Annotated in this window: 54 protein-coding genes, 5 tRNA genes and 1 other annotated feature (2 of these 60 only partly in view); of the genes, 21 read left to right on the top strand and 38 right to left on the bottom strand. The window is 49.0% G+C overall.

What is annotated here, in order from left to right; translation table 11 throughout:
* On the bottom strand, positions 1–262 hold the 5' portion of the coding sequence (locus tag ACIPDS_RS10350; RefSeq protein ID WP_400735195.1) for a flavocytochrome c. It extends 2,543 nt beyond the left edge of the window; only the first 262 of its 2,805 coding nucleotides appear in the window; it begins with the start codon at positions 260–262; its stop codon lies off the left edge, out of view.
* 627 nt (positions 263–889) lie between these two features.
* Between ACIPDS_RS10350 and ACIPDS_RS10345 the strand changes: the two genes are divergently transcribed.
* The 3 genes from ACIPDS_RS10345 (at position 890) to ACIPDS_RS10335 (ending at position 4,670) form a co-directional block, all read left to right on the top strand.
* Positions 890–2,404: an anion permease gene (locus ACIPDS_RS10345; RefSeq protein ID WP_400735193.1), complete on the top strand. Its 1,515-nt coding sequence runs from the start codon at positions 890–892 to the stop codon at positions 2,402–2,404.
* Positions 2,405–2,460: 56 nt separating this feature from the next.
* Positions 2,461–4,110 (top strand): class I fumarate hydratase FumA, encoded by a 1,650-nt coding sequence (fumA, locus tag ACIPDS_RS10340; RefSeq protein WP_400735191.1) that lies wholly within the window; start codon positions 2,461–2,463, stop codon positions 4,108–4,110.
* Positions 4,111–4,295: 185 nt separating this feature from the next.
* On the top strand, positions 4,296–4,670 hold the full coding sequence (locus tag ACIPDS_RS10335; protein ID WP_400735189.1) for a hypothetical protein: 375 nt from the start codon (positions 4,296–4,298) through the stop codon (positions 4,668–4,670).
* 235 nt (positions 4,671–4,905) lie between these two features.
* On the opposite strand, the gene ACIPDS_RS10330 is transcribed toward ACIPDS_RS10335, so the two are convergent.
* A tRNA-Ser gene (locus tag ACIPDS_RS10330) sits at positions 4,906–4,995 on the bottom strand.
* A gap of 93 nt (positions 4,996–5,088) precedes the next feature.
* Here ACIPDS_RS10330 and mtfA point away from each other — a divergent pair.
* From mtfA to ACIPDS_RS10315, 3 genes are all read left to right on the top strand, one after another.
* A complete protein-coding gene (gene mtfA / locus ACIPDS_RS10325; RefSeq protein ID WP_166513469.1) occupies positions 5,089–5,883 on the top strand; it encodes a DgsA anti-repressor MtfA in 795 nt (264 codons plus the stop codon).
* Between the two features lie 100 nt (positions 5,884–5,983).
* Positions 5,984–6,059, top strand: a tRNA-Asn gene (locus tag ACIPDS_RS10320).
* Between the two features lie 360 nt (positions 6,060–6,419).
* Positions 6,420–9,020, top strand: coding sequence for a hypothetical protein (locus ACIPDS_RS10315; protein ID WP_400735186.1), 2,601 nt, complete (start codon positions 6,420–6,422; stop codon positions 9,018–9,020).
* Positions 9,021–9,067: 47 nt separating this feature from the next.
* On the opposite strand, the gene cbl is transcribed toward ACIPDS_RS10315, so the two are convergent.
* Both cbl and nac read right to left on the bottom strand, forming a co-directional pair.
* Positions 9,068–10,018: an HTH-type transcriptional regulator Cbl gene (gene cbl / locus ACIPDS_RS10310; RefSeq protein WP_400735184.1), complete on the bottom strand. Its 951-nt coding sequence runs from the start codon at positions 10,016–10,018 to the stop codon at positions 9,068–9,070.
* Between the two features lie 102 nt (positions 10,019–10,120).
* Positions 10,121–11,038 (bottom strand): nitrogen assimilation transcriptional regulator NAC, encoded by a 918-nt coding sequence (gene nac / locus ACIPDS_RS10305; protein WP_400735182.1) that lies wholly within the window; start codon positions 11,036–11,038, stop codon positions 10,121–10,123.
* A 306-nt stretch (positions 11,039–11,344) separates the two neighbouring features.
* On the opposite strand from nac, the gene ACIPDS_RS10300 reads away from it, so the two are divergent.
* Positions 11,345–11,420 (top strand) — tRNA-Asn (locus ACIPDS_RS10300).
* Between the two features lie 72 nt (positions 11,421–11,492).
* Here the strand turns inward: ACIPDS_RS10300 and ACIPDS_RS10295 are convergent.
* The 3 genes from ACIPDS_RS10295 to ACIPDS_RS10285 all read right to left on the bottom strand — a co-directional run bounded on the left by ACIPDS_RS10295 (position 11,493) and on the right by ACIPDS_RS10285 (position 14,004).
* Complete coding sequence (locus tag ACIPDS_RS10295) at positions 11,493–11,825, bottom strand: type II toxin-antitoxin system PemK/MazF family toxin (protein ID WP_207806652.1); 333 nt, start codon at positions 11,823–11,825, stop codon at positions 11,493–11,495.
* Complete coding sequence (locus tag ACIPDS_RS10290) at positions 11,826–12,083, bottom strand: AbrB/MazE/SpoVT family DNA-binding domain-containing protein (protein WP_400735179.1); 258 nt, start codon at positions 12,081–12,083, stop codon at positions 11,826–11,828.
* A 583-nt stretch (positions 12,084–12,666) separates the two neighbouring features.
* Positions 12,667–14,004, bottom strand: coding sequence for a PLP-dependent aminotransferase family protein (locus tag ACIPDS_RS10285; RefSeq protein WP_400735177.1), 1,338 nt, complete (start codon positions 14,002–14,004; stop codon positions 12,667–12,669).
* Between the two features lie 102 nt (positions 14,005–14,106).
* On the opposite strand from ACIPDS_RS10285, the gene ACIPDS_RS10280 reads away from it, so the two are divergent.
* The gene (locus ACIPDS_RS10280) at positions 14,107–14,997 is read left to right on the top strand and encodes a DMT family transporter (protein WP_400735592.1); all 891 of its coding nucleotides are present in this window, start codon (positions 14,107–14,109) and stop codon (positions 14,995–14,997) included.
* A gap of 42 nt (positions 14,998–15,039) precedes the next feature.
* Here ACIPDS_RS10280 and ACIPDS_RS10275 read toward each other — a convergent pair whose 3' ends face one another.
* Both ACIPDS_RS10275 and ldtA read right to left on the bottom strand, forming a co-directional pair.
* Positions 15,040–15,981: a Gfo/Idh/MocA family protein gene (locus tag ACIPDS_RS10275; protein WP_400735175.1), complete on the bottom strand. Its 942-nt coding sequence runs from the start codon at positions 15,979–15,981 to the stop codon at positions 15,040–15,042.
* Positions 15,982–16,076: 95 nt separating this feature from the next.
* Entirely contained in the window at positions 16,077–17,009 is a 933-nt protein-coding gene (gene ldtA, locus ACIPDS_RS10270; RefSeq protein WP_400735173.1) for a L,D-transpeptidase, read from the bottom strand.
* 194 nt (positions 17,010–17,203) lie between these two features.
* Between ldtA and ACIPDS_RS10265 the strand changes: the two genes are divergently transcribed.
* Positions 17,204–18,652, top strand: coding sequence for an AMP nucleosidase (locus ACIPDS_RS10265; protein WP_400735171.1), 1,449 nt, complete (start codon positions 17,204–17,206; stop codon positions 18,650–18,652).
* 121 nt (positions 18,653–18,773) lie between these two features.
* Here the strand turns inward: ACIPDS_RS10265 and ACIPDS_RS10260 are convergent.
* From ACIPDS_RS10260 to ACIPDS_RS10250, 3 genes are all read right to left on the bottom strand, one after another.
* Positions 18,774–18,849 (bottom strand) — tRNA-Asn (locus ACIPDS_RS10260).
* A 133-nt stretch (positions 18,850–18,982) separates the two neighbouring features.
* On the bottom strand, positions 18,983–20,455 hold the full coding sequence (locus tag ACIPDS_RS10255) for an EmmdR/YeeO family multidrug/toxin efflux MATE transporter (protein ID WP_400735169.1): 1,473 nt from the start codon (positions 20,453–20,455) through the stop codon (positions 18,983–18,985).
* Positions 20,431–20,610 carry a DUF5951 family protein gene (locus tag ACIPDS_RS10250; RefSeq protein ID WP_400735167.1) on the bottom strand — a complete coding sequence of 60 codons (180 nt, stop codon included), beginning with the start codon at positions 20,608–20,610 and terminating at the stop codon, positions 20,431–20,433. Before ACIPDS_RS10250 ends, ACIPDS_RS10255 begins: the two co-directional genes overlap by 25 nt.
* 6 nt (positions 20,611–20,616) lie before the next feature.
* Here ACIPDS_RS10250 and ACIPDS_RS10245 point away from each other — a divergent pair.
* Positions 20,617–20,692: transfer RNA gene (locus ACIPDS_RS10245), tRNA-Asn, on the top strand.
* A gap of 377 nt (positions 20,693–21,069) precedes the next feature.
* Here the strand turns inward: ACIPDS_RS10245 and ACIPDS_RS10240 are convergent.
* The 3 genes from ACIPDS_RS10240 to ACIPDS_RS10230 all read right to left on the bottom strand — a co-directional run bounded on the left by ACIPDS_RS10240 (position 21,070) and on the right by ACIPDS_RS10230 (position 22,335).
* Positions 21,070–21,372, bottom strand: coding sequence for a helix-turn-helix domain-containing protein (locus tag ACIPDS_RS10240; protein ID WP_400735165.1), 303 nt, complete (start codon positions 21,370–21,372; stop codon positions 21,070–21,072).
* A gap of 4 nt (positions 21,373–21,376) precedes the next feature.
* Entirely contained in the window at positions 21,377–21,730 is a 354-nt protein-coding gene (locus ACIPDS_RS10235) for a type II toxin-antitoxin system RelE/ParE family toxin (protein ID WP_400735163.1), read from the bottom strand.
* Between the two features lie 260 nt (positions 21,731–21,990).
* Complete coding sequence (locus ACIPDS_RS10230) at positions 21,991–22,335, bottom strand: winged helix-turn-helix transcriptional regulator (RefSeq protein ID WP_400735161.1); 345 nt, start codon at positions 22,333–22,335, stop codon at positions 21,991–21,993.
* Between the two features lie 114 nt (positions 22,336–22,449).
* Here ACIPDS_RS10230 and ACIPDS_RS10225 point away from each other — a divergent pair, with 114 nt between their 5' ends.
* Complete coding sequence (locus ACIPDS_RS10225) at positions 22,450–23,007, top strand: NAD(P)H-dependent oxidoreductase (RefSeq protein WP_400735590.1); 558 nt, start codon at positions 22,450–22,452, stop codon at positions 23,005–23,007.
* A gap of 192 nt (positions 23,008–23,199) precedes the next feature.
* On the opposite strand, the gene cobT is transcribed toward ACIPDS_RS10225, so the two are convergent.
* From cobT to dacD, 6 genes are all read right to left on the bottom strand, one after another.
* Positions 23,200–24,252, bottom strand: coding sequence for a nicotinate-nucleotide--dimethylbenzimidazole phosphoribosyltransferase (cobT, locus tag ACIPDS_RS10220; protein WP_400735159.1), 1,053 nt, complete (start codon positions 24,250–24,252; stop codon positions 23,200–23,202).
* Positions 24,253–24,283: 31 nt separating this feature from the next.
* Positions 24,284–25,024, bottom strand: a complete 741-nt coding sequence (gene cobS, locus ACIPDS_RS10215) for an adenosylcobinamide-GDP ribazoletransferase (protein ID WP_400735157.1) — start codon at positions 25,022–25,024, stop codon at positions 24,284–24,286.
* The gene (cobU, locus tag ACIPDS_RS10210; protein WP_400735588.1) at positions 25,021–25,566 is read right to left on the bottom strand and encodes a bifunctional adenosylcobinamide kinase/adenosylcobinamide-phosphate guanylyltransferase; all 546 of its coding nucleotides are present in this window, start codon (positions 25,564–25,566) and stop codon (positions 25,021–25,023) included. The genes cobS and cobU overlap by 4 nt, the downstream gene beginning before the upstream one ends.
* A gap of 108 nt (positions 25,567–25,674) precedes the next feature.
* Positions 25,675–25,995: a DUF496 family protein gene (locus ACIPDS_RS10205; protein WP_400735155.1), complete on the bottom strand. Its 321-nt coding sequence runs from the start codon at positions 25,993–25,995 to the stop codon at positions 25,675–25,677.
* Between the two features lie 201 nt (positions 25,996–26,196).
* Positions 26,197–27,255, bottom strand: coding sequence for an FUSC family protein (locus ACIPDS_RS10200; RefSeq protein ID WP_166513454.1), 1,059 nt, complete (start codon positions 27,253–27,255; stop codon positions 26,197–26,199).
* Positions 27,256–27,411: 156 nt separating this feature from the next.
* Positions 27,412–28,578, bottom strand: coding sequence for a serine-type D-Ala-D-Ala carboxypeptidase DacD (dacD, locus tag ACIPDS_RS10195; RefSeq protein ID WP_400735153.1), 1,167 nt, complete (start codon positions 28,576–28,578; stop codon positions 27,412–27,414).
* Positions 28,579–28,792: 214 nt separating this feature from the next.
* On the opposite strand from dacD, the gene sbcB reads away from it, so the two are divergent.
* Entirely contained in the window at positions 28,793–30,217 is a 1,425-nt protein-coding gene (sbcB, locus tag ACIPDS_RS10190; protein WP_400735151.1) for an exodeoxyribonuclease I, read from the top strand.
* Positions 30,218–30,319: 102 nt separating this feature from the next.
* Here the strand turns inward: sbcB and tsuB are convergent, their stop codons facing one another.
* The 4 genes from tsuB to ACIPDS_RS10170 form a co-directional block, all read right to left on the bottom strand.
* On the bottom strand, positions 30,320–30,544 hold the full coding sequence (tsuB, locus tag ACIPDS_RS10185; RefSeq protein ID WP_166513451.1) for a thiosulfate utilization sulfurtransferase TsuB/YeeD: 225 nt from the start codon (positions 30,542–30,544) through the stop codon (positions 30,320–30,322).
* Positions 30,545–30,554: 10 nt separating this feature from the next.
* Positions 30,555–31,610, bottom strand: coding sequence for a thiosulfate utilization transporter TsuA/YeeE (gene tsuA / locus ACIPDS_RS10180; protein WP_166513450.1), 1,056 nt, complete (start codon positions 31,608–31,610; stop codon positions 30,555–30,557).
* Positions 31,611–31,796: 186 nt separating this feature from the next.
* On the bottom strand, positions 31,797–33,155 hold the full coding sequence (locus ACIPDS_RS10175; RefSeq protein WP_400735148.1) for an APC family permease: 1,359 nt from the start codon (positions 33,153–33,155) through the stop codon (positions 31,797–31,799).
* Positions 33,156–33,501: 346 nt separating this feature from the next.
* The gene (locus ACIPDS_RS10170; RefSeq protein ID WP_400735146.1) at positions 33,502–34,323 is read right to left on the bottom strand and encodes an SDR family oxidoreductase; all 822 of its coding nucleotides are present in this window, start codon (positions 34,321–34,323) and stop codon (positions 33,502–33,504) included.
* Positions 34,324–34,504: 181 nt separating this feature from the next.
* Here ACIPDS_RS10170 and hisL point away from each other — a divergent pair, with 181 nt between their 5' ends.
* The 9 genes from hisL (at position 34,505) to hisIE (ending at position 41,696) form a co-directional block, all read left to right on the top strand.
* The gene (hisL, locus tag ACIPDS_RS10165) at positions 34,505–34,555 is read left to right on the top strand and encodes a his operon leader peptide (RefSeq protein WP_400735586.1); all 51 of its coding nucleotides are present in this window, start codon (positions 34,505–34,507) and stop codon (positions 34,553–34,555) included.
* Positions 34,531–34,651 (top strand) — a sequence feature (His leader region). Its footprint overlaps the gene before it by 25 nt.
* A 35-nt stretch (positions 34,652–34,686) precedes the next feature.
* The gene (gene hisG / locus ACIPDS_RS10160) at positions 34,687–35,586 is read left to right on the top strand and encodes an ATP phosphoribosyltransferase (RefSeq protein ID WP_166513447.1); all 900 of its coding nucleotides are present in this window, start codon (positions 34,687–34,689) and stop codon (positions 35,584–35,586) included.
* Positions 35,587–35,591: 5 nt separating this feature from the next.
* Positions 35,592–36,896, top strand: coding sequence for a histidinol dehydrogenase (gene hisD, locus ACIPDS_RS10155; RefSeq protein WP_400735144.1), 1,305 nt, complete (start codon positions 35,592–35,594; stop codon positions 36,894–36,896).
* Positions 36,893–37,954, top strand: coding sequence for a histidinol-phosphate transaminase (gene hisC, locus ACIPDS_RS10150; protein WP_400735142.1), 1,062 nt, complete (start codon positions 36,893–36,895; stop codon positions 37,952–37,954). Before hisD ends, hisC begins: the two co-directional genes overlap by 4 nt.
* Positions 37,951–39,018, top strand: coding sequence for a bifunctional histidinol-phosphatase/imidazoleglycerol-phosphate dehydratase HisB (gene hisB, locus ACIPDS_RS10145; protein ID WP_400735140.1), 1,068 nt, complete (start codon positions 37,951–37,953; stop codon positions 39,016–39,018). The genes hisC and hisB overlap by 4 nt, the downstream gene beginning before the upstream one ends.
* The gene (gene hisH, locus ACIPDS_RS10140) at positions 39,018–39,608 is read left to right on the top strand and encodes an imidazole glycerol phosphate synthase subunit HisH (RefSeq protein WP_400735138.1); all 591 of its coding nucleotides are present in this window, start codon (positions 39,018–39,020) and stop codon (positions 39,606–39,608) included. Before hisB ends, hisH begins: the two co-directional genes overlap by 1 nt.
* Positions 39,608–40,345 carry a 1-(5-phosphoribosyl)-5-[(5-phosphoribosylamino)methylideneamino]imidazole-4-carboxamide isomerase gene (hisA, locus tag ACIPDS_RS10135; RefSeq protein ID WP_400735136.1) on the top strand — a complete coding sequence of 246 codons (738 nt, stop codon included), beginning with the start codon at positions 39,608–39,610 and terminating at the stop codon, positions 40,343–40,345. The genes hisH and hisA overlap by 1 nt, the downstream gene beginning before the upstream one ends.
* On the top strand, positions 40,327–41,103 hold the full coding sequence (gene hisF / locus ACIPDS_RS10130; protein WP_400735134.1) for an imidazole glycerol phosphate synthase subunit HisF: 777 nt from the start codon (positions 40,327–40,329) through the stop codon (positions 41,101–41,103). Before hisA ends, hisF begins: the two co-directional genes overlap by 19 nt.
* A complete protein-coding gene (gene hisIE / locus ACIPDS_RS10125; protein ID WP_400735132.1) occupies positions 41,097–41,696 on the top strand; it encodes a bifunctional phosphoribosyl-AMP cyclohydrolase/phosphoribosyl-ATP diphosphatase HisIE in 600 nt (199 codons plus the stop codon). The genes hisF and hisIE overlap by 7 nt, the downstream gene beginning before the upstream one ends.
* A gap of 54 nt (positions 41,697–41,750) precedes the next feature.
* On the opposite strand, the gene wzzB is transcribed toward hisIE, so the two are convergent.
* The 13 genes from wzzB to ACIPDS_RS10060 form a co-directional block, all read right to left on the bottom strand.
* Positions 41,751–42,734: an LPS O-antigen chain length determinant protein WzzB gene (wzzB, locus tag ACIPDS_RS10120; RefSeq protein ID WP_400735130.1), complete on the bottom strand. Its 984-nt coding sequence runs from the start codon at positions 42,732–42,734 to the stop codon at positions 41,751–41,753.
* Positions 42,735–43,109: 375 nt separating this feature from the next.
* Positions 43,110–44,276 (bottom strand): UDP-glucose 6-dehydrogenase, encoded by a 1,167-nt coding sequence (ugd, locus tag ACIPDS_RS10115; RefSeq protein WP_400735128.1) that lies wholly within the window; start codon positions 44,274–44,276, stop codon positions 43,110–43,112.
* 208 nt (positions 44,277–44,484) lie between these two features.
* Positions 44,485–45,891 carry an NADP-dependent phosphogluconate dehydrogenase gene (gene gndA / locus ACIPDS_RS10110; protein WP_062778301.1) on the bottom strand — a complete coding sequence of 469 codons (1,407 nt, stop codon included), beginning with the start codon at positions 45,889–45,891 and terminating at the stop codon, positions 44,485–44,487.
* A 145-nt stretch (positions 45,892–46,036) separates the two neighbouring features.
* A complete protein-coding gene (gene wbaP / locus ACIPDS_RS10105; protein WP_400735126.1) occupies positions 46,037–47,467 on the bottom strand; it encodes an undecaprenyl-phosphate galactose phosphotransferase WbaP in 1,431 nt (476 codons plus the stop codon).
* 30 nt (positions 47,468–47,497) lie between these two features.
* Complete coding sequence (locus ACIPDS_RS10100; RefSeq protein WP_400735124.1) at positions 47,498–48,916, bottom strand: phosphomannomutase; 1,419 nt, start codon at positions 48,914–48,916, stop codon at positions 47,498–47,500.
* 27 nt (positions 48,917–48,943) lie between these two features.
* A complete protein-coding gene (locus ACIPDS_RS10095; RefSeq protein ID WP_400735122.1) occupies positions 48,944–50,338 on the bottom strand; it encodes a mannose-1-phosphate guanylyltransferase/mannose-6-phosphate isomerase in 1,395 nt (464 codons plus the stop codon).
* Positions 50,339–50,354: 16 nt separating this feature from the next.
* Complete coding sequence (locus ACIPDS_RS10090) at positions 50,355–51,509, bottom strand: glycosyltransferase family 4 protein (RefSeq protein WP_400735120.1); 1,155 nt, start codon at positions 51,507–51,509, stop codon at positions 50,355–50,357.
* A complete protein-coding gene (locus ACIPDS_RS10085; protein WP_400735118.1) occupies positions 51,499–52,503 on the bottom strand; it encodes a glycosyltransferase family 4 protein in 1,005 nt (334 codons plus the stop codon). The genes ACIPDS_RS10090 and ACIPDS_RS10085 overlap by 11 nt, the downstream gene beginning before the upstream one ends.
* Positions 52,500–53,594 (bottom strand): glycosyltransferase, encoded by a 1,095-nt coding sequence (locus ACIPDS_RS10080; protein ID WP_400735116.1) that lies wholly within the window; start codon positions 53,592–53,594, stop codon positions 52,500–52,502. Before ACIPDS_RS10080 ends, ACIPDS_RS10085 begins: the two co-directional genes overlap by 4 nt.
* A 73-nt stretch (positions 53,595–53,667) precedes the next feature.
* A complete protein-coding gene (locus tag ACIPDS_RS10075) occupies positions 53,668–54,510 on the bottom strand; it encodes a glycosyltransferase (protein ID WP_400735114.1) in 843 nt (280 codons plus the stop codon).
* 19 nt (positions 54,511–54,529) lie between these two features.
* The gene (locus tag ACIPDS_RS10070) at positions 54,530–55,627 is read right to left on the bottom strand and encodes a hypothetical protein (protein WP_400735112.1); all 1,098 of its coding nucleotides are present in this window, start codon (positions 55,625–55,627) and stop codon (positions 54,530–54,532) included.
* A gap of 23 nt (positions 55,628–55,650) precedes the next feature.
* Positions 55,651–56,481 carry a glycosyltransferase gene (locus ACIPDS_RS10065; RefSeq protein WP_400735110.1) on the bottom strand — a complete coding sequence of 277 codons (831 nt, stop codon included), beginning with the start codon at positions 56,479–56,481 and terminating at the stop codon, positions 55,651–55,653.
* Positions 56,474–57,671, bottom strand: partial view of an MOP flippase family protein gene (locus ACIPDS_RS10060; RefSeq protein ID WP_400735108.1) — the 3' portion only. It continues 242 nt past the right edge of the window; 1,198 of the gene's 1,440 nt are visible here — the last part of the coding sequence; its start codon lies off the right edge, out of view; its stop codon occupies positions 56,474–56,476. The genes ACIPDS_RS10065 and ACIPDS_RS10060 overlap by 8 nt, the downstream gene beginning before the upstream one ends.

The following is a 57,671-nucleotide window of genomic DNA, read 5'->3' as shown; positions in this document are numbered from 1 at the left end:
TTGCCAGGCCCGCGATCTTTTCATCGCTATCGATCCCAAGCGCGCCCGGGAAGGCCAGACCTAAATCGTCAACAAAACAACACTCTACGATGATGGTGCCGATGCTTCCGGCACGTGCACGGTAGTACTCTACCAGCTCGCTACTCACAGACCCGTCATAATAACCGGCGCATGTCGTCATGGGTGCCATAAATAAGCGGTTTTTGAGCTCGGTACCGTTGGGTAATGTGAAGGAGCTGAATACGCGATGATCACTGTTCATAATAGGAAACTCCAAACTTTAAAAATTAAATTCAAGAATTCGGGATCGGGCTGCATTTGAGTTATTTGTTATGCCGATATCATGGTATTAATATAACGCTAATTTTAGTTACTAAAGTCATTACGTTAGTTATAAAACTATTTAATCCCATTAATAACACCAATACCCCCATAGTGTTATTAATTAATTCCAATTTAATTCGCAAATATTTAACAACCACCTTTTTAAATATACCCTATTCAGCAGTGGACAAACCAGTCAAAATCACAATCAAAAACTCACAAAATCAATGATTTACAAATAAACGCAATTTCAAAAGCAATGTTAAAAATTTGTTTTATATATTCCTAACCCTTATAATAACCAACAAACAAATAGGGTTATATAAAAAAGAACAAAAATATCACAGCGGTTCCGTTTTTTTGATCGTGATCAATTGCAATAGTCGCTAAAAGCGCATTATATGAATATAAAGATTTTTTAATCTGGCGCTTAATAAAATAGCGACAGCGACTCATTTTAAAAATTACCGAGCAGACCTTTAAAATCTAAATAAAGTAAAAAAACTAAAAAAAGCAGCGCGGTAATTATTCAAACCAAATTATTAACTACTTATAGAAGCGTAATATGAACGAGAAATCTGCGACATCGCACTCACCGACGCCGGTGAGTAAACCAAAGGACGGTAACAAAAACCGTCTTCTGATGATGGCACTCCCCGTTATCGTGGCCGTGCTATTACTCTTTGTCCCGGTTCCTGAGGGGCTTCCTCCTTATGCATGGCACTATTTCGCCATCTTCGTTGGCGTGATTGTCGGTCTTATCTTCGAACCACTGCCGGGTGCGGTAATCGGCCTGACCGGCGTGGTGGCTATCGCCTTATGTAGCCAATGGGTGCTGTTTAGCCCGGAACAAATGGCGGCGCCAAAGTTTCAGCTGGCCGGTGCGTCCTTTAAGTGGGCCGTAAGCGGCTTTGGTAACTCTACCGTCTGGCTTATCTTCGGTGCCTTCATGTTCGCCGCCGGCTACGATAAAACACGCTTCGGCCGCCGTCTGGCGCTGATTCTGGTGAAATATCTCGGCCGCCGTAGTCTGACTCTGGGCTATGCCATTACGCTGGCTGACCTGCTGCTGGCTCCATTTACTCCGTCGAACACTGCGCGTAGCGGCGGAACAATCTACCCGATTATTGCCAATCTGCCACCGCTGTACGGCTCAAAACCAAACGATCCGAGCGCGCGTAAAATTGGTTCGTATCTCATGTGGGTGGCGATTACCGCAGCCTGTATCACCAGCTCGATGTTCCTTTCAGCGCTTGCCCCCAATCTGCTGGCGCTGGCGCTGGTGAAAAGCATCGTGGGGATTAACATCTCCTGGGGCACCTGGTTTATCGCGTTCCTGCCGGTCGGCGTACTGCTGATTCTGGTTATGCCACTGCTGGCTTACTGGTTCTATCCGCCGGAAGTGAAAGTGAATGATGAAGTTCCGCTGTGGGCCGCTCGTGAGCTGGAGAAACTGGGCAAGCTGTCACGTAACGAAATCCTGCTGCTGGTCTTCGTGTGCTGCGCGCTGATGATGTGGATCTTTGCTGCCGCCTGGATTGAACCGGCTATGGCTGCCCTGTTAATCATCGGCCTGATGCTGTGGACCGGCGTACTGGAATGGAACGATATCACCGGCAATAAAGCCGCATGGAATACCTTTGTGTGGTTCGCCACCCTGGTGGCTCTGGCTGACGGCCTCTCTTCAACCGGCTTCATTGGCTGGCTGGGTAAAGAAGGCGGCTTGCTGATGAGCGGGATTTCCCCGGGCGTCGCGACTATCGTGCTGCTGCTGGCGTTCTATCTGCTGCACTATCTGTTTGCCAGCACCACGGCACACACCACCGCCCTGCTGCCCGCCATGCTGACCATCGCGTCAACCATTCCGGGTATGAACATGAATGTGTTCGTGATGCTGATGGTGACCTCATTAGGTATCATGGGGATCATCACCCCATATGGCACCGGCCCAAGCCCGATTTACTACGGTAGTGGCTATCTGCCAACCAAAGATTATTGGCGCCTCGGCACCATCTTTGGCGGCATCTTCCTGGCGGCTCTGCTGTTCATTGGCTACCCGTGGATGTCCATGATGTTGTGATTCATAACCGTCGGTGGGCAACCTCCGGCGGTTTTATTTTTATGGAGTGAAAAGCTATGTCGAATAAACCGTTTTTCTATCAGAATCCTTTCCCGTTGGCCCCCGACGATACCGAATACTACCTACTGACTCGCGACCACGTCAGCGTCTGCGAGTTTGACGGCCAGGAAGTGTTAAAAGTGGCACCAGAAGCCCTGACCCTTCTTGCACAACAGGCATTTCACGATGCCGCTTTTATGCTGCGTCCATCGCACCAGAAACAGGTTGCCGCCATTCTGAGCGACCCACAGGCCAGCGAGAACGATAAATACGTGGCCCTGCAGTTCCTGCGCAACTCCGAAATCGCCGCCAAAGGCATTCTGCCAACCTGTCAGGATACCGGTACCGCCATCATCATGGGCAAAAAAGGCCAGCGCGTATGGACCGGCGGTGGCGACGAAGCGGCATTATCGCAAGGCGTGTACAACACCTACATCTCCGACAACCTGCGCTATTCTCAGAACGCCGCGCTGGATATGTATAAAGAGGTGAATACTGGCACCAATCTGCCCGCACAGATTGATCTCTATAGCGTTGACGGTGACGAGTATAAATTCCTCTGCGTCGCCAAAGGCGGCGGTTCGGCAAACAAAACCTATCTGTATCAGGAAACCAAAGCGCTGATTACCCCGGCGAAGTTGAAAAACTACCTGGTTGAGAAGATGCGTACCCTGGGAACGGCAGCCTGTCCGCCGTATCACATTGCCTTTGTTATCGGGGGAACCTCGGCGGAAGTCACGCTGAAAACGGTCAAACTGGCTTCTGCACGCTACTACGACGGTTTACCCACCGAAGGAAACGAGCGCGGCCAGGCGTTTCGCGATGTGAAACTGGAGCAGGAATTGATGGCTGAGGCGCAAAACCTGGGCCTCGGCGCACAGTTTGGCGGTAAATACTTTGCTCACGACATCCGGGTGATCCGCCTGCCGCGCCACGGCGCATCCTGCCCTATCGGCATGGGGGTTTCCTGCTCTGCCGACCGCAACATCAAGGCGAAAATCAACCGCCACGGCATCTGGATTGAAAAGCTTGAGCATAATCCTGCGCAATACATCCCGGAATCACTGCGCCAGCAAGGTGAAGGCGATGCGGTGAGCATCAATCTCAATCAACCGATGAGCGAGATTCTAGCGCAACTTTCTGCGCATCCGGTCTCCACCCGCCTCTCGCTGAATGGCACCATTATCGTGGCGCGTGATATTGCGCATGCCAAACTTAAAGAGCTTCTCGATAACGGTGAAGCGCTGCCGCAGTACGTTAAAGATCACCCAATCTACTACGCTGGCCCGGCTAAAACGCCTGAAGGGTATGCTTCTGGTTCATTAGGCCCAACAACCGCCGGTCGTATGGACTCCTATGTCGATTTACTCCAGTCTCATGGCGCAAGCATGGTGATGCTGGCAAAAGGCAACCGTAGCCAGCAGGTGACTGACGCCTGTCACAAACACGGTGGCTTCTATCTCGGCAGCATCGGCGGCCCAGCCGCAGTGCTGGCCCAAAGCAGCATTAAGAGTCTGGAATGCGTGGCCTACCCCGAACTGGGGATGGAAGCTATCTGGAAAATAGAGGTCGAAAACTTCCCGGCCTTTATCCTGGTCGATGATAAAGGTAACGACTTCTTCCAGCAGATCCAGAACAAACAGTGTGCAGGATGTTCCCAGAGATAACAAAGTGACATAAAGCCCCTCACGGGGCTTTTGCCCGAACAAGAGTAGGTCTTATTCGGTATTGTTAACGCCAGAATATATTGCGGAGTCAATACGCACGTCTGTTTAAAAATAAATGAATAAAGCATCGTCATGGGATGGAGAAAAACGATAATAAGTTTGCGATAATAGTCCCAGGAAAAATAATGCGTAAATTTATCTTCAGTGCTTTCATTCTGTTGCTCACAGCCTGTTCTTCGTCCCCTCCTCCTGTACTGAATAAAATTGATTCATTGCAAATCCCGGTGGTGCAAAACTCTCACTCAGCAGCCTCCTCCGCAGAGATAGCGTTATTGCATCAACAAAACAGAACAATACTTGATCATCTGACGATGAAGCTTAAAACGGATTATCTCGCCGATGTCAGTACGGCGGATATTTTTGACAACCACAGTCAGGCACATCAGGTGTATTTATCACTGTCAAAGTTAGATCAGATGAGATCGGTCAATAACCATTATCTTAAAGAAAAAAATATGAATGGCCTGCGCAAAGTTAATGACGCGCTGGCGAGCTTGTGACAACGCTAAAAAAGCGCCCTGGTTTTACCATTCTGCCCCCTTAGAGAGGCGCTATCGTCTACGTGGAGAACACGCGGTGAGTGTACTATGCATAAAAACAGCACGTAGAGTCTATTCCTGTGTTCAACATCACAGTTGACGACAGAATGAAGTGACGAGTGGCGGTTACGAAAATATTCTACAAATGTTTCAAGAGCAGAAATCGACGATGGTCGGAGTATGGAAGGGGTTAAAATGGCGGAGAGAGGGGGATTTGAACCCCCGGTAGAGTTGCCCCTACTCTAGTTTTCGAGACTAGTCCGTTCAGCCGCTCCGGCATCTCTCCGTTTTGATAGTTGCCATCATGCCGCGTTATTTGGCATTTTAACAGACCCAGTCTCTTCAATTGCCTTCAAGTGACGAGTTTGCGAGCAAAAAGATGATTAAATGGCCCTGGAAAGCAAGTGACACTACCGATAAAGCTGATATGCCGTGGGCACAGGCCCTGGCCATCCCCGTATTAGCGAATCTAACCCATGAGGAACAGGCTAAGTTGGTACAACTTGCCGAGCGTTTTTTACAACAAAAACGGTTGGTGTTCTTACAAGGGTTAGTCGTTGAGCCGGTCAATGAAGCGCGAATTGCCTTGCTATTTTGCCTGCCTATCATGGAGCTCGGTCTGGAGTGGCTCGACGGTTTCCATGAAGTGCTGATCTACCCTGCTCCTTTCGTTGTTGATGACGAATGGGAAGATGATATTGGACTGGTGCACAACCAGCGCGTGGTGCAGTCCGGGCAAAGCTGGCAGCAAGGGCCAATTGTTCTTAACTGGCTGGATATTCAGGATTCTTTTGATGCCTCCGGCTTTAATCTCATCATCCATGAAGTGGCGCACAAGCTTGATACCCGCAACGGCGATCGCGCCAGCGGTGTGCCGCTGATTCATTTGCGTGAAGTCGCCGGTTGGGAACACGACCTGCATGCCGCAATGAATAACATTCAGGATGAAATTGATTTAGTGGGGGAAAACGCCGCCAGTATTGATGCCTATGCGGCAACCGATCCGGCGGAATGCTTTGCGGTGCTCTCTGAGTATTTTTTCAGCGCCCCAGAACTTTTCGCTCCACGTTTCCCGGCGCTGTGGCAACGTTTCAGCGGCTTCTACCAGCAAGATCCCCTGCAACGCCTACGGGATAATAATCAACACGATGAAAAATCTTCAGTAGTACACTAAAACAACATCTTGCGTTAAATGCAGCCAATTGAATCAGCAAGTTAAATTTAGTGTTGACACAATTATCGTGGGCCAGTAGTATTCGCCTCGTTCACACGATTCCTCTGTAGTTCAGTCGGTAGAACGGCGGACTGTTAATCCGTATGTCACTGGTTCGAGTCCAGTCAGAGGAGCCATATTTAAGAAGCCTGCTTAGGAAACTAAGCGGGCTTTTTGCTTTTTACTCGCCAAACAACTCGTGCTCTATCGCCCTTTTCAACCCTCCCTGCTTCGCATTAATCCACTGATTGATATTCCCCACGATGGTAAGTGATATTGCTAAAAGACATCATTTCTCTTTTACGCCACATCACGAATATCTATAAATATCAATAATTGAAAAATTGATGTGTGCATTTAATTCATTCCCCTTATAACCATAAACGCCAATATTACCCCAGAGTAACCGGCCATTTAACACCCGTGAATAACGGTGGATTCAGCTAACAAGCCATCTTTCGATGGCTTAACAATTATTACGTTATAAGGAAATTAACATGCAATTAGACTTCACACTTCAGTTTACGGATAACGCCTGGTATCCCACGCTTGATATTAATAATTTCAAATCCACCACGGGTGAAAGCATTAATATCAAGGAAAAAATGGTTTTGTCATTTAGCGCACCGGGGAAAATTACCGAAGGGGATATCACCGTCACCACAAATCCATGGTGTGAGCTTAAGACAGCCATTGAGTCGAGCGAAATCTCCAGCGGTATTTTTGATATCAAACTGACCATCACCGCCGCAAGCGGGGCTATTGGCGATTCTATCGAAAATATCCACATGGGCGTCAACGTCTCGTCTGATTCCGCTGCCAAATGGGATACCTTCAAAAATACCTTTACCGTCGCGGCTGATGAAGAGACGCAAACCGCCGGCGAACTGGTTGTGACCTGCGCCGCGCTGCCTGCCGGCCTTGAAAATACCGCCGTTGAATTGGTGTTAGTTCGTGGTGAAAAGAGCGAAATTCTTAATCCTGTCGCCGGGAAAAACACCTTCAATATTGATGCGGGTTCCTATACGGTTTCGGCGGCAGAGCTGCGCACGGCCGATGGCACGGTGCGCGCCGGGATCATTCTGAGTGCCGATACCCTGACCGTGACTAAAGGTCAGCGCACCTCTCTGACCGTCGCGTTCGCGCCTGCTGAACGCAGCACCACGCTGGATATTTCGATTGATTTGGCCGCCGACCATGCGCTTTATCGTGAAGAGATGAGCCTGGCCTATCTGGAAAATAACGTTGAGAAACAGCGTTTCACCTTGTCCGCCGGACAAAATCTGCGTCTTGAGCAGCTCCCAGTGTCAGGTCAATTCAGCGTTCGCATCGACGACATTAAATTAAACAACGTCCACTATCAGTTTGATGCCGCCACTGGCGCGTTGGACAACAAACTGCATAAAGTGACATTTGCTCATGAACAGATTCGTCAAAACGATGACTCGCAGAGCCCATCTGCGGCGCTTACCGTCATCGTGAAAGCAGAGAAAAATGTGGCCGCCACTTTTGATTTGCGCCTGATTGAGCAAAACACCCTGCCGCGTCAATATCACTTCACCAACCTGCCGATGCAATCAGGTAGCCAGACGCAATCAGCCAAACTGGCGCAGGGATTGTATCAGGTAGCCTCTGGCACGCTGATTCACGATGGCGTGGTGCATTATATTGATGTCGATTCTGCGACGCTAAACGTCGACGGCAAGTCTCCGGTCACGCTGACGGTGACCGTCGTCGAAGGCGCGAATTTGCAGGTGAAAGGTTTCCCGGACTACCTGAGCTTTGGCGGCTGCGCGGATATGTCACCGAGCAACGTTGCGGATTTAGCCGAAGCGCGCGTTTCCTCGCTGTTCAAATATTCCGGTGATGACGGTATGGGCGATGCCTCCGCTTATCTGGATCCGACCAAAGAGCCAACGTCAAAAATCATCCAGATGGCGCGCGATGTGGAAGCCATTACCCATGACAGCGTACTGCCGGTGATGGTTTCCTATACCTGTAACTTATCGTTAGGCGACGTCGAGAATATTATTGATGATCCCCTGCGCCATAAATTCAGCTTCGCAAACTTCATCCAGGCTCTGCAAATGGCGCAGGCCATGAAGGATGACGAGCATTCGGTACCTGCGGGCTTTATCGTTAACCCGGATTACTTAGGTGAATGTCAGAAGTACGGTTTCAAGCCGGACTATGCCATCCCGGTTCGCCAGCCGCTTTCAGAAGCGATGGCGCACCATGGCGTTAATATCGCCATCCCAGCGGCTATCACGGATACCCTGAAAGGCTATATTACCGGCGTAAACTGGTTAGTTCGCGTTGTGGCACCGGATGTTGTGCTCGGCTGGCAGCTCAACTTATGGAGCGTCGGCGGCTCGCAATGGGTGTACAACGACTTCACCTATGACGATGTCTTTGACCCGGAAGATGGCGTGAAGAAGAGAATGACCATCGACCCAGCGCTGGCGGGCAAACTTTCCGCTCAATATGCGCTGCTCGTAGGTGTATTTGACGATATCGAGTATGTCCGTGCTGACGGTACAACTGCGGTCGCCAAAGGTGCTGATTTCATGGCAGCCGACCGCTATGAAGCCGACGACTTTACCGCTCGCGCCTATAAAAATGGCTACTGCTATTCGCCGTTCGAGTGGGATCGGACGTTCGATTTCTGCGCCTCTTTAAGCCGCCATTTACGTCAACCCGTTCTGCCGTGGCAGATGCCAGCAAGCCGCCTGGCAAGCGTATCTGAAGAGGTCGGTTCGCTGGATGAGCAATTCTGGGGAACCGGCGGCAGCTATCTGATGGGTCATGCTGAAATTGGTGATTCCGTCGAGGCGATTAACGCCAATCTGCTGAATATCGAATTCCTCGATGTCCACACCAGCATGATGGGGCATAACCCGAAAGAGCTGTTTAGCCGTCATGAATGGGATTTTTCACAGCCTAAATACGGTGACTTCCCATCACGCGGTATTTTCCATGTTCAGGTTGGCGGCGGCGCTACCACCGGCGTGGTGAGTGCAGTAAACCGCAATAGCAGCAGCTGGATGCGCGCGAAGCTTAAAGCCTATCGCAACAATCCTGTGAAGTTCAGCAAATAACCTCTGTCGCTACCCACTCCCGGTGGGTAGCGTTTTTCCTGGCAGCGCTAAATCTGATAATCCAGCACCGTTTCTTCAAGCTCCATCGCCTGCCGTTTAATCTCGTCAAGCGACAAACCGGCATTACACAGCTCAATAAAGCGCCAAACATAGTTACGCTGAAGTTGACCGCGTTTGAGCCCCAGCCAGACGGTATTCGCATCAAAGAGATGGTGCGTATCCAGGCGCACCAGGCTACCCAACTCCTGCGGATCGCTCGACTGCTCGGCCACCAGACCAATCCCGAGCCCTAACTCCACGTAGGTTTTAATCACGTCAGAATCCTGCGCGCTGAGGACGATATCCGGCGTGAGCCCTTTGCGACTAAAAGCCTCATCAATGCGTGAACGACCGGTAATGCCTTGTCGATAGGTGATTAACGGCCAGCGGGCAATCGCTTCCAGCGTCAGCGGCGTTATCTGGGTGAGCGGATGATCTTTTGGCACCAGCAGATTGTGATGCCAGCGGAACCAGGGGAAAGCCACCAGCGTGGCGTCGTTGCTAAGACGTTCGCTGGCGATACCGATATCCGCGCCGCCGCTATGCAGCAGAGCATCAATTTCCTGTGGCGTTCCCTGAATCAGCTCAAGACGCACATCCTCAAAAATCTCACGGAAGGCTTTAATGACGGGAGGCAGGCTATATCGCGCCTGCGTGTGGGTGGTGGCAATCGTCAACACGCCAGAGGCATCGTTGGTAAACAGATCCGCCAGACGACGCACGTTGCTGGCTTCATTCAGAATCCGCTCAGCAATTACCAATAATGCTTTACCCGGCTCGGTCATTCCAAGCAGACGCTTCCCGCGTCGGATAAAAATCTCAATTCCCAGCTCTTCCTCAAGCTCGCGAATATGGCGGCTGACGCCGGACTGAGAGGTATAAAGCATATTGGCAACTTCGGTCAGGTTATAGTCCTGCCGCGCCGCTTCACGAATTATTTTGAGTTGCTGGAAGTTCACGCTTCACTCCGGTTCAATCAGACATTACGCTATTGTTAAAGTCTGTCGTCCTTGTGAACAAATAATAAAAACCAGCAACTTATATCTGAATGGAATATAAGCTTAGCTGACCAGCTGCAATTCCCGATTATCCAGCATCGGACGGCTCACCAGCGAGATCAAAATCTCCTTCACCGCCTGCGCCTGCGGCGTCAGTTGTCCACGGGCGGAAACGTTAAGCGACAGCGGCAGACTCATCGAAGGCGTGGTAATGCGTGCCATCCAGCCGTTGGCGGCGCTACACAGCGAACGCGCGGCCGACTCTGGCAGTACCGTTACACCCATTCCGCTGGCGATGGCGGCGGTGAGCGTTGAGATCGATTCAATTTCACCGATAATTTTTGCCGTTAAGCGGCGCAGCGAAAACGCCTCATCCACGCGAGCGCGAACAGCGCTGTAATCACGCGGCAGAAACAGATTCATTTCCGCAACCGCGGTCAGGTCGACGCTCTGCCCCGGGCAATTACTTGTCCCTACCAGATACAAATCCTCTTTCAGCAGCGGCTGGCCGACAATGCCCGCCAGCGGCGTGCGGTCATAAAGCACGGCCATATCCAGCTGATTACTTAGCAGCTTTTCGTTAAGCACCGTACCGCTGTTTTCGTGCAAATAGACCATAACCTCCGGCAGCTCATTACGCACCGCCTGAAGCAGCGGCATCGTAATCGACGAAGCCGCCGTGCCGGGCGCCAGACCGATGGAAACCGTACCGCTCAGCGTTTGCCCTACGTTATTGACGGCAAGGTGGGCCTGTTCACATTGGCGTAAAATCGTTCTGGCATGGGTATAGAGCACCTTGCCCGCTTCGGTTGGCGTCACACCCCGTTTGGTGCGGATGAGCAGTTGCTGATCGAGTTCCCCTTCCAGCGTTGCGACCTGCTGGCTCAGCGCAGGCTGTGCAATATGCAACACTTCAGCAGCCTGAGTCAGGCTACCGATATCGACGATTTTTACGAAATATTTGAGTCGTCTGAAGTTCATTTTTGCCTCCGAAAGGATCCACTGCCACACTGGCGTTAAGTACCAAAGGGAGTTGCAAGATGCTTGCCAGTTTTAAAATTTAAGCAAATTCCTATGGGATCCTATGGATAGCGGCCTTTTTCGGCACGGTCAGAAGATAGCGATATGCTCCATAAGGGGTATTCCTGCACTTTCGCGGTGCAAATGAGCTAAAAAAACAGCAACCGCGCGTGAATTGCTGAAATTGTCAGCAAACGAACCTATTAGCCCTTTTCACCCTTTGACAAGCCAGAGGGACATCGTTAATATGCGCCTCGTTCACACGATTCCTCTGTAGTTCAGTCGGTAGAACGGCGGACTGTTAATCCGTATGTCACTGGTTCGAGTCCAGTCAGAGGAGCCAAATTTAAGAAGCCTGCTTAGGAAACTAAGCAGGCTTTTTGCTTTTCTGCGTTTGCCTTTTACATCTAATATCTCAGCTCAGAATGGCCTCCAGTCTGGCAACCACTTCATTCACAATAACTTCAGGTATTCGTTCAAGATATTTGCCGTTCCGCGCTTCCATATCAATGGTTCTGGGCTGGTCACAACGAATTACTCCCGTTGTTTTCGTTCCTGCGCCATCCAGTGAAACAGTAAACCCCGCTGCGCGGGCAAAGTTACCACCGTTGGTCACGGGAACAACCACAGGTAGCCGGGTAAACTGATTAAAGGACGCCGGAGAAACAATCAGTACTGGACGCCTTCCGCTTTGTTCATGCCCGGCAATCGGATCCAGTGAAACGAGCCAGATTTCCCCTCTGTCCATCTACAGGATCTCCTTGCCCATCGCAGGCGCATCAATCCATTCCCGACCCTCTTCGCTTATTTCAGCGTGCGGATCGCACTGCGCCAGCAGTTCTTCGAGTGAATAGCGTGGACGTTTTTGAGGTTCAATTATCAGGCAGCCACTATCAATGGTCATGCCCACTTCGCTGTCCGTCGACAGCCCCAGCGTTTTCAGCACGGCGGGAGGAACCGCCAGCATGACAGATCCGCCAACCTTTTTCAGGCGAGTGGTATACATAGAGCACCTCCGAATATTATATTTTAATATAACATCTGCGGTAGGCGATGCACAATTATTCATCAGATTCATTGTGATTTCATTAGCGTAATAAAGCGTGAAGAAAGACTTACCCCATCGAAGGACAGATCCGGCAGTTTTCAAAGGCGACATTGCCGGTAAAACGGCGACCATCCTGATACATCAGGCGCTTCTTTCAGGTCATGAAGCATTTCGTGCAGGCGGGAGCTTAGTGCGTAGCAAGGAAGGCTGATAATAGGAAACTGTCTCTGCGATACAAAGGATTATGACGGTTCGAATAAACGAAATGCGGCGCAGCTTCCGAATTCGGGCTGCGCCGCAATAATGTCGGCGGAATGCCAGTCCTGTTGCGTCATGTCGTCACCTCGTCAATAAATTAGTACGGTGATATCCGTGGCAGCATTGAAGGGAACAGCAAGTAACGGATGCGCTTGAGTGTCGATTGTAGCCAAAATGGCAGCCTCCAGTATGGTGTTTGAAACCACCACCAGAGGTTCCAATCGCATGGGTAGTGGACTGAACAGGGTTGGAACTACCGGCCATACTGGAACCAGCACTTCATTCACACTCGATACTGTTCATATTCCACAGCCTCGCGCACCTTCACCAGCGCCGCACGCAAATGTTCCAGCGTTACCGAACCCAGCGCAATTCGAAGAGCCTGAGGCACCGTTTGTGAGGTACAAAAAGGGTCAGCCGTTGACACGGAGATATTATTTTCCATCAGCACGTTGGCCAGTCTGTCCGCCCGCGACTCATCCGGTAGAGGCAGCCAGGCAAAATAGGAGTTGGGATGGGTGAGATAAGTCAGCCCGCCAAAGATGTCTCTTAATATGGCCTGTCGTTTGCGGGCATCACGCCTCTTTAAGATCTCAAAGCGGTTAATGGTGCCGTCCTCAATCCAGGTGCAGATAATTCGCGTCATCAGCGAGGGCGTATTCCACGTGGTCGCGCGGACAGCCCTTTCCAGTGCGGCCCGATTAGAGCCCGGACAGACCACAACGCCGACTCGCAGCCCGGTCGCCACATTTTTAGAGAATCCGGTGATATAGACCGTCCGCTCCGGCGCATAAGAAGCCAGCGGTGGAGGCGGTGTGCGACAAAGATACGCGTAGGCCGCATCTTCAATAATCAACAGGTCATGCGCGTTCGCAATGTCTGCCAGGGTTTGCCGCTGACGGTGACTTAGCACCCAGCCCAGCGGATTGTGAAGGGTCGGCATAACGTACACGGCCCTGATGCGCCGTTTTTGACAAAGTTGTTTGAGCGCAACCAAATCTGGCCCATGGGACAAAGACGGGATCGCGACCAGTTCGAGGTGATAAAGCTCCGCCAGCGCCTTAAACCCCGAATAGGTTAACGCATCTACCGCCACGACATCACCTGGCCGCAAAAGCCCCATGACCGTCACGGTCAGCCCATGCTGTGCGCCATCGACGATAATCACGTTGTCCGCCGACGGCTGAAATCCGCGGGAACTAAGGTGCCTTGCAATAAGCGTCCTATCGTTTACTCTGCCCGCATGGGGCTGATAGCGTAAGTGCGCCTCGATATCACCCGCCGCCGCAATCTGGCGGAGGGCATCACGCAAGTGCTCACCCTGCCCCGGCAAAGACGGATAGTTAAAGTTAAGGTCGATAACATCCGTCGCCACGGCTTGCTGGTCAAGGCCGTGACCGTTAGGCAGAGAAAGCTCGCGGACAAACGTGCCCCGTCCGGTTTCGCCGCTCACCAATCCCATCGCTTCCAGCTCGTGATAAACCCGCGTCGCCGTAGCAAGCGAGATATGTTCTTGCGCCGACAGCACGCGATGCGTCGGCAGGCGCGCTCCCGCAGCCAGCTCCCCGCTTCTGATGAAATGGGCAAATCTGTCTACGATGCTTTTGTATCGTGCCTTCATCAATTGTATCCATGACAATTATTTGATTGTCTTAGATCGCTGAGATTACCATCCGCCCAATAAATGCTCAAACCGTAGAGCGCGGTGACATAAGTGAGGTGTGTGGTGGATTCAGGATTAGCGAAATCGCATTCGGACTCAATTTCCGGCTGGATGAATGGGCTGCTGGGGGTGGTCATTTTTAGCGGCTCTTTACCCGCAACGCGCATTGCCGTGCTGCATATGTCCCCTTTCTTTCTGACCTTTACGCGCGCCTCGCTCGCGGGGATGCTGGCGGTTGGTCTTATCGTGGGATTACGGCAAAAAAGACCACATGCTTCGCAAATTTTACCGTTAATTGTGGTGTCATTGGGTGTGGTTATTGGTTTCCCTTTGCTGACCGCGATGGCGCTTCAGCACGTCACCTCCGCGCACTCTATCGTCTTTCTTGGGCTGCTGCCGCTCTCCACCGCTATTTTTGGCGTTTTGCGCGGCGGGGAGCGCCCGGCAATAGCCTTCTGGATCTTTTCGCTTATCGGCAGTTGTCTGGTGATGGGATTTGCCCTGTTACAAAGCGCATCCGTTTCGCTGACCGGCGATCTTCTGATGCTGGCAGCGGTCGCTGTTTGCGGCCTGGGATATGCGGAAGGGGCAAAGTTGACGCGTGTTATGGGCGGCTGGCAGGTCATCAGCTGGGCGTTAATTATCGCATTACCGGCGATGCTGTGCGCCACGGTGGTTACGCTGCCGGAGAGCTTTAACACGATGACAGCGGCAACCTGGGCGGCGCTGGGATATGTCTCGCTATTCAGTATGTTGATTGGCTTTATCTTCTGGTACAAAGGGCTGGCAATGGGCGGCATCGCCACGGTCGGGCAATTACAGCTGCTCCAGCCTTTTCTGGGACTGGGCCTGTCCGCAACACTTCTCCATGAATCGGTGAGCCCTTCGATGGTTCTGGCGACGCTCGGCGTCATTGGCTGTGTTATCGGCGCGCGCAAATTTTCCCGTTAAACATACCCCGGAAGCCATTGGGTTTCCGGGGCTGCGCGTTATTTACAGTGCCGCCCGGATCATATCCAGCACCTGCATATTGCGCACCGTCTCTTCCAACGGGATCAGCCGCGACGGCTCGTTCAAAACGGCGCTTGAAAAGTTGCGCACCTCTGCCTGATAGCGATCCGATTCGCTGACAGGCAGTTCACGCACACCTTCCGATGTGTGCAGGTAAATCGTGCCCGCATCATCGAGGAAAGGCTTATCAATGCACAGCATGCCTTTAGTCCCGATAATTTCGGCATAGTTACGACCAAACGCATTGAAACCACAGTGAATGTTGGCAATGAGGCCATCATCGTACTGCAGGAGAGCAGAAAGGTTGGTATCGACGCCCTGATCCGTTTCGCAGAGCGCTTTACACTCTACAGGCAGGCGTCCGGTTATCATGCCAATAAAGTTAACCGGATAGCATCCCACATCGTATAGCGAACCGCCCCCCAGCGCGGGTTGCATCTTGATGGTATTTGGGCGGTCTAACAGGAAACGGAACGACACGTTGATATGACGGATATCGCCCAGCTCGCCGCTTTCCACCGCGTCTTTCACCACCCGCACCCGGTCGGTGTACTGGTACATAAAAGCTTCCATCAACAGGCGATTGTGTTTTCGCGCAACCTGCTGCATCTCCTGCGCTTCGGCGGCGGTTAGGCCCAGCGGTTTTTCACACAACACGTGTTTACCGGCTTCCAGTGCGCGTATAACCCACTCTTTATGCAGGGAATTTGGCAGCGGAATATAGACCGCCTGAATCGCGTCATCGGCGAGCAGTGCGGCATAATCGCCGTAGCTCTGCTCCCATTCCCCGGTCGGTAGCTCCGCTTTATTGCGCGAGGCTACGGCATAGACACGCGCGTTTTCGGCACGGTTAATCGCCGGAATGACCGAATTTTTAGCGATACGGGCATAGCCCAATACCCCCCAGTTAACCACATCACTCATTCAATTCTCCTTTTCAAACGGCGAAGCTCCTGAACGGAGACACCTTAGCAAAAAGCCCGCATCAGGCGGGCTCCAGGCAATATGTATTCGTACGATCACAGCGTATTGTGTGATGTACTGATGTTCACCGGCATCCCGGAACGGCGCGTAAGCGTCGCGCTGGCCCGACCGGCATCAACCCCTTCCCCTTGTGTAAAACTACGCAGGGCCGGCGTAATAGGCAATGGAACTTTGTTGTCCGATTCATATTCTGCGCGGTTGCGCGATAATGGCTCGTGAACCTCAATCCAGCGGCTGCCATCCGGTTCGGTAGTGTATTTCACCGGCTGGTCGATAATCTGCACCCGCGTGCCCACGGGCACGTTATCAAAGAGATATTTAATATCGTCATTGCGAAGGCGAATACAGCCCTGGCTCACGCGCAGGCCGATACCGAAATTCGCATTCGTACCGTGGATAGCATAAAGGCGACCAATATAGATGGCGTACAGCCCCATGGGATTATCGGGCCCGGCAGGCACAAATGCTGGCAGACTTTCACCGCGTCTGGCGTACTCACGACGGGTATTCGCCGTTGGCGTCCAGGTCGGGCCTTCCGTTTTACGTTCCACGGCGGTCACCCAGTTGCGCGGCGTTTCACGACCTGCCTCCCCGATGCCAATCGGCAGGACTTCCACGTTACCGCTATCGGGCGGGTAGTAATAAAGGCGCATTTCCGCGACGTTCACGACAATGCCCTGTCGCACCGTATTCGGTAAAATCAGCTGCTGAGGCACCACCAGCGTTGACCCGGATTTTGGTAAAAAGACATCCACTCCAGGATTCGCTTCGAGCATGTTGCTCAGCCCCTGCCCATACTGGGCGGCAAACGCCTCCAGCGGCAGATGGTTATTCTCCGGCACCGTGATATTGAGCGTGCTGCCCACCAGCCGACTCCCCTCCGGGGGGAGCGGATACGTCACAGCAAGCGCGCTGTGGCTGCATAATGCCAACATAAGCGAACACAACAGGTTAACCCGAGGTTTCATTTCCCTTTCCTCATTCACGGCAGATATCGGTTAATTATAGCTTTTTTCCCTCGGCGCGCTGCGATTACCGTCCCAATGGAATAATGTGCTTAAAGGTTAATCAGTTGTTATGTTGACGCGGGCTAGCGCTTTTGTTTCATCATCGGCTGACATACTATCGGGAAAAGCTGCAGATTTGACACAAGGAGCGAACGATGAGTAACACGGGCATGAATCTGACCCCTGAGCAAGCGCTGGATAAACTCCAGGCGCTGTACGATCAATCGGTAAAAGCATTACGTGACGCGATTCGTCTGTTCATTGACGACCGCTCCCTGCCCAGCGCACAGGCGCGAGCCAACGGATTATTTGTCTACCCTCAGCTCTCCGTGTCCTGGAGCGGATGCGCGCACAAAGCACAAAAAACCCGCGCGTTTGGCCGCTTCACCCATTCTGGTTGCTATACCACCACCATCACGCAGCCCGCGCTGTTCCGCAGCTATTTACTCGAACAACTTACCTTGCTGCATGAAGATTATGATGCGCAGATTGAGGTGGGCGCCTCTGAGCATGAGATTCCGTTCCCCTATGTCATAGACGGCCTGAACCTTGACCGCTCGATGAGCGCAGATCTAACCCGTTTCTTCCCCACCACCGAGCTGTCGCAAATTGGAGATGAAACGGCGGATGGCCTCACTCATCCGACTGAGTTTTACCCGCTATCCCACTTCGACGCGCGACGCGTGGATTTTTCTCTGGCACGTTTACGCCACTATACGGGGACGCCGGTCGAGCATTTCCAGCCGTTTGTGTTGTTTACTAACTACACCCGTTACGTCGATGAATTTGTGCGTTGGAGCTGTAGCCAAATCCTCGACCCGGATAGCCCATATGTCTCGCTCTCCTGTGCTGGTGGCGTCTGGATCACCGCCGATACCGAAGCCCCAGAAGAGGCCATTTCTGATTTGGCGTGGAAAAAGCATCAAATGCCGGCCTGGCATTTGATCACTAAAGACGGTCAGGGGATCACCTTAATTAATATTGGCGTGGGGCCGTCCAACGCGAAGAATATTTGCGATCACTTAGCGGTTCTGCGTCCAGATGTATGGCTGATGATTGGCCACTGCGGCGGTCTGCGTGAAAGCCAGTCGATTGGCGATTATGTACTGGCGCATGCTTACCTGCGTGACGACCATGTCCTTAACGCCGTATTGCCGCCCGATATCCCCATCCCGAGCATTGCCGAAGTACAGCGCGCGTTATACGACGCCACGAAGCAAGTCAGCGGCATGCCGGGCGAGGAAGTTAAGCAGCGTCTGCGCACCGGTACGGTTGTGACCACGGACGATCGTAATTGGGAGCTCCGTTACTCCGCCTCTTCACTGCGCTTCAACTTAAGCCGCGCGGTAGCGATTGATATGGAAAGCGCCACCATTGCCGCACAAGGCTACCGTTTCCGCGTTCCCTACGGCACCTTGCTGTGCGTGTCGGACAAGCCGCTGCACGGTGAGATTAAGCTACCAGGACAGGCAAACCGCTTTTATGAAGGCGCGATTTCCGAGCACTTGCAAATTGGTATTCGCGCCATCGACCTGCTGCGTGCCGAGGGCGACCGTCTTCACTCACGCAAATTACGCACCTTTAACGAGCCGCCTTTCCGATAAGCGAAAAACGGTTAACGTCTGCATTCAAGCCTGCCTGATAGCAGGCTTTTTTTATCGAATGAGAATGGGAAAATAGAAAAGCAAAAAGCCCGCTTAGTTTCCTAAGCGGGCTTCTTAAATATGGCTCCTCTGACTGGACTCGAACCAGTGACATACGGATTAACAGTCCGCCGTTCTACCGACTGAACTACAGAGGAATCGTGTGAACGGGGCGAATATTAACGGGGTGCCCCGTGGTTGTCAAAGCCTGTTTGGCACAAAATAATTCGTTTGCCGATTTATTCTGCAATTCGTTTAAAAACCGTCTTCATTCGCCGATTTATACCGCAGTTATGGGTTATCCGTGGTCTGTTTTTTTAACGACGCGTACTTCCATGCCCAACGACCGGTTCGCAGACGGTGGTAGAAACATGAGGCACGCGTTGCCCAGTCGAGGAACATCCCCATCCAGACCCCGACCACGCCCATTCCCAGCACGATCCCCAGTACGTAGCCCACCACCACGCGGCAGCCCCACATGCTGAGCATTGAGACCCACATAGCAAAGCGAACATCACGGGCGCCTTTAAAGCCCGCCGGCAGCACCCAGGAGGCGGCCCAGATAGGCATAAAGGCGGCGTTCATCCATAGCAGGACTTTTACCACCTCTTTGACGTCTTGATCGTGGGTGTAGAAGGATGCAAAAAGCCCGGCAAACGGTGCGGTGCCCCAGGCGATAAGCGTCAATACAATGGTCGACATCCAGAAGACATGGCGTAATTGCCGCTCAGCCTGCGCCAACTGCCCGGTGCCCAGGCGTTTACCGGTGATAATCGTCGAGGCCGACCCGAGGGCGTTGCCGGGTAAGTTAATGAGTGCTGCCACCGAGAAAGCGATAAAGTTACCGGCAATCACGTCGGTGCCCATCCCTGCGACAAACATCTGAGTCAGCAGCTTACCGCCGTTGAACAATACGGATTCAACGCTTGCGGGAATACCAATGCCCATCACCTCCCAGATAATGGCGAAATTGAGCGGCTTGAAGTAGCTTTTCAGCGGGATCCGCAGCGCCGGGTTGAAGCCCACCATCAGCACGATGATAGTTACCACCGCGCCAATATAACGAGAGATGGTTAACCCAAGCCCGGCACCGGCAAAGCCCATCCCGTCCCAGGAGAAGATCCCGTAAATTAAGATGCTGCTGATAATAATATTGAGGATATTCATCCCGCCATTAATCATCAGCGGAATTTTGGTATTCCCTGCCCCGCGCAACGCACCACTGCCAATCAGCGCAATCGCCGCCGCCGGGTAACTCAATACCGTCAGTTCAAGGTAGGTTAGCGCCAGAGCTTTAACTTCGGCATTGGCATCACCGGCAACAATATTGATGATTTCAGCGCCGAAATAGTGGATAACCGCCGCCAGCACAATCGCAAACAGCGTCATGATCACCAGCGACTGACGTGCCGCCGCGCGCGCTCTGCGTCTGTCGCGCTTACCGAGACTAAAGGCCACCACCACCGTGGTGCCAAGATCAACCGCAGCAAAGAAGGCCATAATGACCATATTGAAGCTGTCGGCCAGGCCCACTCCCGCCATTGCCTCTTTCCCCAACCAACTCACAAGGAAAGTACTCAACACGCCCATTAACAGGACGCAGGTATTTTCCAGGAAGATAGGCACAGCAAGAGGGGTGATTTCACGCCAGAAGAGAACTCGATAACTTTTGCGTTTTTTAAACCAGGGAGTGCTTGTGACGACCTGGCGTAGGGCGGCGGTGACGTTCAAAATGGGCCTTAGATCAGAAAGTTGAAACTCCATTTCAAATGATGATGGAGAAATGCTGATCCTGCAAAACATTTTTCCTTAATTTTTGTTGGGAATGGCGACAAATTGTTGATGGAATAGGCAAATGCATCACGTGATGGTAATTGATGTTTGACAAAAATTTTTTCGCCGCTAAGATACGACTCCACACCGATTCCTCTGTAGTTCAGTCGGTAGAACGGCGGACTGTTAATCCGTATGTCACTGGTTCGAGTCCAGTCAGAGGAGCCAAATTTTAGTTTCTGTGCGTCTCAGCATGTTTCAATAGCGTTTTGATTCAGAGAGTTAGCCTGGGAACTTATCTTAGGGGATATTGAGCGTTCAACTCATGTCCCTGTCTGACGCGAAAATCCGTAGTATCAAGCCTTCTGCTAAACCCTTCATACTCAATGATTCACCCGGCCTGTATCTGCTTGTCAACTACGGCGGTTAATATATTTGGATCGATTCGTGTTTTCCATATTGGTGAAAGTGGGTTGAATAGTGTGTCAGATTCCTGCCAGAGGCTAGTGCAGTTTCACGGTCACGCGGCAGCCAAGCCTGACGGCAATGCAGGCCGATGCCGATCATAAAAAGAGCTGACGCTCCGCTTCAGGAAGCGTCAGTTGTTACAGTACAAATCCGTAGTGAGAACCATCCGGCAGTTCAATATCAAGGCGAAGCTTGCCACCGGTTGCTTCCACATAACGTTTAAGCGTGGAAAGTTTCAGATCGCGGCCCGGTTTTTCCATACCCGCAACGGTAGGCTGTCTGATACCCAGCGCCTGCGCCATTTCTACCTGCGTTTTCTGTACCTTCTCACGTAGCTCAGCAAGATGGATGTTGAGCAGAATGTCCGTCGCCACCGCTTGAGCTTCGGCCACGACTTCAGGTTTTTCATCCGCAATAAGCTGCTCTAGCGTTCTGCCCATCGCATTACTCCTTCTCTTTTAATGTGTTCAGCCAGTTCATGAATTCCCGATCTGCGACCGGGAGCATCTCATCGTAAAAACGTTTTTCATTACCAACCTTATTTCCGCCACAAAGCACAATGCCTGTACGGGCCGGGCCAAAAGCGAAAGACGCCCGTATCGAATCGCCCCGACTCTGAATACGCAACTCTTTCATGTTGCTGTAGCGTGAACCTCTGACCGTATCGGCATAAGGTCTGGACAACCCTGGCCCCTTTTCTCGCAGGACTAACAGCGCTGCCAGCACGCTGACCCGAACGGTATCATTGAGCGAGGCAAACCAGTTATCAAACGTATCCGTTGTTTTAATTGTCCACACGGGATCCCCCAATCAATATAGGTTAAATACTATATAGCTGTAAAGCTATAAAATTGATTATGAAGGTATGGAATGAGGGATTCATGCGTCTTTGCTGCAAAGCTGAAGACGCATTCGGGTAATTCAGTGAATAACCTGCAAGACATTTAACGTTTTACGCGCTGTACCGAAAACCAGTTCAGGTATTGATACATGAGGAGTGACCTTAGCTGCAACACAGTCCAATATTTTCAAAGGTCATCTGTATTCGTGCCCCTAAGTTAGGTTTGCCGATTTTTCCCACCCCACTCACACATTAAATCCAGAATTGGCATTAATGACTCCCCGCGTTTTGTCAGACTGTATTCAACTTTCGGCGGTATTTGAGGGTACTCCACCCGGTTGATTATTCCATCTTGCTCTAGCTCTTTTAGTGTATTACTCAGAGTCTTGAAAGAAATCGTACCGATACGGCGTTTAAGCTCGTTGTAGCGCATGACGGGTTTATTTTCATTTAACCAGTACATCACTATCATTTTATATTTTCCACTCACCAGGGAAAGCGTATAACCAAAATCGGTTTCCTGCAGGTTGATACCGGTCTGTGAGCATGTTTCAGAATTCATTTACACTCTCCTTTTGGTAAGTATATAACCTAAATTTGCGTACTTCACAAAAAATAAAACCAATCATATACTCCTGAGCAACCTAACCGCAAGTCAGCCCAGATTGAGGAAATGATGAAAAAAACGCTTATTGTTGTCGCTCATCCAAATATTGAAAACTCCGTTGTTAACCAGCGCTGGATAAATGAGTTAAAAAAATATCCCGATCAATTTACTGTTCATGAGCTTTATAAAGCCTACCCTGACGGCAGGATCAATATCGAGTCTGAGCAAAGACTCGTTGAGCAACATGAGTCGCTGGTTTTGCAGTTTCCGATCTACTGGTTCAACTGCCCGCCTATGCTGAAACAATGGCTGGATGAAGTGTTTCTTTACGGCTGGGCATACGGTTCTACCGGCGATAAAGTGAAGAATAAAAAAATGGCTGTGGCGGTAACTGCCGGTATTGGACTTGCAGACTACATGACGAATGGCCGTTATAAATTTACTCTGGAAGAAGTCTTACGCCCATTCGAGATCACGATAAAATATGTTGGCGCTGAATATATTCCGCACTTTGCCTTTTATGGTGCAGAACATAACCCATCCAAAGAAGTGATTAATGAAAATGCAGAAGCCTATGTGAAATACTTAGCTCGATTAACGTGCAGCGAGCCAGCAACAAATAACTGATAATAATTTGATAGACTACTCTCATATATTTTTGATAATAACCCTGTAGCTTGCGGAATTAATGCGAACCTGGATTGCCCTACTGTTAATTAAGCCAAAAGCAGACAGTCAAATGTAGCTGTACCCACAAATATGATATTAAGTTGATTATTGCTTTTGCGCTGATGCCGGGGGAACTCCCCGGCATCACTATTACGATGGCAAGACGATATTACTGTCCGCCAGCGTTCCCATGCGGTTGTGCATCGCACAGGCAGAATCAACAATATGCATGGCCATCGCCGCGCCGCTGCCCTCTCCCAGACGCATATCCATATGCAAATATGGCACCAGCCCCAAATGCTCAAGCGCAATGCGCGCCCCTTTCTCTGCCGAAAAGTGAGACGGAATAAGGTACGGTTTAACGCCAGGTGCAATCTGACAAGCCGCCAGCGCAGAGGCGTAAGAGAGGAAACCATCCAGCACCACCGGCAGGCCGCAGGAGGCCGCGCCAAGCATTACGCCGGTCATACCGAGAAGGTCAAAGCCGCCGACTTTTGCCAGAACGTCCAGGCCATCGCTGGCGTCCGGTTGATTACATGCAATCGCGCGGGTGACGACATCCACTTTATGCTGAAGCTGTGATGGCGGCAGGTTGGCCCCAATCCCGACGACCGTCTCCGGTGCGCTGCCGGTGAGTACGCTCACCACCGCCGCCGCTGGCGTAGTGTTCGCCATCCCCAGCTCGCCCACGCCAAACAGCGTCACGCCCTGCTGCGCCAGATTTCGGGTGTAGTTCATGGTTGCCAGCAGCAACGCATGCGCTTGCTCCGCGGTCATGGCGGCGGTCTGTGCAATATTGCCGCTGCCGCGCGCCACTTTCATATCCACCAGCCCGGGAATCGGGTCGGCGTCGATGCCGACGTCAATGACATGTACCTGCGCCCCGGCCTGTGCCGCCAGCACGCAAACACCGGTATTGTGACGCGTCATGTTAGCTGCCTGAATTGCCGTGACTATCTGCGGTGAAATCGCCACGCCTTCATGCCACACGCCGTGATCGGCACACATCACCAGAATGGCTTTTTTATCCACCTGTGGCGTACCCTTAAGCCCTGGCATCCCCGCCAGCTGTACCGCCAGCGACTCCAGACGCCCGAGGCTGCCTGTCGGTTTAAGAAGCCCATCAATATGCTGCTGCGCACGCGCCATCGCGGCATTATCCAACGCGGGAATTGCCGCAAGCATTGAAGCCAGTGTTTGCATTATTTTAATATCCGGTTCGTTAGGTGCTGACTTACAAAAGCGCCAGCAAGAAAATGACTTCACCCAGTTCAATACCCGCGCCAAGCGTATCACCGGTTTGTCCGCCCAGCGTCCGTTTCAGCAACTGACCGAGGATAAAGACACCAATAAACGCCACCAGTACTGCACGGAGACCGTGCATACCCAGCAGCGCGGTCACCAGCGCGCCGCCAATCGCCAGCGTCAGCCAGGTCTGGCGGAAGCTCACTTTGCCGATAAATAAGTTGCCCAGCCCCTCCTCACGCGCATAGCGGTGGCGATACATCAGCAGTACAGAAGCCGAGCGCCCGGCAATACAGGTCGCAGCGATAGCCGCCAGCATGGGCGTTCCGCGTAAGCTCAGCTCGCTTATCGCCAGCACTTTCGCCAGCAGGACAAAAATCAGCGCTAAACCGCCGTGGGTGCCCAGACGACTGTCGCGCATAATCTCCAGCATTTTCTCACGACGACGCGCCGAGAAAATCCCGTCGCAGGTATCCGCCAGGCCATCAAGATGAAAACCGCCGGTCAACAGCGCTAGCGCCAGTACGGTGAAAAAGGCCGCCAGCGGTATACCGCACCAGGCCTCAACCACCATAAATACCAGTCCGCTTATTGCCCCCAGCAGCAGGCCGATGACCGGGAAGGTGATAACCCCGTTAACATAGCGATCCAGATCCAGCCCCTGCGACCAGCGCTCTGGCACCGGAAGACGACTCATAAATGAAAGTGTGGCAAAAAACAGTCGACTCATTTTATTTTGACTCCGATCCCTGATACCACCAGCCAGACATCATCTGCGGCCTGCGCCAGTTTTTGGTTCACTCGCCCTGCAATATCACGGAAATGCCGGGCTAAACGATTCTCGGGCACGATGCCCATACCGACTTCATTTGTCACCAGTACAATGGGTGACGGGCACTGTTTACAGGCCGTAATCAGCGCGTCAATCTCAGCATTCACCTGCGTTTCCAGCGCCGAAAAATCCCAGCGGTCAATCTCCTCTTCATTGCCTGAGGCAAAAAGGATATTGGTGACAAGCGTGGTGATGCACTCCAGCAAAATCGCCTCAGCGGGATCGTTTTGTGGGGTAATGATGTCGGCCAGATTTTGCCAACGTTCTTCCGTGTGCCAATGGGCAGGACGACCGTCCCGATGATGCTGAATACGCTCAGCCATCTCGGCATCTAAGATGGGTGATGTCGCAATGTAGCGGACGCTGGAGAAATGACTGATTAAGGATTCTGCGTGACGACTCTTTCCGCAGCGGGCGCCGCCGGTCACCAGTATCATGATTGCGTTTCCTGATGTTGCTGCATGGTTCGCAATGTCGCTAGATTATGAAAGGGTGTGACTCAATGATGTGTTCGGGTGGCAACAACCGTCACCACCCGCTAATGACGGTTACTCGCCTTTCTGCTCGCCCATCACTTTCAATTTTTTAGAGATGTCGCGACGTTCTTTGGAAAGCTCAGCATTTTTGATGATGTAGTCATCAACGCGATCTTCATAGTCGCCCTTCATGCTGGCAATGATGCCCTGAATGGCTTCAACGCTCATTCCTGGTTTAATGTAGTCGCTGAGGTTGTCGATCAGCAGAACACGTTTCTGGTTGTCACGGATCTTTTTCTCAACGTCCTGAATTTCACGTTGCAGTTTGTTCTTACGACGGAACAAACGGACGAATTCAAGCACGTCCTGAAACGAAGGTTTCGTGGTTTCCATTTTTATACCCCTGATAGTTGAGACTCGGATTCGTTAAAACAACGGCTACACGATAAGGTACACATTCCTGATACCCCCTTCAACCTGAATGAGTTGACGTAGTCACGTTGTCGCAAACACTCATTTTTGCTTTGGGCTCATCATAACCCTAAATCCGGCTGAATCGAAACAACCTGGCGCAAAAGTCGATGTATCTGCCTTTTATTTACGCAATGCACGGCACATCAGACTCGACAACAATTCCAGCTGCCGCGCCAGCTCCATGCTTAACCAGACATAGCCGTGGATAGGCGTTTCTGCCAGATCCTCGCCTTTGTATTCATTTACCAGCTGGCGTAGCTCCGTCGCAATCTCATTAAGTTTTTCGCTGTTAGCCTTAATCGGCTGCGGATTCCCTTCATACAGGGCATGGGCGATGGCGAGCAGCGTTTGTTGTGTCATAAGCTGCGTTTCCCGCAACGTATGGGCGTTAAGCATCAGCAAATGGCTAGGGCGCGTCGCCCAGTGCGCATTGATTTGTAGCTCGAGCATACATACCAGATTACGGCTGACGGTTTGAATGGCTTCGAATATGCCTTTATGGATATGCGTTTCTTTGCTGGCAGGAGTTATCAGACCGCGCATTTTCACCACATCGTTGAGCACCTTTTGCAGATGCTTCTCTAAACGCGGTCGCTCGATAAGATTGGGAGAAAGACCGGCCTGATAGATGCGGTTAAATTGGGTGACAAAGTTGGCCATCTGGATACGCCAGTGGATGAACGCCCGCTGAGGATAGATTCCGGTAAACAGCATCGCCAGCAGGCAGCCAAATATGACGTCACCGCTTCGCCATAGCGCGGTAGTCATGTCCCCCGGCGGCGCACCCACCACCACGCCAAGGGTAATCCCGATAAGCAGCGCCTGGTACGGTTTTTTGCCCAGCGCCAGCCAGCCACAGAGGAACATGGCGCCCGCGCACCAGAGCAGCATCAGGGGGAGCGAGATAAGCTCAAGCTTGAGTGCAACAAGCCCCAGCGCCGAACCCAGAATGGTGCCGCCAATGCGCTGAAAAGCCCGCGGTACAACGTTACCCCAAAACGAAATGGGGCCCATCACCACCACCAGCGTAATGAGCGGCCAGGAACCTTCCGGGATGCTCAGCAGACGGACTATCAGAAAAGTCAGGACGAAGGCCAGCGCAATCCGCGCACCATGTACGGTACGGTAATTGCGATATAAGCGAATTTCAAAAGGGCTAAGTGACTTATCCGGGCGCACAGCCATTCTCCGACAAAACGAAAGCGCAAATTGTACCCGCTCTGGCTAACAACAACCACAGGGATAATCAATCAGGTAGCCCGGCCAGGCGGAGCGCCGCCGGAATTGCCCGGAGTCGGCGCTATTGCACCTCGTCCGGGCTACCTTTTATTGAGCTCAAGCCTTGTGATGCAAATAGTCGCTCAACCGTGAGAACATGCCGCCTTTACCCACGCTTTCAAGCGTCACCAGCGGCCACTGTGCCACCACCTTATTGCCATCGAGCAGTTGAATCTCCCCGACGCGTGTATGCGCGGCAATCGGTGCTTGAAGTTCTTTTTTATCAAGAACATATTTGGCTTTGATATTCGGCACTTCGGCTTTAGGCAGCGCCAGCCAGAAATCCTGATCGGTACCCAGGGCGATTTTCTCCTGGTCGCCATACCAGATGCGCTCGGTTCCTACCTTCTTACCGCTATGCAAAATTTGCACGGTATCGAAGTTTTGTTGGCCCCAATGCAGTAGCTTACGCGCCTGTTCTTCACGCCCTTTGGCGCTATCTGCGCCCATCACGACGGCAATGAGACGGCGCTGACCATCCACCGCAGAAGCTATCAGGTTAAAACCGGCACCGGAGGTGTGACCGGTTTTCAGACCATCAATGTGCATACTTTTTTCCCACAGCAGGCCGTTACGGTTCTGCTGGGTAATGCCGTTCCAGGTCAGGCTTTTTTCGCTGTACATATGATAGAACTCCGGCTCACCGTGAATAATGGCGCGCGAGAGTACGGCCAGATCGTAGGCCGAGCTGTGCTGACCCGGTGCATCCAGGCCATGAACGGTTTCAAAGTGGGTGTCGCGCAGATTCAGCGTTTCCACATAGTGGTTCATCATTTTGACAAACTGCGGCTGACCGCCAGCAACATAATCGGCCAACGCCACGCACGCATCGTTACCGGAATCGACAATCAGACCGCGGCTCAGGTCGCGAACCGTCAGACGATCGCCTGCTTTTAAAAACATTAAAGAAGAGCCGTTAAATACCGGGTTAACCGCCGCCCAGGCATCGCGCCCGACGGTGACCATGTCGTCTGCGGTAATTCGGTGACTATCAATCGCACGGTCGACAACATAACCGGTCATCAGCTTGGTCAGGCTCGCAGGGTTACGCTGCTGGTGTTCATTACCGGCGGTTAAGATTTGCCCGGTGGTGTAGTCCATAAGTACCCAGGCGCCGGCCTGAATAGCAGGAGGAGTGACGGGAGGAATAGCGGGTGCATCAGCAAACGCACACGAAACGCTCGAAGCGAGCAAAGAAACAGCAATTAAAAAACGGGCTTTCAACGGTAAATCCTCAACATTCGCAAATTCGTCGTCCTTTTTACGGAAGTTCGTGCTTTGTTACAGGGTTAAATTGCAAGAAAATATGACATACCTCTAATTCCACACGAAAAAACACCCTGTGAGGGGGCTTCCAGATCCTGCTCTTGCCCTTCTGATGAGAGTCTAAATCGTTTACCATGAGTACCAAACGCCATACACGGACACAGTTAACGCTATGCAAGAGACCTCCAGCGCGCCAGGATTTCTGTTTCACGACTACGAAACCTTCGGTACCAGCCCTTCCCTGGACAGACCCGCGCAGTTCGCCGCTATCCGCACCGACAACGATTTTAATATCATCGGGGAACCGGAAGTCTTTTACTGCAAACCCGCAGATGACTATCTGCCGCAGCCTGAAGCGGTGTTGATAACCGGGATCACGCCGCAGGAAGCGCGTGCTAAAGGCGAGAACGAAGCCGCTTTCGCAAAACGTATCCACGATATTTTCACCGTGCCGGAAACCTGCGTGGTGGGCTACAACAACGTGCGTTTCGATGATGAAGTCACGCGGAATATCTTCTATCGCAATTTTTACGATCCGTATGCCTGGAGCTGGCAAAACCGCAACTCACGCTGGGACCTGCTTGACGTGATGCGCGCCTGTTACGCCCTGCGCCCTGAAGGCATCGTCTGGCCGGAGAACGAAGATGGTCTGCCAAGCTTTCGCCTGGAACATTTAACCCAGGCTAACGGTATTGAGCACAGCAATGCCCACGATGCGATGGCCGACGTTTACGCCACCATCGCCATGGCGAAGCTGGTGAAAACGCAGCAACCGAAACTGTTTGATTATCTGTATGCATACCGCGGCAAAAACAAACTAATGACGCTGATTGATGTGCCGCAAATGAAGCCGCTGGTGCACGTCTCCGGGATGTTTGGCGCATGGCGCGGCAACACCAGTTGGGTAGCCCCATTAGCCTGGCACCCGGAAAACCGCAATGCGGTGATTATGGTCGATCTTGCGGGTGATATTGCCCCGCTGCTGGAGCTTGATGCCGATACCCTGCGTGAGCGTTTATACACGCCGAAAAATGAGCTGGGTGAGCTTTCACCGATTCCAGTCAAACTGGTGCATCTCAACAAGTGCCCGGTGCTGGCGCAGGCCAATACTCTGCGCCCAGAGGACGCCGATCGCCTAGGAATTAACCGCCAGCAGTGCCTCGATAACCTTAAACAGCTGCGTGAAAATCCGCTGTTGCGAGAGAAAGTGGTGGCGATCTTCGCCGAAGCCGAGCCGTTTGTGCCCTCAGAGAACGTAGATGCGCAGCTTTATAATGGCTTCTTTAGCGATGCTGACCGCACGGCAATGAAAATTGTTCTTGAGACTGAGCCGCGCAACTTACCGGCGCTGGATATTACGTTTGCGGACTCGCGTATTGAAAAACTGCTGTTTAACTATCGTGCCCGTAATTTTCCCGGCACGCTTGATGAACATGAGCAGCAGCGCTGGCTGGAGCAACGTCGGCAGATCTTTACGCCAGAATTCTTGCAGGCCTATGCGCAGGAGCTGGAGATGCTCTACGGGCAGTATGAAGGGAATAATGAGAAGCTGTCGCTATTGAAAGCGCTGTATCAATACGCGCAGGAGATTGTTTAAGTTATCGCTTGCGAAGTGGACCCGATCGGCAAAGTGCTATCAGGTCTCACTGTGAAAATGGCCGGATGGTGGCGTTACGCCTTATCCGGCCGACTAAGGTAATTATTTCTGCACCGTGATAGTCCAAGCAGCATCGCCAGATTGCTGGTAATCCGTCACCGTAAAGCCCTCTTCCGCCGCCCACTGTGGGATAGCTTCCGTCGCCTGGGTACAGTCGAACTCAATCACCAACTGGTCGCCGTGGGCCAGTTCTGCCATCGCCGCTTTGGCTTCAATCAGAGGGAACGGGCAAACCTGCGTCACCACATCCAGTTTTTTTACAACCATATTTAACTCCTTAAGCCGTTGCGGATTTCAGTTTAGCTTTCCGCTGCGGGCGAACATACACCATCCACGAGGCGCTCCACACGCCGAGGATCATAAATACCAGACCAATCCAGCCCTGCCAGGTCATCATTGCCGTCATCACCAGCCCGTTACCTATTGAGCAACCGCCTGCAATGCTGGCACCAAAGCCCATCAGCACACCACCGCTGGCGCTGCGCAGCGTGGTGCTGGCATCAGCGGCACGAACGCGGAACTCACGGCTGGCCTTCGCTGCAATAAATGAACCGATAAAGATCCCCAGCACCAGGAACACGCCCCAGTTGAGGAACTTGCTGTCGCCGCCGACGAGGAATTGCAAAATATTGGCGGTCGGCGAGGTAATACCAAGACCAAACATACGACCGGTCGCTTCGCTCAGCGGCCAGGCCAGCAAGGCAATCAGGCCAATAAGCACAGCCGTTACAAATGGATGCCAGCGCTTTTCAAACAGCACATGTGCAAGACCGGTGCGACGAGGCGGCAGTGTTGCCACCTTAAGCTTTGGTTTGCTGAGCTCTTTACGCACCAGCCAGACGGTAGCAATCAGCAGCAAGGCAATCAGTGGCCAGACGGAAATATTCAGCGTTTCAGCAATGCCGTTGTGCGACGTCGTATGCTCGCCGAGGAATTTATTCAGCCCGGCCGCATGAGGAGAGCGCATCACCGCACTCATCACCATATAGGTCACCAGTGCAATCCAGCTGCCGATAAGCCCTTCGCCTGCACGATACCAGGTCCCGGTCGCACAGCCCCCGGCGTAGACAATGCCAATGCCGAAAACAAAACCACCCACCACGGTGCCCAGCCATGGGAATACGCCAGCGTCGTACTGCACCAGCCCAAGCTGGATTAGCGCAAAAACGCCCACGCTTTGAATACAGATAGCTATCAACAGCGCATAGAACATGCGGTTGTTTTTGGTGATGTACATATCGCGGAAGCCGCCGGTCAGGCAGAAACGTCCACGTTGCATAACGAATCCCAGTAACGCCCCGCAGATGATTCCGCTTATTATCATGTGCAACATAAATCTATTAACCCAATATTATCAGTCTTAAAATTATTCCTGAGCAGGCCCGTTCGCTCCAATAACCAAACGCTCTAAATTATTCCTAGTAGTTATTACAGATAAGTTTTTAATCAGCGAATTTTATTAAGACGAAAAAAAACCGGAGGGCTAAGCCTCCGGTTTTCAATCTTCATCGCGATGAAGTTAAGCGATATCTTCGTACTGAGGAACTGGGTTGCGGAAGCGCTTGGTGACGCAGGCCAGATAGACCAGGCCAATCGTGCCCCAAATCAGACCCAGGATCATAGAGCTTTGCTCCAGGTTCACCCACAGTGCACCAACGGTCAGCGCGCCACAGCTTGGCAGCACCAGGTAGTTGATGTGGTCTTTCAGCGTCTTGTTACGCTTCTCACGGATCCAGAACTGCGAGATCACAGAGAGGTTAACGAAGGTGAATGCCACCAGCGCACCAAAGTTAATCAACGCCGTTGCCGTTACCAGGTCGAATTTAATCGCCAGCAGCGCAATTGCACCTACCAGCAGCACGTTGAACGCCGGAGTACGCCATTTCGGATGAATATAGCCGAAGAAGCTGGTCGGGAACACGCCATCACGCCCCATCACGTACATCAGACGAGACACGCCCGCATGTGCCGCCATACCGGAAGCCAGAACGGTGACGCTTGAGAAGATCAGCACGCCCCACTGGAAGGTTTTACCCGCCACGTACAGCATGATTTCCGGCTGAGAAGCATCCGGATCTTTAAAGCGAGTGATATCCGGGAAGTACAGCTGCAGGAAGTAAGATGCTCCGATGAACACCATACCGCCAATCAGCGCCGTCAGGAAAATCGCACGCGGGATCACACGCTCAGCGTCTTTGGTCTCTTCAGACAAAGAAGAGATACCGTCAAAGCCGAGGAACGAGAAGCACAGAATGGTCGCCCCGGTAATCATCGGCACGACGTGCGCACCCTCAGACCAGAACGGACGCGTGCTGACCAGCGTACCCGCACCTTCACCGTGCATAATGCCGTAGATGATAAGACCCACAATCACCGCCACAATGCCCATCTGCAAAATAACAATCAGGGTATTGAAGTTGGCCACGGCCTTGATGCTACGCAGGTTAGAAACGGTCATAAACCCAACCAATGCCACCACGAAAATCCATGACGGAATGGAAGGCATCAGCGCTTCAAAGTAAATTTTTGCCAGCAGAATGTTGATCATCGGCATGAACAGGTAGTCCAGCAGCGACGACCAGCCCACCATAAAGCCAACCACCGGGCTAATGGATTTCTGAGCGTAGGTATACGCGGAGCCTGCGGACGGGAAACGGCGAACCAGCTTGCCGTAACTCAGCGCAGTAAAAAGAATAGCGATCAGCGCAAAGGCGTAAGCCGTTGCAACGTGACCGTCAGTGAGGCCTGACACGATACCGAACGTATCGAACAGCGTCATTGGCTGCATATAGGCGAGGCCCATCATGACAACCGGAATCAGCGTAAGGGTTTTACGCAATTCCACGCGAGAGGTGTTTGGAGTAACGTTATGCGACACGGTCAGTCTCCATTACGGCGATGGCCGGTGCAAAAAAGAAAAATTGCCCCATTTTTTTTCTGTTTCCTCAGCGACAACAACTGTCGTTTTTTAAGTAAATATCTATCCGGTACTAAGCCCGGCCTCTTTTATTGGATGATTGTTTTGATGTAAAAAAATAACCGACGTGGAAATCACGTCGGTTAGTCTCATTTTTTACATTCGACATATTTTGCACCAAACGGAAGCAAAAAAACAAGCAAATGCGAACATCAGCAAAGCGCTTAATCGTCTAAATGGCTGATAATTAGACAATCCAAAAATCGTAAACTTGCGCGATAGCACTATTTGCTAAAACTGATGCAATTTACTCCATCGGCATACGTAACGGGTCGGGGTATTGATACTCAAATCCTAACTCGCGACAGATGCGATTACCGTCGATGATTTTCCCCTGCCCTGTCCCGCTATCGCTAAATACCGGCGCGGCCAAACCGAGTTCTCGCGCCATTTGCGGATAGAACACCTGCCGGGCAGGATGCTCTGGCGCACAGATGTTATAAATGTGCCCACCTTTCGGTGCTTGTAATAATAGCGTAATCGCGGCAATCACATCTTCCAGATGCACCAGGTTCACACCATGCTGCCCGTCCGGCGCCGATTTTCCGGCAAAGAAACGTCCTGGATGACGCCCCGGCCCGACCAACCCCGCCAGACGCAGGATATCAACCGAGGTACCCGGCAACTGGTGCAGCCAGTCCTCCAGCTCTTTGAGCACTCGACCGCTGGCCGTCACGGGCTCACGCGGCGTTGTCTCTTTCACCGTACCCGCTTCTCTACCGTATACCGAGGTTGAACTGGTAAAGATAATGCGCGGAATATTATGCGCCAGCGCGGAGTCCACAATTTCCTGCACCGCCTGGTGATAGAAATCGTCTCCTTCGCCACTACGACGTGCGGGTAAGGTAATCACTAATGCGTCGACGTTCATCAAGGCATCAAGATCATCTGCCTCACAGACTAACTGTGGATCGAGCCGCAGCGGGTAGCTTTCAATGCCGCACATCCGCGCCGCTTCAACGCCATCTACAGTCGTTTTACTGCCGGTCACCTGCCAGCCTCGCGCCATTAAAGACAGCGCCAATGGCATACCCAGCCACCCTAATCCGACAATTGCCACTTTCTTCATTGCGCCATCTCCTGATTGTTGCCGCACTCCTCTACAACTAAGGCTACGCCACCGCGTCAAAACTGACAATTTATAGTCGCCACATGAATTGATTTAATGAATGAAAAAAGCACTTGCCTTCAACGACAAAAGTGGTTTAGGTTAAAAGACATCAAGTGAATAGTCATTCAACGAGAAATTTATGAGCCGCGTTCAAACTAAACTGCACCACCATCACCATCACCCTGACTAGTCTTTCAGGCGATGTGTGCTGGGAGACATTCAGATCTTCCAGTGGTGCATGAACGCAAGAGAGCCCCCGGAAGATATCTTCCGGGGGCTTTTTTTTTGAACCAAATTCAGCAGGGTAAAAAGGAAAACAGAATGTTAGATAACAGCCGTTTACGCATAGCTATTCAAAAATCTGGTCGTCTTAGCGATGATTCACGCGAATTACTGGCCCGTTGTGGTATCAAAATTAACCTGCACACCCAGCGCCTGATTGCGATGGCTGAAAACATGCCTATCGATATCCTGCGCGTTCGCGACGACGATATCCCGGGTCTGGTTATGGACGGCGTAGTTGATCTGGGCATCATCGGTGAGAACGTCTTAGAAGAAGAACTGCTGAACCGCCGCGCCCAGGGCGAAGACCCGCGCTATTTTACCCTGCGTCGTCTGGACTTCGGCGGCTGCCGCCTGTCGCTGGCAACGCCTGCGGATGAAACCTGGAACGGCCCGGCATCGCTCGATGGTAAACGTATCGCCACCTCTTACCCGCACCTGCTTAAACGTTACCTGGACCAAAAAGGCATCGCCTTTAAATCTTGCCTGCTGAACGGCTCTGTTGAAGTCGCCCCGCGTGCTGGCCTGGCCGACGCCATCTGCGACCTCGTATCGACCGGCGCAACGCTTGAAGCGAACGGACTGCGTGAAGTGGAAGTGATGTTCCGCTCAAAAGCCTGTCTGATTCAGCGTGACGGCGAGATGAGTGAGGCTAAGCAGCAGCTGGTCGATCGTCTGTTAACCCGTATTCAGGGCGTAATTCAGGCGCGCGAATCAAAATACATCATGATGCATGCGCCGACCGAACGTCTGGACGAAGTGATTGCCCTGCTGCCGGGCGCGGAACGCCCAACGATTCTGCCGCTGGCCGGTGACCAGCAGCGCGTAGCCATGCACATGGTGAGCAGCGAAACCCTGTTCTGGGAGACGATGGAAAAATTGAAAGCCCTGGGTGCCAGCTCAATTCTGGTGCTGCCGATTGAGAAGATGATGGAGTAACCACCATGAGCTTCAATACCCTGATTGACTGGAACCGCTGTAGCCCCGAGCAGCAGCAGGCATTATTAACCCGCCCGGCCATTTCGGCGTCCGAGAGCATTACCCGGACGGTGGCGGAGATTCTTGATAACGTCAAAACCAACGGCGATAAAGCCCTGCGCGAATACAGTGCCAGATTTGATAAAACCGAGGTTGGCGCATTACAAGTCACCGCAGAAGAAATTCAGCAAGCCAGCGACCGTCTAAGTGATGAGATTAAGCAGGCTATGCAGGTCGCTGTGCGTAATATTGATACCTTCCACAACGCACAAATTCTGCCGCCGGTGGATATCGAAACCCAGCCAGGCGTGCGCTGTCAGCAGGTTACCCGGCCGATAGCGTCCGTGGGGCTTTATATTCCAGGCGGCTCGGCGCCGCTGTTTTCAACGGTATTGATGCTCGCGACGCCTGCGCGCATTGCAGGCTGTCAGAAAGTGGTGCTGTGCTCACCGCCGCCGATTGCCGATGAGATCCTCTACGCTGCAAAACTGTGCGGCGTGCAAGAGGTGTTCAACGTCGGTGGCGCACAGGCGATTGCCGCGCTGGCGCTGGGTACGGAATCCGTGCCGAAAGTGGATAAAATATTCGGCCCGGGCAATGCCTTTGTGACCGAAGCAAAACGTCAGGTCAGCCAACGTCTTGATGGTGCAGCCATCGATATGCCTGCGGGCCCATCGGAAGTGCTGGTGATTGCTGACAGCGGCGCAACAGCGGACTTTATCGCCTCCGACCTGCTTTCCCAGGCCGAACACGGCCCGGACTCTCAGGTCATTTTGCTGACTCCCGACGCAAAAATTGCTGAAGACGTCGCGGTGGCCGTTGAACGTCAGCTCGCCGAGCTTTCGCGCGCCGAGACTGCACGTCAGGCGCTATCCGCCAGCCGTTTAATCGTGGCGAAAGATCTGGCGCAATGTGTCGAAATCTCTAATGCCTACGGCCCTGAACACCTGATTATTCAAACCCGCAACGCCCGCGCTCTAGTTGACGACATCACCAGCGCCGGTTCTGTATTCCTCGGCGACTGGTCGCCGGAATCCGCTGGCGACTATGCATCCGGCACCAACCACGTGCTGCCGACCTACGGCTACACCGCGACCTGCTCAAGCCTTGGGCTGGCGGATTTCCAGAAACGGATGACCGTTCAGGAATTATCGCGGGACGGTTTCTTAAGCCTCGCCGCCACCATTGAAACACTGGCAGCCGCCGAATTGCTGACCGCCCATAAAAATGCCGTCACCCTGCGCGTTAACGCCTTAAAGGAGCAAGCATGAGCATTGAACAGTTAGCCCGTGACAACGTTCGCGCCCTGACTCCATACCAGTCGGCCCGCCGCCTGGGCGGTAATGGCGACGTCTGGTTGAATGCCAACGAATTCCCGACTGCGGTGCCTTTTACCTTAAGTCAGCAGACGCTCAACCGCTACCCGGAGTGTCAGCCGAAAGCGGTGATTGAAAACTATGCCGCTTACGCAGGCGTAAAACCCGAGCAAGTGCTGGTGAGTCGCGGAGCGGATGAAGGTATTGAGCTGTTGGTGCGCGCATTTTGCGAACCGGGCCGTGACGCGGTACTGTTCTGCCCGCCTACCTACGGCATGTACAGCGTCAGCGCTGAAACCCTCGGCGTCGAGTGCCGTACCGTACCGGCGAAAGCGGACTGGCAGCTGGATCTCCCGGCGATTGCCGATAGTCTGGCTAACGTCAAAGTGGTTTACGTGTGCAGCCCGAATAATCCCACCGGGCAGATTATCAACCCGCAGGATTTCCGCACGCTGCTGGAAATGACCCGTGATAAAGCGCTGGTTGTCGCCGATGAAGCCTATATTGAATTCTGCCCACAAGCGACGCTGGCAGGCTGGCTTGCCGAATATCCGCACCTGGTCATCCTGCGCACGCTGTCAAAAGCCTTTGCGCTGGCGGGGCTTCGCTGCGGCTTTACGCTTGCCAACGAAGAAGTTATCGCCTTATTAATGAAGGTGATCGCCCCTTATCCGCTCTCTACCCCGGTGGCCGATATTGCGTCCCAAGCGCTAAGCCCACAGGGAATTGCCGCCATGCGCGAACGTGTGGCGCAGATCCTGGAAGAGCGTCAGTATCTGGTGGACGCTTTGCGTAGCATTGATTGTGTCGAGCAGGTGTTTAATTCCGAGACCAACTACGTACTGGCTCGTTTTAAAGCCTCCAGCCGCGTATTTAAATCTTTATGGGATCAAGGCATTATCTTACGTGATCAGAATAAACAACCCTCTTTAAGTAACTGTTTGCGTATCACTATCGGCACTCGTGAAGAGAGCCAGCGGGTGATTGACGCTTTGAAAGCGGAGACCGTATGACCCAGAAGTTTCTCTTTATCGATCGTGATGGCACCCTGATTTCCGAGCCGCCGAGCGACTATCAGGTAGACAGCTTTGACAAACTGGCCTTCGAGCCCGACGCTATTCCGGTACTGCTGAAACTGCAAAAGGCAGGCTACAAACTGGTCATGATCACCAATCAGGACGGTCTTGGCACCGACAGCTTTCCGCAGGCCGATTTCGACGGCCCGCACAATCTGATGATGCAGATTTTCACCTCACAGGGCGTGGTCTTTGATGATGTGCTCATTTGCCCGCACCTGCCGGCGGACAACTGCGAGTGTCGTAAACCGAAAACCCAGCTGGTGACCGCCTGGCTGGCAAACGAAGTGATGGATACCGCCAACAGTTACGTGATTGGCGACCGGGCGACCGATTTAGAACTGGCATCCAACATGGGGATTGCCGGACTGCGCTATAACCGCGACACCTTGAACTGGGCCGCAATCGGCGAGCAATTAACTCGCCGCGACCGCTATGCGCGCGTCGAGCGCCGGACCCGCGAAACGCAAATTGATGTTGAAGTGTGGCTGGACCGCGAAGGCGGCAGCAAAATCAATACCGGCGTCGGCTTCTTTGACCATATGCTGGATCAAATTGCTACCCACGGTGGTTTTCGCATGAACATTACCGTGAAAGGCGATCTGTACATTGACGATCACCACACGGTCGAAGATACCGGTCTGGCATTGGGCGAAGCGCTGAAGGTAGCGCTTGGCGACAAACGCGGCATTAACCGTTTTGGCTTCGTGCTGCCCATGGATGAATGCCTGGCGCGCTGCGCGCTGGATATCTCCGGTCGTCCACACCTGGAATATAAGGCGGAATTCACCTATCAGCGCGTGGGCGATTTGAGCACCGAGATGATTGAGCACTTCTTCCGCTCGCTGTCTTATACCATGGGCGTCACCCTGCACCTGAAAACCAAAGGCAAAAACGATCACCATCGCGTGGAAAGCCTGTTTAAAGTCTTTGGCCGCACTTTGCGCCAGGCAATCCGCGTGGACGGCGATACCCTTCCCTCCTCGAAAGGAGTGCTGTAATGAACGTCGTCGTCCTTGATACCGGCTGCGCTAACCTCCATTCGGTAAAGTCCGCCATTGCTCGCCACGGCTATGAGCCGGTAGTCAGCCGTGAGCCGGAAGTGGTGCTGCGCGCAGACAAACTGTTTTTACCTGGCGTGGGAACCGCCCAGGCCGCAATGGATAAGCTGCGCGAACGCGATCTGATTGAGCTGATTAAAGCCTGTACCCAGCCGGTGCTCGGCATCTGTCTGGGAATGCAGCTACTGGGCCGACACAGCGAAGAAACTCTCGGCGTTGACCTGCTGGGGATTATCGACCAGGACGTACCGAAGATGACGGATTTCGGACTGCCGCTGCCGCATATGGGGTGGAATCGAGTCTATCCCAAAGCGGGCGATCGTCTGTTCAGCGGTATTGAGGATGGCGCGTACTTCTACTTCGTCCACAGCTACGCCATGCCGGTCAACGAGTACACCATTGCGCAGTGTCATTACGGCGAAGCGTTCACCGCCGCCATGCGCAAAGATAATTTCTACGGCGTGCAGTTCCACCCGGAGCGCTCAGGTGCCGCGGGGGCGCAGTTGCTGAAAAATTTCCTGGAGATGTAATGATCATTCCTGCTTTAGATTTGATTAACGGTACCGTTGTCCGTCTCCATCAGGGCGATTACGGCCAACAGCGAGATTACGGCAGCGACCCGCTACCGCGCTTACAAGATTATGCCGCGCAGGGTGCGGAAGTTCTTCATCTGGTCGATTTAACCGGAGCCAAAGACCCCGCGCAGCGGCAAATTCCGCTCTTAAAAACGCTGGTGGCGGGCGTGAACGTCCCGGTGCAGGTTGGCGGCGGCGTGCGTACCGAGGATGACGTTGCGGCACTGTTGGAAGCCGGCGTGGCCCGCGTAGTGGTGGGTTCTACGGCGGTAAAATCACCTGAGGTGGTTAAAGGCTGGTTTAAACGCTTTGGCGCAGAGCATCTGGTGCTGGCGCTGGACGTGCGTATTGATGACAACGGTACAAAACAGGTCGCGGTCAGCGGCTGGCAGGAGAACTCCGGCGTCACGCTGGAAGCACTAGTCGAAACCTATCGGCCGGTTGGCCTGCAGCACGTGTTGTGTACCGATATCTCCCGTGATGGCACGCTGGCAGGCTCTAACGTTTCGCTGTACGAAGAAGTGTGCGCCCGCTATCCACAGGTGGCATTCCAGTCCTCCGGCGGCATTGGCTCGCTTGAGGATATCGCCGCGCTGCGCGGCACCGGCGTGCGCGGCGTCATTGTCGGGCGTGCGCTGCTGGAAGGTAAATTTAACGTAACGGAGGCCATCCAATGCTGGCAAAACGGATAATACCTTGTCTTGATGTACGTGATGGCCAGGTGGTTAAAGGCGTTCAGTTCCGTAATCATGAAATCATTGGCGATATCGTGCCGCTGGCCAAACGTTACGCCGACGAAGGCGCAGATGAGCTGGTGTTCTACGATATCACCGCTTCCAGCGACGGTCGCGTGGTGGATAAGAGCTGGGTGTCACGCGTTGCGGAGGTTATCGATATTCCGTTCTGCGTAGCCGGTGGCATTAAGTCCATTGACGATGCCTCGCGCATTCTCTCTTTTGGCGCGGACAAAATTTCCATCAACTCCCCCGCACTTGCCGAACCGGAACTCATCACCCGTCTGGCCGATCGCTTTGGCGTGCAGTGTATCGTGGTCGGCATTGATACCTGGTATGACGCCGAAAGCGGAAAATATCACGTAAATCAATATACCGGTGACGAGAGCCGCACGCGCGTGACGCAGTGGGAAACCGAGGATTGGGTGCAGGAAGTACAAAAACGTGGCGCTGGCGAAATTGTCCTCAACATGATGAACCAGGACGGCGTGCGAAACGGCTACGATCTTGAGCAGCTGAAAAAAGTACGTGATGTATGCCACGTACCGCTTATCGCTTCCGGCGGCGCAGGCACGATGGAACACTTCCTTGAAGCCTTCCGTGATGCAAACGTCGACGGCGCGCTGGCGGCATCGGTCTTTCACAAACAGATCATTAATATTGGCGAACTAAAAGCGTACCTGGCAACACAGGGCGTGGAGATACGGGTATGTTAACTGAACAACTGGACTGGGAAAAAACCGACGGACTGATGCCCGCCATTATCCAACATGCGGTTTCCGGCGAAGTATTAATGCTGGGCTACATGAATCAGGAAGCGCTGGCGAAAACCCAGGAATCGGGCAAAGTGACCTTTTTCTCGCGCACCAAGCAGCGTCTGTGGACCAAAGGCGAGACTTCCGGTCACTTCCTGAACGTAGTTAGTATCGCCCCCGACTGTGATAATGATACCTTGCTGGTGCTGGTCAACCCCATTGGCCCGACCTGCCATAAAGGCACCTCAAGCTGCTTTGGCGACACCAGCCACCAATGGCTGTTCTTATATCAGTTAGAGCAATTGCTGGCCGAGCGTAAAAATGCCGACCCGGAAAGCTCATACACCGCCAAACTGTACGCCAGCGGCACGAAACGTATTGCCCAGAAAGTGGGTGAGGAAGGCGTAGAGACTGCGCTGGCGGCCACGGTGCAGGATAAATTTGAACTGAAGAATGAGGCGTCGGATTTGATGTATCACCTGCTGGTGCTGCTTCAGGATCAGGAGCTGGATTTAACGACGGTGATTGAGAATTTGCGGGACCGCCACAAATAACAAAAGAGGCCCGAAGCAGATGCTTGCGGGCCTCTTTTTTACGCTACCGTATCGCTAGTGGCGGTTACGGTACTCGCGCAGTGCATTACGGCCGAGTACGATGCCGGAGCCGATCATGCCGCCAATCATGACTGACAGTATTAGCATAATTGCACGTTTAGGACTGTCCCTACTGATAGGAAGGTCCGGTTTCATTACATAGCGATAGGCATGAATGGTTTTCGGATCCACTTTAATCCGCTGGATGTCCAGCAGGTTAATCTTTGTCTGGAAGTAATTTGCTGGCAGGACTAATGGACGAGTCGATTCATTCTGAACCATCGCGCTAAGCCCCTCGCTGCCTAAAAGAAACATCGTATCCTGGGTCACGTCCTGAGTCTGTTGAACCTGAGGCTTAGTGATTTTGGCCTCCTCAGCATACTTTAACGCTTCTTTAAGTTGTCTTATACGTATCGCACGTTGTTCTTCAGCAACCGTCTGTTGCGTTTCTAAAGAAGAAGACAGCGCTAACACCTGTTGCTTAATGTTATCGTTGAGGTCAAGGTGTAGTTCATCGGCGATTTGCTCGTCGATTTTTTGCAGATACTGCGCCAACGTTTTTTGCGCCTCTTCCGCACTACCGCCTACATATGAGACACGTATCGGGTAATCACGCCCCTTAATTACCGGCTCAATCGTAAGCTGTTCAGGTATGTCCTGATTATCTAATTCGCTCGAAAGCGCCGATAATGCTACGGCATAACGCCCCATAACTCGATTTTGAATATCCGATACATTGATGGATGCATCCGGGTAAAGCACCTTCAGGGCTGAGTTATAGGTGGCAATTTGAGCAACATCTGGCTGAGCAACAACCGCAGTAGATGTCCATTTTTCTTTTGCAATCAACAAGTAAGCAGCAGTTAATACTATCATCACAATAACACTTACAATGATTGTGACTTTACCGCGCCAGAGCTGCATCACTAGATCGATCAAATCAATTTGCTCGGGATCGGTTCGACGCACCGTCGCCCCACGATTACTTTCTTGCGTCATATAAACCCTAACATCGAATAAAGGAGAGAAAAGCCCGCCATTTTAACCATTATACTAATAATTACTATCGGAATTAACTCAGAAAAAAGCTAATTTTTTCAGTTAAAACAGTACATTTAATGAACACCGACAAGCTTGATTTCAGCTTTAGCAAGTGTAACTCTATTTCCCAAATTTGCTATTGCGCAAAATCATCATCACCTTTTGAAGGTACAGGAGCGCCTCTTCCTGATACAGACAATCAATGCAATTAAGTTCGGTCGATAACGTAGAGACAACATGATCATACTGAGCACAACGTATGTTTTTGATACCAACATCGGACAGTTAAGCTTAGAGCCCCCGTGTTGGGGGCTGCATAATTTTCAATAATACTTAGTCATTGCCAAACAGATCGCGGGTGTAAACTTTTTCAGCAACATCCTCAAGCTCATCCGCCATACGATTGGAGATAATCACATCTGCTTCCTGCTTGAAGGCATCAAGACTACGTACAACGCGCGAGTTAAAGAACTCTTCCTCTTTCATCGCGGGTTCATAGATGATCACGGGAATGCCTTTAGCTTTAATACGCTTCATAATTCCCTGAATTGAAGATGCGCGGAAATTATCAGAACCAGATTTCATGACCAGGCGATAAACCCCCACCACCTTCGGCTGGCGAGCCAGAATAGAATCAGCGACGAAATCTTTACGGGTGCGGTTAGCATCGACAATCGCCCCAATAATATTGTTTGGAACTGACGCATAGTTAGCCAGTAGCTGCTTAGTATCTTTCGGCAGACAATAGCCACCATAACCGAACGAAGGGTTGTTATAGTGGTTACCAATTCGAGGATCCAGGCATACCCCTTCAATGATCTGACGAGAGTTCAGACCTAAACTTTCAGCATAGCTATCCAGCTCATTAAAGTAAGCCACACGCAGCGCAAGGTAGGTATTAGCGAAAAGCTTGATTGCCTCTGCTTCAGTCGAATCGGTAAACAAAACCGAAATATCTTTTTTAATCGCGCCTTCCTGAAGCAACGCTGCAAATCGCTCAGCGCGCTCAGATTGCTCGCCAATTACGATGCGTGACGGATACAGGTTGTCATAAAGCGCTCGTCCTTCCCGGAGAAACTCTGGTGAGAAGAAGATATTATCAATACCCAGCCGGGCTTTGATATCTTTAGTGAAACCAACTGGGATGGTAGATTTAATTACCATTACCGCTTTAGGGTTGATCTCAATAACATCGCGAATAACCGACTCAACGCTTGATGTATTGAAATAGTTGGTCTTTGGATCATAGTCGGTTGGAGTGGCGATAATCACATAATCGGCATCCCGATACGCATCGTGCTTATCTGTGGTCGCACGGAAATTCAGTTCTTTTGTCGCCAGATACTCTTCAATCTCTTTATCTACGATTGGCGATTTTTTCTGATTCAGCATGTCGACTTTGGCCTGAATGATATCAAGCGCCACCACTTCGTGATTTTGCGCAATCAAAATGCCGTTCGACAGGCCAACATAACCTGTTCCTGAGATAGTTATCTTCATTCGTTCTGTAACTTCTTCCAGTTAAACATTTAAAGGTGAACGCGTCACCACCGTGAGACCCAACGCAGTTGTATCGGTTCGGCATGATGCCATTATATCTTGATTTGATACAACAACGCCTATCAGACCTGACTGAATACTGTTTTCAGACAATAAAAAAGCCCGGAGGAGCGCTCCGGGCCTGCATTTAGTGGTTAGCTAATTCAGATTAATCCAGCCACTCGGTGTGGAACACACCGTCTTTATCGGTACGCTTATAAGTATGCGCACCGAAGTAGTCACGCTGAGCCTGAATCAGGTTCGCTGGCAATACCGCAGCACGATAGCTGTCGTAGTAAGCCACAGCCGCAGAGAACGTTGGTACCGGAATACCGTTCTGCACAGCGTAAGCGACAACATCACGCAGCGCCTGCTGATATTCGTCAGCGATATTTTTGAAATAAGGCGCCAACAGGAGGTTCGCAATACCTGCATTTTCAGCATAAGCGTCGGTGATTTTCTGCAGGAACTGTGCACGAATGATGCAGCCCGCGCGGAAAATCTTCGCAATTTCACCGTAGTTCAGATCCCAGTTGTACTCGTCAGACGCTGCACGCAGCTGAGAGAAACCCTGCGCGTAGGAAACGATTTTACCCAGGTACAGAGCGCGACGAACTTTCTCGATAAATTCAGCTTTATCACCCGCCAGTTTAGCCTGTGGGCCGGACAGCACTTTAGAAGCTGCAACGCGCTGCTCTTTCAGAGAAGAGATATAACGCGCAAATACGGATTCAGTGATAAGAGACAGCGGTTCGCCCAAGTCCAGAGAACTCTGGCTGGTCCATTTACCGGTGCCTTTGTTGGCAGCTTCATCCAGAATCACATCAACCAGGTATTTACCTTCTTCATCTTTTTTGGTGAAGATATCTTTGGTGATGTCGATAAGATAGCTGCTCAGCTCGCCTTCGTTCCACTCGGTGAACGTGGTCGCCAGCTCTTCATTAGACAGGTTCAGGCCGCCTTTCAGCAGAGAATACGCTTCAGCAATCAGCTGCATATCGCCATATTCGATACCGTTGTGAACCATTTTGACATAGTGACCCGCGCCGTCCGCACCGATGTAAGTCACGCACGGTTCGCCATCTTCGGCTACCGCAGCGATCTTCGTCAGGATAGGAGCAACCAGTTCGTAAGCTTCTTTCTGACCGCCAGGCATGATGGATGGCCCCTTCAGAGCACCCTCTTCACCGCCGGATACGCCAGTACCGATAAAGTTGAAGCCTTCAGCAGACAATTCACGGTTACGACGAATAGTGTCCTGGAAGAAGGTATTGCCGCCATCAATAATGATGTCGCCTTTATCAAGATACGGCTTCAGAGAATCGATGGCCGCATCGGTGCCCGCGCCCGCTTTCACCATTAACAGGATACGACGTGGGGTTTCAAGAGACTCGACGAATTCTTGTACCGTGTAATGTGGCACCAATTTCTTGCCTGGGTTCTCGGCAACAACTTCTTCGGTTTTTTCACGGGAACGGTTGAAGATGGAGACGGTATAACCACGGCTTTCGATGTTGAGCGCCAGGTTGCGCCCCATCACTGCCATACCGACAACGCCGATCTGTTGCTTGGACATTACATACTCCTGTCAAGTGTAGACACCTCGTAGCCTCAGGCTACGAGTTAATAGTGAAAGACATGTTAACTCAGGATATGGGACCAGAGGTAGCAATTGATGTTCTCTTCGGTCATCACTGCTCAACAAATTTTCGTTCGAACAATCAGTAAGCACCATCACGGCGAAGTACAACTTTTACCGTTTTGAAAAGAATAGCGATATCATTCCAGAGCGACCAATTTTTTACATACCAGGAATCAAAGTAAACTCGTGTCTCGTAATCTACATCATTACGTCCGCTCACCTGCCAAAGCCCCGTCATACCAGGTTTAGCCATTAAATAGTAATCGACGTCTTCATCGTATCGGCTTAACTCTTCCGAAATGATTGGCCGAGGTCCAACCAAACTCATCTCACCTTTCAGAACATTGAAAAGTTGAGGTAATTCATCGAGGCTGGTCTTACGGATAAAACGCCCAACGGCAGTAATTCTGGGATCATTTTTTAACTTGAAGTCCTTCTCCCATTCGGCACGTGCTTCGGGATCGGTATCAAGTAAATGCTGTAAGACCTCTTGGGAATTCAGAACCATGGAACGAAATTTATAACAGGGGAATAGTTTTCCATGGCGTCCAACCCGTAAATGGCCATAAATAGCTGGGCCACCATCCCGCGTCACCTTATACCAAAGGTATATGAGTAAAGGTGATGATATGATTATAATGAGGGAAGAGCAGATAATATCGAATGCACGCTTGAGAAAACGCGATGTCCGCTTGGCCAAATTATTATGTACACGTAAAAGCATAACTTCGTGGCTAAAAATAAACGACATATCCGTACTATATAAAGGCAAGCCTCTTAAAGAAGGAATAACCGTTACCGAGCGGCAATTATGCTTCGACAGTTTACGCAACCAGTCAAGTATCATTTGGTTGTTATTAAACTCAAATGCCACAATAAAATGAATATTATCGTTAGAGGTTAATGCCCAAATCTCATTTTCATCATTTATAACTCGAGTACCTAAGATCTCAGGGACTTTTTCATTCTCATCATAAAAAGCGATAACATTGAAACCCAGCATCTCCTCACTCTGCAGAGCCATGTAAGCATCGACTGCATTCTTACCCGTACCGAGAATAACTGTGTCTTTTTGCCAAAGCCCAAATTTGTTTAAAAGATGTTTGGTCAGCGTCCTGAAAATCGGCACCAGAATAATGGCAAACACCCAACAGAATGCCCAGATATAGCGAGAAAACTGCCATTTGGTAAATGCGATTAATGCCAAATCAATTACGGCAAAAATTACAATGGTTCTAATTATCTCTTTCAGTTCAAACCAGAATGGCTTTCTATAAGAATAATGGCGCAATCGTATCCAGAACCATCCCACACAGATAATGGCCAAAGTTAAATGCGATGTAATTCGCGAGTCTATTTGAACCGATGGGATAAAACGGTAGATATCACCGAAAAGCCATTTAACACAAACAATTGCTAGTAAAAGAGAGACGCTAAAAAAGAAAAAATCTGAAAATGCAAGGGCAAGCTTACATAAATGATTTTTATATTTCATTTTGGACTTAGCCATAAGTTATCCATGTGAGAATGAAGTATCACCTCATTTCAGATTGAATATATTTCCTAAAACAACACGCACAATGTTCTCAGCAGATATCTCATCCGTTGCTTCAGCATAACACCTGAGTTCAGGGGCATTACCTGAAGGACGAATATGGACTATTGAGCCATCACTAAGAAATAGTCTTGCACCATCTGTATTATCTACACGCACGACTGTGCTAGATTTTAAACCGATAATTTTGAGGAATTCTGCAGGCTCATTAATTGCATCCTGCACTAATTTTTTACTAATACTCCCAGGGAAGTTCTGAATTCGGTCAGAGTAAGTATATCTTCCCGGTAACTGACTTACTAATGTTGAAATTTTTGTATTCCGAGCTGCGGCTAATAACATGATTATCGGCAGAACAGCATCGCGGGTTGGCAAACTCGTCAGTTCACGACCGTTATAGTTAACATCTGAGCCAAGCAAAAAACCGCCATTGGCTTCAAAACCAGCAATTTTATTAAATTGGCGGGATAACGAATCAAATGCTTCGATAACATACGGAGAGCCAATTTTTGTCAGCACAACTTTTTGGAATTTATTGCTAAGACTGATAATACTGTTACAGCTTACTGGCACGGCAACTGCTTCAATACCCAATTCCTGAGCACAAAGTAATCCGAGAATATCTCCACGCAGCCAATGACCATGCTCATCCGCAACAAGCGGACGATCACCGTCACCATCAGTAGAGAATATAGCATCCAGCTGATACTGATTACTCCACTTGACAGCTTTTTGTTTATCTTCCTCGCTGACTGCTTCAGTATCAATAGGCACAAATTCATCGCTGCGATCGAGGCAAATGATCTCAGCGCCTAACTGCGTGAACAATAGTGGGTAAAGGTCTCTACCTGCACTCGAGTGTTCATAAACACCAATTTTTTTGCCACTAAGAATCTTATCTTCAAAAAGTTCTAGATATCTCTCCAGATAATAAGTCGCAGCAGAGTCATTTACTTTAAGCTCGTTTGGCAATGCTACAGGTGAAAACTCCACGCTAGTTTTTAATATGTTTTTTTCATCGAGCTTAGTGATTTCACCCTCTGCGCGGTAAAACTTTAGTCCATTTCTATCAAAGGGAATGTGGCTACCTGTTACCATAATTGCAGCCATATTATCCTTCCGCGCCTTATACGCTAACGCGGGAGTTGGCAAAACACCATAAAAAATGGGTTCAATATCATTATCAATTAAAGCAGCAGCACAAGCCTTAGCCATCGCATAACTACTTGGTCGATTATCAATACCAAGAGCTAATTGTTTAATCGAGGACGTCTCTCTTAGTACAGAAACGAATGCATGGGTGAAAGCCATGCACACTTCAGTAGTAAAATCACTGACTAACCCACGAGCACCACTTGTTCCGAATGCTATATTGCTTTCAGAAATAACAACATTTGTTTTCATAGTTCTACATCCTGCACTAATCAAATATTATTTGCGCAATACATCATCTGCCCCGAGATATACACCTGATTGTATCTCTATTATTTCAAGAGGGAGTCGACCTACGTTTTCCAGAACATGGTTGACCCCGATAGGTATATAAACAGATTCGTTTTCAGTTAATATAGAGTCACTATCACCTTTAGTAACTTTTGCTGTCCCAGCTACTACAATCCAATGTTCTGCGCGGTGATAATGAGTTTGCGAGGATATTTTTTCACCGGGTTTAACAGTGATTCGATTCACCTGATAACGTTCACCAGAGTCAACACTTGTTATTTTTCCCCACGGCCGATAAATATCCTGATGCATTTTATGCTCAGTACGCCCATTAGACTTCAAATAACTAACAATATTTTTTACATCTTGCACTTTGTTTTTGTCAGCGACTAATAAAGCATCATTAGTCTGTACGATAACCAGGTTATTAACACCAACAGTGGCAACTAACATGGATCCTGAAGAGATATAGTTATTAGAAGATGCGACAGGAAATACATCCCCTTTAATAACATTATTATCATTATCCTTATCCGATACATCCCATAATGAAGACCATGAACCAACATCTGACCACCCAGCTGACATCGGCACAACCACAGCATTATCGGTTTTTTCCATTACCGCATAATCAATGGAGTCACCAGGACAGGAAGCAAAAATATCACCATCAACTCGGATAAAATCAAGATCGTTTTCACTATTAGCAATAGCTTGCTCACAAGCCGTCAGGATATCAGGACGAAACTTTTTAAGTTCACTAATATACTCACTAGCTTTAAAAAGGAACATTCCACTATTCCAATAAAAACATTTGGAGTCGAGATATTCACAGGCTGTTTTATAATCAGGCTTCTCTACAAATTTATCAACTTTGTAAATAGAATCAGCAAGTTGCTCGCCACGGTGAATATAACCATAGCCCGTTTCAGCATGAGTCGGCACAATGCCAAATGTCACCAGAGAACCTTGTTCAGCATAGGGAATTGCTTGAGAAATTGCAGAATGGAAAGCCGACAGGTCCTCAATCACATGGTCCGCCGCTAAAACTAGTAACAACGGATCTGACTGATCTGATTTCAATGCTGTTAAAGCTGCTAATGCTACCGCCGGTGCAGTATTCCTGCCACACGGTTCAAGAATAATATTTTTCTGAAGCGCTGAAATGTTCAACAATTGCTCAGCAGCAAGGAAACGATGTTCTTCATTACAAATGACTAAAGGATTATTACAGCTTAGTCCTTTGAGTCTTAATATCGTATTTTGTAACATCGTCTGATTGTTAATTAATGGCAAAAATTGCTTTGGATAAAGCTCTCGTGACATCGGCCATAAACGACTTCCGGTACCGCCAGCCATAATAATTGGGGTGATAGAATTCATGGGTAATAAAAATCTCTTAATACGTCACAGTTTTATCAGCTAAGAACTGTTTCCACTTGTTCTCAACGTAGTTATTCATTTCTTGATGGAATCTTTCTTTTGAAAAACGCTCGGCATTATTACGACAATTATCCGGGCTGAAATTTTCAATTTTAAGCTCAAATTGTTCAACAGCTTCGATTATAGACTGAACACTTTGCTCTTTGAAAAATACACCTGTTGGTGTTGCACTCTCTTCAGGCAGAACTGTTTCCAGCGCCCCGCCTTTCCCGAATGCGATCACGGGAGTACCGCAGGCTTGTGCTTCCACAGGAATTATGCCGAAATCTTCTTCAGCAGCAAAAACGAATGCTTTGGCCTTTTGCATATGATCTTTAAGAACTTTAAATTCGCAGAAACCAAGCAACTTAACATTCGCGGAAGCTTTATTTTTGATTTTCTCAAAATCAGGACCATCACCAATAACGATTAGCTGTTTTTCTGGCATTTTAGAAAATGCTTCAACAATTAAATCAATACGCTTATATGGAACCATTCTGGAAGCAGTCAAATAAAAATCTTGTTTCTCGTGAGTCAATGTGAATTCATTGACTGCTACAGGTGGATATATAACATCAGCATCGCGTCCGTACACTTTTTTTATACGGCGAGCAATAAACTTTGAATTAGCGATAAAATGGTCGACTCCCGCAGCGGTGCGATAATCCCATATTCTCAGCTTATGCAGTATAAACTTTGCCAGCCAACCTTTAAGACCACGATCTAGTTTCGATTCTTTGAGGTATTGATGCTGTAGATCCCATGCGTAGCGCATCGGAGAATGGACATAGCTGATATGAAGTTGGTCCGGGCCAGTAAGTACCCCTTTTGCCACCGCATGAGCACTAGATATTACAACATCAGCCTTACTAACATCTAATTGTTCAATGGCAAGAGGCATAAGTGGCAAATATTTTTGATAATGTTTTTTAGCGCCTGGTAGTTTTTGAATGAAAGTAGTAGTTGATTTTTTATTTTTAAATTTTGCTCTTTGTTCTTCATTCAAAAAATCAATGACTGAATATAACTCGGCCTCAGGATAAATATCCAGAATCGCAGCGGAAACCTGCTCGGAGCCTGCGTAACTTTGGAGCCACTCATGAACTAAGGTTATCTTTTTATTACTTTGCATTTTTAATCCCATCACTACCTAATGCATTAAGAATTTTTTGAGCGACTTTATCCCAGGTATACATTTCAGCACGAATGAAACCCTTTTTAATCAGGTCATTACGCAATTCCGGTTCGTTGACTAGTCGCGTGATACCTTTGCTAATTTCTTCAACGGATTCTGGGTTAACCAGAATGGCTGCATCTCCAGCAACTTCTGGCAAACTCGAGGTATCTGATGTCAGTACAGGGATACCACAAGCCATAGCTTCAATCACTGGCAGGCCGAAGCCTTCATACAAGCTAGGAAAGACCAACCCCAAAGAACCCTTGTATAAAGAAGGCAATAAATCATCGCTGAGAAAGCCAGTGAATATAACTCGACTCGAATCACCTTTGGATTCTATATAATCAACGATTTCTTTAGTCGCATTGCCAGTAAAAACAAGTTTTATCGATGAATCTATTTCGGAGGCAAAATAAGCGTCAATAAGTCGGAGTTCATTTTTATGTTGTTTGCGATTACTTACACACAGTAGATATTCATAACCGGGTTGATATGGTGCGACTTCATTATTGTAAGCTTCATCAACTCCATTACCAACATTAATGACTTTTTCTGCTGGAACCTTGCTCCAGGCAATGATTCTTGTGCGAGAGAACTCTGATACAGTAAATATACACTTGGCTTTTTTACAACCATGTCTAATTACCGCATTATAAAAAATACTTTTCAAAAATGATTTATTTTCGGGGCGCTCGATATGGTTCAAATCGTGGATAGTAAAGGAGAACGAACATCTCGAAAAATATGGAGGTATATATCCCGGAAAAAAAACAGTTTGGTTTTTATCATACTGGAATAAACACTTATTAGTGTTAGATATCACAGCAATTGGTGAGGCTGGTTTTTGGCTAAAACGCTCCTCTTTTACATTCCCTAAACGTTTGGCAACTTCTTGATAGAATCGCCCTATGCCGCCACTATTACGCCATGAAGCATCGATAATAATCACTTGCTAATCCTTTCATTTTTATGATTTTTATATAAATCATCAAATAAGCATAGCCATTTGTTTAAAATAACTGATTGAGAAAAATGTTCCAACATATGAGTTAAGCTATTCGTTCCAAACTCTTTCAACCGCTCATTATTATTCATGAGTGACGCAAGACGTTGAGCAAAATCGTTCAAATTATCTTGTTCTATTAAATATCCATTGTAACTATCTTTAATGATAGCTGAGATACCTGGGCTACAGTCATATGAAATAAGTGGAATTCCAGAAAGACCCGCCTCGATTAAGCTTAGAGGCAACCCTTCAAATTTCGAAGTTAAAATAAGGATATCTGTTTTAGCAAGAGTAGAATCCAGATTGGAATAAGCGCCTTTTAAAAATACATGAGCATTAAGATCCAACGCATTGATCTCAGTTAAAAGCACTTCTTCATCTGCGCCCCGGCCATATAAGTTTAAGCGCCAGCCACTAAATTCACCTCGTTCCACAAGCTTTTTGATAATTAAAAGCGCATGATTTAATTGTTTTTGACTGTTATCAATTCGCCCTATATAGGAAATTGTTTTATTGCTAAAATCTGAGCGCATCTTAGGTTCGATATGGCAATAATTATGAATATATGAGCCATTATCAATATGGTAATATTTATTATAATCATGCATATCTTCTTCGGACAAAAAAATCACTTTGTCGAACTTATCATGATTCTTTTTCAAATAGTACTTGGTTATTTTTCCACTGATAAAATGTGAAAATCTAAAGTGAGCCATTAAAATACTTTTTCTTGCTGGCTCATGGCTAAATAATTTCACGGATGTATAAATACAAATATCTGGAGATAATGAATTAATTAGCCGAGTCAAAGCAGGTTTAAACAAAAGATCGATTAAGTTATAAAATGAATCTGAATATTTTAATAACTCAATTTTCTCATGTAAAAAATGAATTTTAATGTTATCTGCAATAAAATGAGAAACCTGCTGTGATTTATTAACCTTTTTATAGAGGGATACAATATGCACATCATGATCGGTATTCTGAGCGATCAAGTTAGCCTGATCAATTGTTGCTTTCTCAGTTCCACCCATTCTGTATATTGATTGTATAATATATATAATCCGCATAGTTTCTATTTCGTTATTTAATATTGTGTAAATTTCATTATCTGAGGTTTAATATTTTACGTATTTTCAATTTCAGATATCGTTTAATATTTATGATAGTTAGATGATTCAAAAGTTGCTTTAATGATATTTCGCGATCATAGTGATAACAATAGTTTATGTAAATATTGCTTTTATTTTTATTATTTAGTAGCGTTTTATGCTTCTCTAAAATTATTTCCATCGCAGTTTTAACTTTTTTACTACCTGATATTCTTGGTAAATCATGTTCAAGGTGCATGATATAGGTTAACTCGCCGGTGTTATATCCTTGACCATGTGCATCACAAAACCTAATCCAGCACTCATAATCCTGCCATGCTGGTAACGTCTCATCAAACCCATGAATTTGTTTTAATAATGCTGTTTTTGTAAGGATTTGATTGCCGATAATATTTTCATTTAAAAGGTCAGGAAGTCTTATTAATCTTGGTTGGGTGTATCCCTTTCCTGTTCCATGAGAGTTAACTATCTGGATACCGGTGCACACAAAACTTATTGTTAGATTGTTTTTTAACGTATTTACCATCTTCTCTATACGATCTTCGGTAAATTCATCATCATCATCCAACCCTGTTATGTACTCACCATTCGCCAGATTTATAGCTTTATTACGCGCGAAACAAGCTCCCTGAGCGATATCACTTTTAACGTAAATAATATTCTGGAACTTACTTTGAAGTTCTTCTATCAGTTCAGAAGTGCCGTCCCTGGAGCCATCATCAGAAACAATAATTTCAATGGACTTATATGTTTGTTTCAATACTGAGTGTATTGCCCGGGAAAGGAGATCTTTTCTATTGTGCGTGGGTATATAAACTGAAACTAAGTCGGGGATCATGTAATCTAACTCTTAGTAATTAAGCATCTTTTTCAACACGCTTGGCGAAGATAATGAATAACATAAGGCAGCAGTAAGGTGTGAGTATTTGACGTTCAGTAAGTGTCGTCATTAATGTAACTAGAATAGCACTAACTTCTATGATATCTAGTTTTATAGATTTTATCTTACTAACAATTAAATAAAACGTAAGCAACGAAAGAAGTATTCCGTTAGTGTATGCATATGCAATGAAGAAGAAATCAATTGGTGTATAGGGTTCGATATCGACGCCGTATAATAAGTCAGGCCAACCTAGTTCAGTATATAATATATTACCTAAGCCAATTCTTCCCGACATGGTTATATTTAAATCCAGCATATCGGTATTATATTGTGTGATAGTATAGAACTGGAATGCCATGATTGTCAGTGACACCAGTAAGAACATAAATAGCGATAGCTTTTGGAATTTTAACCTCGGTGAAAATGCACTCCATACCACTCCAAGCATAAATACAAGCAATAGTGTTTCCGATGTACGTGATTTGGTTTGGTCAATTAAAAATATACCAATCAGACACGCAAAAATAGCAATTACCAAAAACGTAATTTTATCTGCGGTCTTATATCTCAGATACCAACAAAATGATATGCAGAAACTGAGGATCAAAATAGCAGAAATGTTAGGGTTATAGAAACCATAGGTTGCCCTTACACCATAAACACTATCAGGAGCGTAAAGCGGGTAATCAGAGAAAAAAATCAAAGGGAAAATTAAGAGTATAATACTCAAATTTCCGTAGAAGATTATCGCGGCTACTTCCTTAACTTTTATTTTTTGACAAACAATAGCAAAATAGCCAAGTGCAAGAATGGAATACCCTGCAGTCGTGCGCGAATGCATATATGTTAGGCTAAAAAATAATAGTAGAACTAAAATAAATAGCCAGTTGTTTCTCGTCAAAAATGGCAGGCTAGATATTAAGGCTATAATAAAAATCAAACTATAGATATATTTATATAGCTCTAAAGATGGTTCAGATATTAAAACTTGAGTTATCAACACCTTCGAACAAAAAGCCACATATGCTATATAAAGCAATAGCTTCCATGTTCTGACCGGATTCGTAATCATTCTTACCCTATCAAGCTTATCAGCTACTTTCTATGATTTTTAAAAAAATTGTCTACATTTCTTATCATTTTATCATTGTTCGATAGACAACAACCAAAATAGCCAGTTACTGCGGCAAGAATCTTACCAGCTAGTCTTACCATAATATTGTTGTGGACAAATCTAACAGTATTACTGATATTGAGAGCATTATTTGAATGTTCTATTTCATTAACTGTTGGTATCGCATCTGCATAGGCATACACAGAGGTACCCGATAATTCGATTAATTTGCTTATCCAAATATCATCAGTTTTTGGTGCAACATTCATATAATCATCTAAAACTAATAGACTTTCTGAGATATGTTTTTTTGATAATACACAGCCGCCAATGCCAGTAATAATAAAATCTTTTTCTAAAATAGTATTACTGTTTTGCAATGGATAAAGATTATAACTTTTATACTTTCCAAAAATATTTTTTTTCTTTAATCTTATCCGAGACGCAACAACTAAGTTGCCGCCATTAGCATGATAAGTTTTCAACAGACCGGCTAACCATGCTCTTCCGTAAATAACATCATCATCAGCATATACAATGATATCTTCATCTTTCGCAGCGCGTAATACAGGTATCACTTTACGGTAGGGGCCTGTATTTGTGGTAAAGTTAATTTTTATAATATTTTTTATTGTATTAAGTTCAGCGACCCACTCTGGAATGACTGTTATACCCTCATCCGCAAGATATTTTTCTTTAGAGATCCAAAGATTAATAACATCAGGTAAGATCAATTGATTGTAAAAAGACCATACAGTGGCGGCACAAAGTTCCAATCGAGAATAGGTTGTTGTTAAATTAACACTAATCATTGATAATTCTCTTTCTAAAATTCAACCCAATTTTCTGGCGTACTTCCTTTGAACAGATAACTAACATCAACGAAAATGAAAGCATACCAATAACAACATTACTGATTAGATTCATATATGAGTTATCAATTGTAATTACGTTGTCAAAACCGACGATACATAGAATCATAAAGATATCAGCTATAAATATAACATGACATTTCTTAATTATATCGATTAAACGACCATTTATAATTTTCATAAGATAATGCATCGCAGGAATAAAATTAATAAAATTTGCGATGAAATACAATTTTGCAAAAATAATAATATTATATTGAACGCCAATTATAAATGCTGACACTTGAAGGATCATGCTTAGAATCCCTAATGTCATAAGCAAATCAGTTCTGCCTTTAGCCATAAAGACAGTGCCGGATGTACTGAGAACGGATTGGAGAATAGCTGTAGGTGCCAGCCAAAGTAAAATTTCGCCGGTTAAGACCCATTCTTTGCCAAACACTAATAGAACAAAAGGCTCACGTAATAAAGCTAAACCCGTCATTAGTGGCACGACCAGGCACAATATAACAAATACACAGTTTAGATATGTATTCCTGATTTTATCATTATCATCCTGATGTTTGCTTAAAATAGGAAAAAGAGAGCGCCCCGCTACAAACGTAAGGGTTTGTAGCGGAAATAACATCACCCGATAAGCCAAACTGTATGCGCCCAGTATGGAATCAGACATAAAACGACCGATAATAATATTATCGGCATTTCTCGTAAAATAATTCAGGAAATTAAAAATTGAGAGATTTGCACTAAATCCAAATATTTTCTTCAACTCTCCCATATCGAAGATTTTACTTAACGCTGGACGCCAACGAGAACTTCTCCAGAGCTGAATTGACGACATCGCGTTTAATATTATGGCTTGGAAAACAAGGCTATAAACTCCATAGCCCTTGTATGCCATGAATAATGCAATAACAACTGATACTAGTGATGATGAAATTTCTATAAATGCAATTTGTTTAAAACGAGAATCTCTTTCGAGTAGTGCCAAATGCGCCGAAGCACTGCTTGAAATAGGAAAAATTAACGCTAACAATAATAAAACTGGGGTTAATTTTGGTTGATGGAAGAACTCAGAAATAAAGGGAGAGCCACCTGCAATAATTAAAGCTATAGATAATCCCATAAAC

This window comes from Kluyvera sp. NPDC087067 (genome assembly GCF_044745165.1).
Taxonomy (GTDB): Bacteria; Pseudomonadota; Gammaproteobacteria; order Enterobacterales; family Enterobacteriaceae; genus Kluyvera.
This window is presented reverse-complemented; position numbering and strand designations above follow the sequence as displayed.

What these genes read in the sequence shown, in the direction of transcription:
- hisB (WP_400735140.1), top strand. Translation starts at nt 37,951, where the DNA reads ATGACCCAGAAGTTTCTCTTTATCGATCGTGATGGCACCCTGATTTCC.
- hisIE (WP_400735132.1), top strand. Translation starts at nt 41,097, where the DNA reads ATGTTAACTGAACAACTGGACTGGGAAAAAACCGACGGACTGATGCCC.
- hisH (WP_400735138.1), top strand. Translation starts at nt 39,018, where the DNA reads ATGAACGTCGTCGTCCTTGATACCGGCTGCGCTAACCTCCATTCGGTA.
- cobS (WP_400735157.1), bottom strand. Translation starts at nt 25,024, where the DNA reads ATGAGTCGACTGTTTTTTGCCACACTTTCATTTATGAGTCGTCTTCCG.
- ACIPDS_RS10170 (WP_400735146.1), bottom strand. Translation starts at nt 34,323, where the DNA reads ATGAAGAAAGTGGCAATTGTCGGATTAGGGTGGCTGGGTATGCCATTG.
- ACIPDS_RS10345 (WP_400735193.1), top strand. Translation starts at nt 890, where the DNA reads ATGAACGAGAAATCTGCGACATCGCACTCACCGACGCCGGTGAGTAAA.
- tsuB (WP_166513451.1), bottom strand. Translation starts at nt 30,544, where the DNA reads ATGGTTGTAAAAAAACTGGATGTGGTGACGCAGGTTTGCCCGTTCCCT.
- ugd (WP_400735128.1), bottom strand. Translation starts at nt 44,276, where the DNA reads ATGAAGATAACTATCTCAGGAACAGGTTATGTTGGCCTGTCGAACGGC.
- mtfA (WP_166513469.1), top strand. Translation starts at nt 5,089, where the DNA reads ATGATTAAATGGCCCTGGAAAGCAAGTGACACTACCGATAAAGCTGAT.
- ACIPDS_RS10285 (WP_400735177.1), bottom strand. Translation starts at nt 14,004, where the DNA reads ATGAAGGCACGATACAAAAGCATCGTAGACAGATTTGCCCATTTCATC.
- ACIPDS_RS10205 (WP_400735155.1), bottom strand. Translation starts at nt 25,995, where the DNA reads ATGGAAACCACGAAACCTTCGTTTCAGGACGTGCTTGAATTCGTCCGT.
- ACIPDS_RS10225 (WP_400735590.1), top strand. Translation starts at nt 22,450, where the DNA reads ATGAAAAAAACGCTTATTGTTGTCGCTCATCCAAATATTGAAAACTCC.
- ACIPDS_RS10065 (WP_400735110.1), bottom strand. Translation starts at nt 56,481, where the DNA reads ATGATTAGTGTTAATTTAACAACAACCTATTCTCGATTGGAACTTTGT.
- ACIPDS_RS10230 (WP_400735161.1), bottom strand. Translation starts at nt 22,335, where the DNA reads ATGAATTCTGAAACATGCTCACAGACCGGTATCAACCTGCAGGAAACC.
- cobT (WP_400735159.1), bottom strand. Translation starts at nt 24,252, where the DNA reads ATGCAAACACTGGCTTCAATGCTTGCGGCAATTCCCGCGTTGGATAAT.
- ACIPDS_RS10100 (WP_400735124.1), bottom strand. Translation starts at nt 48,916, where the DNA reads ATGAAAACAAATGTTGTTATTTCTGAAAGCAATATAGCATTCGGAACA.
- ACIPDS_RS10070 (WP_400735112.1), bottom strand. Translation starts at nt 55,627, where the DNA reads ATGATTACGAATCCGGTCAGAACATGGAAGCTATTGCTTTATATAGCA.
- tsuA (WP_166513450.1), bottom strand. Translation starts at nt 31,610, where the DNA reads ATGTTGCACATGATAATAAGCGGAATCATCTGCGGGGCGTTACTGGGA.
- hisG (WP_166513447.1), top strand. Translation starts at nt 34,687, where the DNA reads ATGTTAGATAACAGCCGTTTACGCATAGCTATTCAAAAATCTGGTCGT.
- wbaP (WP_400735126.1), bottom strand. Translation starts at nt 47,467, where the DNA reads ATGGCTAAGTCCAAAATGAAATATAAAAATCATTTATGTAAGCTTGCC.
- ACIPDS_RS10335 (WP_400735189.1), top strand. Translation starts at nt 4,296, where the DNA reads ATGCGTAAATTTATCTTCAGTGCTTTCATTCTGTTGCTCACAGCCTGT.
- ACIPDS_RS10090 (WP_400735120.1), bottom strand. Translation starts at nt 51,509, where the DNA reads ATGCAAAGTAATAAAAAGATAACCTTAGTTCATGAGTGGCTCCAAAGT.
- hisC (WP_400735142.1), top strand. Translation starts at nt 36,893, where the DNA reads ATGAGCATTGAACAGTTAGCCCGTGACAACGTTCGCGCCCTGACTCCA.
- wzzB (WP_400735130.1), bottom strand. Translation starts at nt 42,734, where the DNA reads ATGACGCAAGAAAGTAATCGTGGGGCGACGGTGCGTCGAACCGATCCC.
- ACIPDS_RS10295 (WP_207806652.1), bottom strand. Translation starts at nt 11,825, where the DNA reads ATGGACAGAGGGGAAATCTGGCTCGTTTCACTGGATCCGATTGCCGGG.
- ACIPDS_RS10240 (WP_400735165.1), bottom strand. Translation starts at nt 21,372, where the DNA reads ATGGGCAGAACGCTAGAGCAGCTTATTGCGGATGAAAAACCTGAAGTC.
- gndA (WP_062778301.1), bottom strand. Translation starts at nt 45,891, where the DNA reads ATGTCCAAGCAACAGATCGGCGTTGTCGGTATGGCAGTGATGGGGCGC.
- ldtA (WP_400735173.1), bottom strand. Translation starts at nt 17,009, where the DNA reads ATGAAACCTCGGGTTAACCTGTTGTGTTCGCTTATGTTGGCATTATGC.
- ACIPDS_RS10075 (WP_400735114.1), bottom strand. Translation starts at nt 54,510, where the DNA reads ATGATCCCCGACTTAGTTTCAGTTTATATACCCACGCACAATAGAAAA.
- ACIPDS_RS10290 (WP_400735179.1), bottom strand. Translation starts at nt 12,083, where the DNA reads ATGTATACCACTCGCCTGAAAAAGGTTGGCGGATCTGTCATGCTGGCG.
- ACIPDS_RS10315 (WP_400735186.1), top strand. Translation starts at nt 6,420, where the DNA reads ATGCAATTAGACTTCACACTTCAGTTTACGGATAACGCCTGGTATCCC.
- nac (WP_400735182.1), bottom strand. Translation starts at nt 11,038, where the DNA reads ATGAACTTCAGACGACTCAAATATTTCGTAAAAATCGTCGATATCGGT.
- ACIPDS_RS10095 (WP_400735122.1), bottom strand. Translation starts at nt 50,338, where the DNA reads ATGAATTCTATCACCCCAATTATTATGGCTGGCGGTACCGGAAGTCGT.
- ACIPDS_RS10265 (WP_400735171.1), top strand. Translation starts at nt 17,204, where the DNA reads ATGAGTAACACGGGCATGAATCTGACCCCTGAGCAAGCGCTGGATAAA.
- ACIPDS_RS10255 (WP_400735169.1), bottom strand. Translation starts at nt 20,455, where the DNA reads ATGGAGTTTCAACTTTCTGATCTAAGGCCCATTTTGAACGTCACCGCC.
- hisD (WP_400735144.1), top strand. Translation starts at nt 35,592, where the DNA reads ATGAGCTTCAATACCCTGATTGACTGGAACCGCTGTAGCCCCGAGCAG.
- ACIPDS_RS10080 (WP_400735116.1), bottom strand. Translation starts at nt 53,594, where the DNA reads ATGGGTGGAACTGAGAAAGCAACAATTGATCAGGCTAACTTGATCGCT.
- fumA (WP_400735191.1), top strand. Translation starts at nt 2,461, where the DNA reads ATGTCGAATAAACCGTTTTTCTATCAGAATCCTTTCCCGTTGGCCCCC.
- hisA (WP_400735136.1), top strand. Translation starts at nt 39,608, where the DNA reads ATGATCATTCCTGCTTTAGATTTGATTAACGGTACCGTTGTCCGTCTC.
- ACIPDS_RS10275 (WP_400735175.1), bottom strand. Translation starts at nt 15,981, where the DNA reads ATGAGTGATGTGGTTAACTGGGGGGTATTGGGCTATGCCCGTATCGCT.
- hisF (WP_400735134.1), top strand. Translation starts at nt 40,327, where the DNA reads ATGCTGGCAAAACGGATAATACCTTGTCTTGATGTACGTGATGGCCAG.
- sbcB (WP_400735151.1), top strand. Translation starts at nt 28,793, where the DNA reads ATGCAAGAGACCTCCAGCGCGCCAGGATTTCTGTTTCACGACTACGAA.